Annotated in this window: 54 protein-coding genes, 1 pseudogene and 1 riboswitch (2 of these 56 running past the window's edge); of the genes and pseudogenes, 36 read left to right on the forward strand and 19 right to left on the reverse strand. The window is 36.7% G+C overall.

The window, feature by feature from the left end; all coding sequences use genetic code 11:
- From NV377_RS00485 to NV377_RS00510, 6 genes are all read left to right on the forward strand, one after another.
- A protein-coding gene (locus NV377_RS00485) for a BMP family lipoprotein (protein ID WP_258199222.1) crosses the window boundary here: on the forward strand, window positions 1-10 show its end. Its footprint begins 1,028 nt before the window's first position; the window shows 10 of its 1,038 coding nt (coding positions 1,029-1,038); the start codon falls outside the window, past its left edge; it ends in the stop codon at window positions 8-10.
- A gap of 70 nt (window positions 11-80) precedes the next feature.
- On the forward strand, window positions 81-1,580 hold the full coding sequence (locus NV377_RS00490; protein WP_258199223.1) for an ABC transporter ATP-binding protein: 1,500 nt from the start codon (window positions 81-83) through the stop codon (window positions 1,578-1,580).
- Entirely contained in the window at window positions 1,573-2,640 is a 1,068-nt protein-coding gene (locus NV377_RS00495; RefSeq protein ID WP_258199224.1) for an ABC transporter permease, read from the forward strand. Before NV377_RS00490 ends, NV377_RS00495 begins: the two co-directional genes overlap by 8 nt.
- Window positions 2,624-3,547, forward strand: a complete 924-nt coding sequence (locus tag NV377_RS00500; protein WP_258199225.1) for an ABC transporter permease — start codon at window positions 2,624-2,626, stop codon at window positions 3,545-3,547. Before NV377_RS00495 ends, NV377_RS00500 begins: the two co-directional genes overlap by 17 nt.
- A gap of 211 nt (window positions 3,548-3,758) precedes the next feature.
- Window positions 3,759-4,433: a sulfite oxidase-like oxidoreductase gene (locus NV377_RS00505; protein ID WP_258199226.1), complete on the forward strand. Its 675-nt coding sequence runs from the start codon at window positions 3,759-3,761 to the stop codon at window positions 4,431-4,433.
- Window positions 4,434-5,153, forward strand: a complete 720-nt coding sequence (locus NV377_RS00510; protein ID WP_258199227.1) for a nucleoside phosphorylase — start codon at window positions 4,434-4,436, stop codon at window positions 5,151-5,153.
- Window positions 5,154-5,303: 150 nt separating this feature from the next.
- Here the strand turns inward: NV377_RS00510 and NV377_RS00515 are convergent, their stop codons facing one another.
- Window positions 5,304-5,843 carry a hypothetical protein gene (locus tag NV377_RS00515; protein WP_258199228.1) on the reverse strand — a complete coding sequence of 180 codons (540 nt, stop codon included), beginning with the start codon at window positions 5,841-5,843 and terminating at the stop codon, window positions 5,304-5,306.
- 236 nt (window positions 5,844-6,079) lie between these two features.
- Between NV377_RS00515 and rbsK (NV377_RS00520) the strand changes: the two genes are divergently transcribed.
- The 10 genes from rbsK (NV377_RS00520) to NV377_RS00565 all read left to right on the forward strand — a co-directional run bounded on the left by rbsK (NV377_RS00520) (window position 6,080) and on the right by NV377_RS00565 (window position 18,887).
- Complete coding sequence (gene rbsK / locus NV377_RS00520; protein WP_258199229.1) at window positions 6,080-8,056, forward strand: ribokinase; 1,977 nt, start codon at window positions 6,080-6,082, stop codon at window positions 8,054-8,056.
- A 15-nt stretch (window positions 8,057-8,071) separates the two neighbouring features.
- Entirely contained in the window at window positions 8,072-9,439 is a 1,368-nt protein-coding gene (locus NV377_RS00525; RefSeq protein WP_258199230.1) for an acyclic terpene utilization AtuA family protein, read from the forward strand.
- 2 nt (window positions 9,440-9,441) lie between these two features.
- On the forward strand, window positions 9,442-9,753 hold the full coding sequence (locus tag NV377_RS00530) for a DUF4387 domain-containing protein (protein ID WP_258199231.1): 312 nt from the start codon (window positions 9,442-9,444) through the stop codon (window positions 9,751-9,753).
- 19 nt (window positions 9,754-9,772) lie between these two features.
- On the forward strand, window positions 9,773-10,669 hold the full coding sequence (locus NV377_RS00535) for an ABC transporter permease (RefSeq protein ID WP_258199232.1): 897 nt from the start codon (window positions 9,773-9,775) through the stop codon (window positions 10,667-10,669).
- A 12-nt stretch (window positions 10,670-10,681) separates the two neighbouring features.
- Window positions 10,682-11,566, forward strand: coding sequence for a carbohydrate ABC transporter permease (locus tag NV377_RS00540; RefSeq protein WP_258199233.1), 885 nt, complete (start codon window positions 10,682-10,684; stop codon window positions 11,564-11,566).
- Between the two features lie 30 nt (window positions 11,567-11,596).
- The gene (locus tag NV377_RS00545; RefSeq protein WP_258199234.1) at window positions 11,597-13,102 is read left to right on the forward strand and encodes an extracellular solute-binding protein; all 1,506 of its coding nucleotides are present in this window, start codon (window positions 11,597-11,599) and stop codon (window positions 13,100-13,102) included.
- Window positions 13,103-13,184: 82 nt separating this feature from the next.
- Window positions 13,185-14,363 (forward strand): ADP-ribosylglycohydrolase family protein, encoded by a 1,179-nt coding sequence (locus NV377_RS00550; RefSeq protein WP_258199235.1) that lies wholly within the window; start codon window positions 13,185-13,187, stop codon window positions 14,361-14,363.
- Window positions 14,360-16,465 (forward strand): ADP-ribosylglycohydrolase family protein, encoded by a 2,106-nt coding sequence (locus tag NV377_RS00555; RefSeq protein WP_258199236.1) that lies wholly within the window; start codon window positions 14,360-14,362, stop codon window positions 16,463-16,465. The genes NV377_RS00550 and NV377_RS00555 overlap by 4 nt, the downstream gene beginning before the upstream one ends.
- 24 nt (window positions 16,466-16,489) lie before the next feature.
- Entirely contained in the window at window positions 16,490-17,383 is an 894-nt protein-coding gene (rbsK, locus tag NV377_RS00560) for a ribokinase (RefSeq protein WP_258199237.1), read from the forward strand.
- Between the two features lie 211 nt (window positions 17,384-17,594).
- Window positions 17,595-18,887, forward strand: a complete 1,293-nt coding sequence (locus tag NV377_RS00565; RefSeq protein WP_258199238.1) for an MFS transporter — start codon at window positions 17,595-17,597, stop codon at window positions 18,885-18,887.
- 80 nt (window positions 18,888-18,967) lie between these two features.
- Here NV377_RS00565 and NV377_RS00570 read toward each other — a convergent pair whose 3' ends face one another.
- Genes NV377_RS00570 through NV377_RS00580 form a run of 3 tightly spaced genes read right to left on the reverse strand, consistent with a single transcriptional unit; the run spans window position 18,968 to window position 22,343 of the window.
- Complete coding sequence (locus NV377_RS00570) at window positions 18,968-20,887, reverse strand: CotH kinase family protein (RefSeq protein ID WP_258199239.1); 1,920 nt, start codon at window positions 20,885-20,887, stop codon at window positions 18,968-18,970.
- 14 nt (window positions 20,888-20,901) lie between these two features.
- Window positions 20,902-21,630 carry a DUF4956 domain-containing protein gene (locus NV377_RS00575; RefSeq protein WP_258199240.1) on the reverse strand — a complete coding sequence of 243 codons (729 nt, stop codon included), beginning with the start codon at window positions 21,628-21,630 and terminating at the stop codon, window positions 20,902-20,904.
- On the reverse strand, window positions 21,630-22,343 hold the full coding sequence (locus NV377_RS00580) for a polyphosphate polymerase domain-containing protein (protein ID WP_258199241.1): 714 nt from the start codon (window positions 22,341-22,343) through the stop codon (window positions 21,630-21,632). The genes NV377_RS00575 and NV377_RS00580 overlap by 1 nt, the downstream gene beginning before the upstream one ends.
- Window positions 22,344-22,500: 157 nt before the next feature.
- Between NV377_RS00580 and NV377_RS00585 the strand changes: the two genes are divergently transcribed.
- Window positions 22,501-23,718 (forward strand): purple acid phosphatase family protein, encoded by a 1,218-nt coding sequence (locus NV377_RS00585; RefSeq protein WP_258199242.1) that lies wholly within the window; start codon window positions 22,501-22,503, stop codon window positions 23,716-23,718.
- Window positions 23,719-23,818: 100 nt separating this feature from the next.
- Here the strand turns inward: NV377_RS00585 and NV377_RS00590 are convergent, their stop codons facing one another.
- Together NV377_RS00590 and NV377_RS00595 are read right to left on the reverse strand one after the other, a co-directional pair.
- Window positions 23,819-25,303 carry a sensor histidine kinase gene (locus NV377_RS00590; protein WP_258199243.1) on the reverse strand — a complete coding sequence of 495 codons (1,485 nt, stop codon included), beginning with the start codon at window positions 25,301-25,303 and terminating at the stop codon, window positions 23,819-23,821.
- Window positions 25,303-25,986 carry a response regulator transcription factor gene (locus NV377_RS00595; RefSeq protein WP_258199244.1) on the reverse strand — a complete coding sequence of 228 codons (684 nt, stop codon included), beginning with the start codon at window positions 25,984-25,986 and terminating at the stop codon, window positions 25,303-25,305. The genes NV377_RS00590 and NV377_RS00595 overlap by 1 nt, the downstream gene beginning before the upstream one ends.
- A gap of 126 nt (window positions 25,987-26,112) precedes the next feature.
- Between NV377_RS00595 and NV377_RS00600 the strand changes: the two genes are divergently transcribed.
- From NV377_RS00600 to NV377_RS00640, 9 genes are all read left to right on the forward strand, one after another.
- On the forward strand, window positions 26,113-27,402 hold the full coding sequence (locus tag NV377_RS00600; RefSeq protein ID WP_258199245.1) for a DUF445 domain-containing protein: 1,290 nt from the start codon (window positions 26,113-26,115) through the stop codon (window positions 27,400-27,402).
- A complete protein-coding gene (locus tag NV377_RS00605) occupies window positions 27,399-28,724 on the forward strand; it encodes a DUF445 domain-containing protein (protein ID WP_258199246.1) in 1,326 nt (441 codons plus the stop codon). The genes NV377_RS00600 and NV377_RS00605 overlap by 4 nt, the downstream gene beginning before the upstream one ends.
- A gap of 50 nt (window positions 28,725-28,774) precedes the next feature.
- Window positions 28,775-29,122, forward strand: coding sequence for a hypothetical protein (locus NV377_RS00610; protein ID WP_258199247.1), 348 nt, complete (start codon window positions 28,775-28,777; stop codon window positions 29,120-29,122).
- A 376-nt stretch (window positions 29,123-29,498) separates the two neighbouring features.
- Complete coding sequence (locus tag NV377_RS00615; protein ID WP_258199248.1) at window positions 29,499-30,443, forward strand: ABC transporter permease; 945 nt, start codon at window positions 29,499-29,501, stop codon at window positions 30,441-30,443.
- Window positions 30,444-30,473: 30 nt separating this feature from the next.
- Window positions 30,474-31,370, forward strand: a complete 897-nt coding sequence (locus tag NV377_RS00620) for a carbohydrate ABC transporter permease (protein WP_258199249.1) — start codon at window positions 30,474-30,476, stop codon at window positions 31,368-31,370.
- A 151-nt stretch (window positions 31,371-31,521) separates the two neighbouring features.
- On the forward strand, window positions 31,522-33,309 hold the full coding sequence (locus tag NV377_RS00625) for a type 2 periplasmic-binding domain-containing protein (RefSeq protein WP_258199250.1): 1,788 nt from the start codon (window positions 31,522-31,524) through the stop codon (window positions 33,307-33,309).
- Window positions 33,310-33,437: 128 nt separating this feature from the next.
- On the forward strand, window positions 33,438-35,189 hold the full coding sequence (locus NV377_RS00630) for a sensor histidine kinase (RefSeq protein WP_258199251.1): 1,752 nt from the start codon (window positions 33,438-33,440) through the stop codon (window positions 35,187-35,189).
- Window positions 35,182-36,573, forward strand: coding sequence for a response regulator (locus NV377_RS00635; protein WP_258199252.1), 1,392 nt, complete (start codon window positions 35,182-35,184; stop codon window positions 36,571-36,573). The genes NV377_RS00630 and NV377_RS00635 overlap by 8 nt, the downstream gene beginning before the upstream one ends.
- Window positions 36,574-36,577: 4 nt before the next feature.
- Window positions 36,578-38,215 (forward strand): extracellular solute-binding protein, encoded by a 1,638-nt coding sequence (locus tag NV377_RS00640; RefSeq protein ID WP_258199253.1) that lies wholly within the window; start codon window positions 36,578-36,580, stop codon window positions 38,213-38,215.
- Here the strand turns inward: NV377_RS00640 and NV377_RS00645 are convergent.
- The gene (locus NV377_RS00645; RefSeq protein WP_258199254.1) at window positions 38,206-38,334 is read right to left on the reverse strand and encodes a hypothetical protein; all 129 of its coding nucleotides are present in this window, start codon (window positions 38,332-38,334) and stop codon (window positions 38,206-38,208) included. The two genes, NV377_RS00640 and NV377_RS00645, sit on opposite strands and share 10 nt — an antisense overlap.
- Before the next feature lie 232 nt (window positions 38,335-38,566).
- On the opposite strand from NV377_RS00645, the gene NV377_RS00650 reads away from it, so the two are divergent.
- Entirely contained in the window at window positions 38,567-38,932 is a 366-nt protein-coding gene (locus NV377_RS00650; protein ID WP_258199255.1) for a response regulator, read from the forward strand.
- 1 nt (window position 38,933) lies between these two features.
- Here the strand turns inward: NV377_RS00650 and NV377_RS00655 are convergent, their stop codons facing one another.
- Window positions 38,934-39,596 carry a uracil-DNA glycosylase gene (locus NV377_RS00655; protein WP_373425781.1) on the reverse strand — a complete coding sequence of 221 codons (663 nt, stop codon included), beginning with the start codon at window positions 39,594-39,596 and terminating at the stop codon, window positions 38,934-38,936.
- 157 nt (window positions 39,597-39,753) lie between these two features.
- On the opposite strand from NV377_RS00655, the gene NV377_RS00660 reads away from it, so the two are divergent.
- The gene (locus NV377_RS00660; RefSeq protein WP_258199256.1) at window positions 39,754-40,185 is read left to right on the forward strand and encodes a zinc ribbon domain-containing protein; all 432 of its coding nucleotides are present in this window, start codon (window positions 39,754-39,756) and stop codon (window positions 40,183-40,185) included.
- A gap of 5 nt (window positions 40,186-40,190) precedes the next feature.
- Window positions 40,191-41,180 carry a TRM11 family SAM-dependent methyltransferase gene (locus NV377_RS00665; RefSeq protein WP_258199257.1) on the forward strand — a complete coding sequence of 330 codons (990 nt, stop codon included), beginning with the start codon at window positions 40,191-40,193 and terminating at the stop codon, window positions 41,178-41,180.
- Window positions 41,181-41,268: 88 nt separating this feature from the next.
- Here NV377_RS00665 and NV377_RS00670 read toward each other — a convergent pair whose 3' ends face one another.
- The 7 genes and pseudogenes from NV377_RS00670 to NV377_RS25855 form a co-directional block, all read right to left on the reverse strand.
- Window positions 41,269-42,033 (reverse strand): energy-coupling factor transporter transmembrane component T family protein, encoded by a 765-nt coding sequence (locus tag NV377_RS00670; RefSeq protein ID WP_258199258.1) that lies wholly within the window; start codon window positions 42,031-42,033, stop codon window positions 41,269-41,271.
- A complete protein-coding gene (locus tag NV377_RS00675; protein ID WP_258199259.1) occupies window positions 41,999-43,546 on the reverse strand; it encodes an ATP-binding cassette domain-containing protein in 1,548 nt (515 codons plus the stop codon). The genes NV377_RS00670 and NV377_RS00675 overlap by 35 nt, the downstream gene beginning before the upstream one ends.
- Window positions 43,547-43,662: 116 nt before the next feature.
- Window positions 43,663-44,235: an ECF transporter S component gene (locus tag NV377_RS00680; RefSeq protein ID WP_258199260.1), complete on the reverse strand. Its 573-nt coding sequence runs from the start codon at window positions 44,233-44,235 to the stop codon at window positions 43,663-43,665.
- Window positions 44,236-44,311: 76 nt separating this feature from the next.
- Window positions 44,312-44,423: riboswitch (TPP riboswitch) on the reverse strand.
- A gap of 82 nt (window positions 44,424-44,505) precedes the next feature.
- The gene (locus NV377_RS00685) at window positions 44,506-45,078 is read right to left on the reverse strand and encodes an LOG family protein (RefSeq protein WP_258199261.1); all 573 of its coding nucleotides are present in this window, start codon (window positions 45,076-45,078) and stop codon (window positions 44,506-44,508) included.
- A gap of 163 nt (window positions 45,079-45,241) precedes the next feature.
- Window positions 45,242-45,904 (reverse strand): hypothetical protein, encoded by a 663-nt coding sequence (locus NV377_RS00690; RefSeq protein WP_258199262.1) that lies wholly within the window; start codon window positions 45,902-45,904, stop codon window positions 45,242-45,244.
- Window positions 45,905-45,980: 76 nt separating this feature from the next.
- Window positions 45,981-47,141, reverse strand: coding sequence for a serine hydrolase domain-containing protein (locus tag NV377_RS00695; protein ID WP_258199263.1), 1,161 nt, complete (start codon window positions 47,139-47,141; stop codon window positions 45,981-45,983).
- Window positions 47,142-47,292: 151 nt separating this feature from the next.
- Window positions 47,293-47,415, reverse strand: a pseudogene (locus NV377_RS25855) (RNA polymerase subunit sigma-70); the annotation flags it as partial.
- A gap of 247 nt (window positions 47,416-47,662) precedes the next feature.
- Between NV377_RS25855 and NV377_RS00700 the strand changes: the two are divergent.
- Window positions 47,663-47,905: a helix-turn-helix domain-containing protein gene (locus NV377_RS00700; protein ID WP_258199264.1), complete on the forward strand. Its 243-nt coding sequence runs from the start codon at window positions 47,663-47,665 to the stop codon at window positions 47,903-47,905.
- 2 nt (window positions 47,906-47,907) lie between these two features.
- Window positions 47,908-48,426 carry a peptide deformylase gene (gene def, locus NV377_RS00705; protein WP_258199265.1) on the forward strand — a complete coding sequence of 173 codons (519 nt, stop codon included), beginning with the start codon at window positions 47,908-47,910 and terminating at the stop codon, window positions 48,424-48,426.
- A gap of 164 nt (window positions 48,427-48,590) precedes the next feature.
- Here the strand turns inward: def and sigK are convergent, their stop codons facing one another.
- Window positions 48,591-49,160, reverse strand: a complete 570-nt coding sequence (sigK, locus tag NV377_RS00710; RefSeq protein WP_258200325.1) for an RNA polymerase sporulation sigma factor SigK — start codon at window positions 49,158-49,160, stop codon at window positions 48,591-48,593.
- A 245-nt stretch (window positions 49,161-49,405) separates the two neighbouring features.
- Here sigK and NV377_RS00715 point away from each other — a divergent pair, with 245 nt between their 5' ends.
- Complete coding sequence (locus NV377_RS00715) at window positions 49,406-50,686, forward strand: hypothetical protein (protein ID WP_258199266.1); 1,281 nt, start codon at window positions 49,406-49,408, stop codon at window positions 50,684-50,686.
- A gap of 188 nt (window positions 50,687-50,874) precedes the next feature.
- Window positions 50,875-51,852: a hypothetical protein gene (locus tag NV377_RS00720; protein ID WP_258199267.1), complete on the forward strand. Its 978-nt coding sequence runs from the start codon at window positions 50,875-50,877 to the stop codon at window positions 51,850-51,852.
- A 251-nt stretch (window positions 51,853-52,103) separates the two neighbouring features.
- Here NV377_RS00720 and NV377_RS00725 read toward each other — a convergent pair whose 3' ends face one another.
- Window positions 52,104-52,622 carry a sigma-70 family RNA polymerase sigma factor gene (locus tag NV377_RS00725; RefSeq protein WP_373425795.1) on the reverse strand — a complete coding sequence of 173 codons (519 nt, stop codon included), beginning with the start codon at window positions 52,620-52,622 and terminating at the stop codon, window positions 52,104-52,106.
- A 332-nt stretch (window positions 52,623-52,954) separates the two neighbouring features.
- Here NV377_RS00725 and NV377_RS00730 point away from each other — a divergent pair, with 332 nt between their 5' ends.
- Both NV377_RS00730 and NV377_RS00735 read left to right on the forward strand, forming a co-directional pair.
- A complete protein-coding gene (locus NV377_RS00730) occupies window positions 52,955-53,656 on the forward strand; it encodes a DUF2304 family protein (protein WP_258199268.1) in 702 nt (233 codons plus the stop codon).
- Between the two features lie 237 nt (window positions 53,657-53,893).
- Entirely contained in the window at window positions 53,894-55,009 is a 1,116-nt protein-coding gene (locus NV377_RS00735; RefSeq protein ID WP_258199269.1) for a GTP pyrophosphokinase, read from the forward strand.
- 1,033 nt (window positions 55,010-56,042) lie between these two features.
- Here the strand turns inward: NV377_RS00735 and NV377_RS00740 are convergent.
- Window positions 56,043-56,174, reverse strand: coding sequence for a hypothetical protein (locus NV377_RS00740; protein WP_258199270.1), 132 nt, complete (start codon window positions 56,172-56,174; stop codon window positions 56,043-56,045).
- 526 nt (window positions 56,175-56,700) lie between these two features.
- Between NV377_RS00740 and NV377_RS00745 the strand changes: the two genes are divergently transcribed.
- A complete protein-coding gene (locus NV377_RS00745) occupies window positions 56,701-57,333 on the forward strand; it encodes a hypothetical protein (protein WP_258199271.1) in 633 nt (210 codons plus the stop codon).
- 214 nt (window positions 57,334-57,547) lie between these two features.
- Here NV377_RS00745 and NV377_RS00750 read toward each other — a convergent pair whose 3' ends face one another.
- Window positions 57,548-57,671, reverse strand: the end of a protein-coding gene (locus tag NV377_RS00750; RefSeq protein ID WP_258199272.1) for a helix-turn-helix domain-containing protein. Its footprint extends 251 nt past the window's final position; 124 of the gene's 375 nt are visible here — the last part of the coding sequence; the start codon falls outside the window, past its right edge; it ends in the stop codon at window positions 57,548-57,550.

Genomic DNA, 57,671 nt, shown 5'->3' on the forward strand with positions numbered 1-57,671 from the left:
TACAAAATAATAAATTTTTATAAGTAGTTTGCCGGCTGCAGTAACTGCAGCCGGCTTAATTGTTTGAAAGGAGCTTCTGTATGCTGCTTGAGATGGACAGTATAACAAAGTCATATGGCTCTGTAACTGCTAATCATAATGTTAATTTTAATTTGCGCAAAGGTGAAGTTCATGCGCTTATTGGTGAAAATGGTGCAGGTAAAACGACGTTGATGCGTATTTTGTATGGCATGGAACGTCCGACAAGTGGTGAGATTAGAATTGATGGCAAAGCTGTAACGTTTAATGATCCAACAGACGCTATCGGGCAAAACATCGGTATGGTCCATCAGCATTTTATGTTGTTTTCAGCATTTACGATTGCAGAGAACATCGTTATTGGTCGTGAACCAAGTAAAGGTGTGAAGTTTGATCGTAAAACAGCAATTGAAGAAACACTGAAATTATCTGAGCGATACGGAATGCCTGTTAATCCAAAGCATAAAGTTGCAGATTGTTCACTTGGAATGCAACAACGAGTAGAAATATTGAAAGTATTATATCAAGGTGCAGAAATTATTATTCTTGATGAACCAACAGGTGTTTTAACACCTATAGAAGTAAAAGAGTTATTAATTTCAATAAAAAAACTTGCTGCTAGCGGTAAAAGTTTTATTATTATTAGTCATAAACTGAGTGAAATAATGGAAGTAGCTGATCGAATTACAGTACTCCGAGATGGCCATATTACTGGCACGGTGAATGCTGCTGATACTAATGAAGAAGAGTTATCCAAAATGATGGTTGGACGTGATCTTGTTAAGCTTGAACGTCGAAAACTTGAATATGGAGATCCAGTACTTAATGTACAATCACTTTCTATTAAAGGTAATAAAGCTAAGCCGTTATTAGACAACATTAATTTTAACGTGCGTGAAGGTGAGATTGTAGGTATTGCTGGAATATCTGGGAATGGTCAGTCAGAGTTATTGCAAGCAATTTCTGGATTAATGCCTTATAGTCAAGGAACTATCACAATACAAGGTATGAATGTAACCGGTGCTTCCGTTAAGCAAATTCGTGAAAGTGGACTTGCGCACATTCCTGAGGATCGATACCTTTGGGGTGTGTCCAAAGATGCAACCGTTTCAGATAATGGAATAATGGGTCATTTGGATTCAACGAGTAAATACGGAGTTCTTCAAGGTAAATTAATTCGTGATCTTGTATCCGAATGGGTTCAAAGATTTGGAATTAAAACAGGGTCATTAAGTACTAAAGCTCAATATTTATCAGGTGGTAATTTGCAAAAGCTAATTGTTGCACGTGAGCTTGCAAAGCAAACTCCTTTTCTAATTGCTGCTGAGCCGACTCGTGGTGTAGATGTTGGTGCAATGGAGATTATTCACGGAGAGTTATTAAAACGTCGTGATGAAAAAGCGGGTATTTTGCTAGTATCAAGCGAATTAACAGAAATTATGAAGCTTTCAGATCGTATATTAGTTATGTATGAAGGTAAAATTGCTGGTGAATTAGATGCTGCTGTAGCTACTGAAGAGCAAATTAGTCTACTAATGGCGGGAGGTAAAGCTGTTGGATAAGATAAAAAGTAGTTTACAGTCCCTTTTACAGCCGTTCATTGCAATAGTTGCAGGTCTATTGGTTGGTGCAATCGCAATTGTAATCGTTGATGGAAATATTGTGGATACGTACCGAGAAATGTGGAATGGCGCATTCGGTAATTTTTATTTCTTTACGAGTACATTAGCTCGGGCCACTCCAATTATTTTGGTTGGTCTAGGCGCATCATTAGCGTTCAAAGCAGGATTTTTCAATATGGGTTCAGAAGGTCAGATGGTTCTAGGGGCATTAACTGCTGCAATAACAGCAGTTTACGTACCAGGTCCGGGTTGGTTTAAAGCGATCGCAGCTATTATGGCTGCTATGATTGTAGCTGGTCTTTGGTCTGCTCTTGCGGGTTGGCTCGATTCCAGGTTCGGTATGAACTTATTAATTACAACGCTATTACTTAATTATATTGCATCACTATTTGCTGGTTATATGGTTGCATATCCATTCAAAGATAGCACAACTAACTCAGCTCTGTCCCAGACGCAAATGATCGATAAATCAGTATTTTTCCCGAAATTATTTTCAGGTATGACATTGCATATAGGTTTTGTCATCGCAATCGTTGCGACAATCGGATTATTTTTATTCATCAAGTACACGAAAAAAGGATATGAAATTCGTATGCTAGGCGGCAATCCACTATTTGCTAGCTATGGCGGCGTAAATCGCGGCCGTTTGATGGTAGTAAGTATGCTGGTCAGTGGTGCTTTCGCAGGTCTTGCCGGCGCATCCGATGTACTAGGTACTTCATATCGCTATCTTGATGGTTCACTAGTCTCTGCTAATTATGCATGGACAGGTATTATGGCGACATTACTAGCTAATTCAAATCCTATTGGTACAGCAATAGCAGCTATTTTCCTCGCTGCTTTGCAGACTGGTGGTATGGGTATGGAGCGTAATACCGATGTTCCGCTAGAAGTATCAAGTATTATTCAAGCTGTATTAATTCTGTTTATTACAGCGAAATTTACAATGTCATTCATTAAACGCAAGAAAGCGGGGGCGAAAGATGGATCAGCTAATTGATGTTTCCTTATTCGCTGCAGCTCTACGTATGATTACACCGATTTTGCTTGCAGCTTTAGGTGGAGCAATATGCGCACGAGTTGGACTATTTAATGTTGGTTTGGAAGGTCTAATCTTAGTAGGTGCATTTTCCGCTATTCTTGGTAATTATTTAACAGGTAGTATTACAATGGCCATCTTGTTCGCTATTGGTTGTTCACTGTTATTCGCGCTACTCTTTGCCTATATGAGTATTAATTTACAGGCAAATGTAATTGTCGTAGGTATTGCTATTAACTTTTTAGCCGCTGGACTAACGACGTTTGCCCTTCGTGCAATTTTCAATGTAAAGGGAGCTTATTACGACAAAGATATGCAGGGACTACCTAAGCTCGATATTCCATTAATAAAGGATATCCCATGGATCGGCGATGTTTTTTCTGGTCAATCTATTCTAGTGTATGTGTCCATCATTATCGTAATTTTATTGCAAATATACTTGTATAAAACGGTATCAGGTTTCCGTCTGCTTGCAGCTGGAGAGAATCCAACGGCAGCTCGTAGTATTGGTTTACCGGTTCGTAGAATTCAATACCTTGCAGTATTGCTTTGTGGTGCGCTTTGTGGACTTGCAGGTGCACAGTTGTCTCTTGGTAATGTAACGATGTTTACTGAAGGTATGACAAGCGGTCGTGGATTTATCGCATTAGTAGCAACGATGCTAGGTCAATCTAATCCCATTGGTGTAGCAGGTGCAAGTATATTGTTTGGCTTTATGGAGGCTTTGAGCTATCGTTTGCAAAACTTCTCTATTCCTTCAAATCTTTCAGCTATGCTTCCGTTTGTTGTAACCATTATTGCGATGATTTTCTTCAAAAACAATGGATATAAGGACGAAGCTAAAAAATCTAACGGAAGCTCACGCTAACGGTTGATTTTATGCTTATGCTTCCGAAGTACTTTTCTGTGCGAAGAGGTTATGACAAGAAGCACAGAAAAGATTTAGCTTCCGAAGTGCTTTTCATTAACAATAAGTATACCTAGAAGATATGAAAAATTTTTGCCTGTGCTTCTGATGTGCTTTTCTGTGCAAAGAAGTAAAGTCATGAAGTCCAGAAAAGTTGGAGGAGGTCGTCGATATGCATAAAAAAGCGGAGCGTCTGAAAAAAGTTAAGGCGCCATTAGCTGCAAAAGTACCACCGGAACTTCAGCATCGTGTACCTCCTGGACAAACAGTTACAGATCGTTTTCCGATTCTTCACGAAGGTGAAGTGCCACAGTATGATATGTCAATTTGGAATATCAAAACATTTGGTGAAGTAGAGACGATTCGTAGTTTCGACTTTGACGATTTGATGAAATTACCTCAAACTGAGATCACCTGTGACATTCATTGTGTAACACGTTGGTCTAAGCTTGATACGAATTGGGTTGGCATTAGATTCTCAGATTTGTTACCTTTGCTCGGTGTAAAAGCTGAAGCAAAATATGTAATGATTCATGGGGAAAATGATTACACAGCTAATGTTCCTTTAGAAGATTTGATGCGTGACAATATATTGTTAGCACATACTTTTGACGGAGAGCCACTTACTGAAAAACATGGTGGGCCATTGCGCATGGTCATTCCACATCTCTACTTCTGGAAGAGTGCGAAATGGATTACTGGTTTTGAATTTATGGTTGAAGATTACCCAGGATTCTGGGAACAAAATGGATTTCATAATTATGCAGAACCATTTGCCGAACAACGTTTCTCTGGAGATGGTTTTGATCTACCAGAAGATGAGTGGCATGGGAAGGAGTTTGACTAAATGTTTTTATCTATTCTTGAAGTTAATTCAGAGCAACTGCCAGGTCTTGCTATCGTATGTGGAGATCCACGTCGCGCCAAGAAAATTGCAGACATGCTAACTGATTCTGTTGAACTATCATTCGCTCGTGAATATCGTACCTTTGTTGGTTCATATAAAGGCGTACAATTAGCAGTAGTAAGTCATGGTGTAGGTTGCCCTGGTGCTGCGGTATGTTTTGAAGAACTTATTAAAGGTGGCGTACATACGATTATTCGTGTAGGTACAGCAGGTTCTTATTCCGCTGATCATCCTGCAGGAAGTTTGATCGTAAGTACGGGTACAATCCGTACAGATGGACTAACTAAACAATTAGTACCTGATGGTTTCCCTGCGATTGGCGATAGTGAAGTTGTTAATGCACTATTTGCTTCTGCAGAGGAACAAGGTGGTATTGTGAAGAAAGGTATTACTGTAACTCTTGATGTATTCTTCAATGGTCCAGTAGAAATACCTCACAAGCTATATAAAGCATCTGGAGCACTTGCAGTAGAGATGGAGATAGCTTCATTGTATGTTATTGCTTCACTTCGTGGCATTCGTGCTGGAGCAATTGTAGCACTTGATGGCTATGCTGATTCTGATCTAGCTGAAGGTTATGATCCACATACAAACGTAGTAAGTGATGCTGTTGAACGTGAAATTAAAGCAGCACTTGAAGCTATGGTGAAATTAGCTTAGTCATGTGATTTACTTTTGACAAATATAATGTTCAATAAAACAAATAGGGAACTTCATGGAAGATCATGAAGTTCCCTATTTGTTTTAAAATTATTGTAGGATGTATAGCTCAAATTAATGGTTCTGACTGTACGTAACAGGTAGCTTTAATTAATTGTCCGGTACATACGTAATAGCTAGCCAATAGGTATCATCTGATGTCTGAAAAGAAATAACTAAATCTGGTCCAGAAGATAACTCTACAAAATATCTGCTCCTATCCTTTTGTGCTCGAACGCCTTCCTGGATGAAATAGTAGTTTTGAATTTGTCCTGAAGTTTTCAGTCTAGTTAACTCTTTTTCGTAGAAAGATTGAAATTCATTTTCACCAACATAAGTAATATAAAAAGGTGAACAAACATCTTCTTTTGCTTGAAATACAGTTCGTTTAGGCAGAGGTATTGTAATGTTTTTCAGGTCCTCTTCAAATTCACAGGAAAAACTTTCGCTAGATAGCAAATAACTCTTTACATAACTATTGAACGTAAAGTTCCAAAAATACGTTTGACATAGGATGAAGATGGGAATGGAAACAGTAAGGAAAACAATAATTATGCGTTTGCGATTTATTGATTTTATTATAATTAGTACAATACAGAACGCAATTACCAAGCCTATTGAATAAATAATATAATATATATTTCCAGCCACCGACTCATCCCCTCAGCAACTTCTTCAAAGAAAATTGATTAAGTTTTCTCTAACTTACCATATAATGTTATCTTTGCAAACGGTCAAGTATTAAAGATTAAAGCCATAAAAATATTTGATATCGCTTACATTTACATTATTGACAGTCTTTCTATCCTGTGATAAATTATACAAAAGTAAACAGTTTAGTAAAATGTTTTCGTAAAAGTAGGGACGCTTGAGAAGGAGGTACTCCGTTGAAGGATATTGATACTTCAAATAACAAACCTGCAAGAAAAACTGGCACTAAATCTTTAACAATTAATGATATTGCCAAACTTGCCGGCGTTTCTATTGCGACGGTTTCCAAGATTTTGAATCAGAAGGATCAAGACATTGGAGAAGAAACGAAGAAAAAGATTAATAAAATTATTAGCGATAACAATTACGTACCATACCAGAAGATGATGAAACGTATTTCAGCAAAATCATCTACAATCGGCTTGGTAATGGGTGATCGTATATCGAATGATTTTTATACAGCTTTTACAAAAGGCGTGGAAGAATGTGCATACCAAGCGAAGATGAGCGTTATTATTGCTCACACCGATGCAAGTGAGGTCGGTGAAAAGAAATACGATAAAATTCTTCAAGATAGAAATGTAGAAGGTATCATACTAGTCCCTGCTTCTGGAATGGAGATAGCAGAAACAGAAGTGTTTTCTTCAAAAGATGCTCCAGTTGTAGTAGTAAGTCAGCGGGCATTAGATGAGCAAATCCATCAACTGTATTTCGATCATTTCTTAGGTGCATATAAAGCAACAACATACATAATAGAACATCAGCATGAGCTCATTGGCTTTATTACAGGCACGTTGTCTGACCCTGTAGCGGAAAGTCGTTTGGAAGGATACAAAAAAGCGTTATACGATCATAATATTTCCTTTGAGAGAAGCTTACTATTTGAAGGTACTCAAGGAGATAATAAGCAATTTGGTAATGAAGGGACGAAGCTACTTCTAGCAAAAGGAGTTACAGCTATTGTAGCTGCTAACGATGAGATTGCTTCAGGTGTATACGGAGCTATTAACGAAGCGTTGTTGAAAATACCATCTCATGTCTCAGTTGTTGCGTTGTCTGATTCAAATATAAGTGATCTTATTATTCCTAATCTGACAGCTATTCGCTATCCAACGTATCAAGTCGGATATGAAGCTTGCACACAATTAATAAAGCAAATTAGAGGCGAAGAAGTAGAGCAGAAAATAGTGTATGGACCTGAACTAATTGTTAGAAAAAGCGTAGATAAGCCTTCAGGGCCTGACTATTCTCAGAAAGAGAAAATTGCGATCGTTGGAAGTCTTAACATGGATATCATTATGAAAGTCCCTCATATTCCAAAAGTAGGGGAAACCATTCTAGCTAATGACATCAAACATGCTGCAGGTGGCAAGGGCGCTAACCAAGCTGTAGGGGCTGGAAAGCTGAACGGTAAAGTGTACATGATCGGTCGTGTTGGAAATGATCTATATGGTCGAGAGTTATATCATAGTTTAATCAAGTATGGTGTAGATGCTAGCGGTGTTATCCATGATGATATGTTACCTACTGGTAATGCTTATATCTATGTTTCAGATAACGGTGATAACAATATCGTTGTAAATCCAGGAGCCAATTCAAGATTAAGTATTGAGCAGGTACAAGAGTTTGAATGGATCTTCGATAAAGTATCTTATTGTCTCGTACAGATGGAAATTCCAATGAATACGATCGAATATGTTGCAACATTATGTAGACAGAAAAATGTAAAACTAATACTGAATCCAGCGCCTGCTAGAGAAATCAATTATTCATTATTTGAAAACTGCTTCCTTGTTATTCCGAATGAGACAGAGCTTGATCGTATGATTCCTGGTGAAGCATCAATTGAAGAAAAAGCAATCAAGCTATTAGAAAAGAGTTTTCAAAATGTTATTGTCACACTTGGTGAGAAGGGTTGCCTTCTAGTGAATGCCACAACTAAAAAGTATTTTCCGGCAGCAAGTTTTAAGGCTGTGGATACAACAGGAGCAGGGGACTCGTTCATCAGTTCATTAACAGTAGCTCTATCGGAAGGGAAAAACTTTGAAGAATCTATAGCGTTTGCTAGTCTAGCGGCAGGTATTACTGTAAGTAGAGAAGGAGCTCAACCATCCCTTCCAGACAAGGAAACGATAAGAATGTACTTGCAATAAGGAGGAAGCGACAAGATGACAACAAGAGAATTAAGAATACTTGCCCCTTGTGGCATGCTTGGTTACGGATTTCCGAAATCATCCTTTCAAAGAGGAATGGAATTGTTGCCAGATGCTATTGTAGTCGATGCGGGATCTACAGACGGTGGACCCCATAAACTAGGGGCAGGTTCGGCGATTGTAAGTAAACAAGCTTGTAAAAAAGACTTGGAGATTATGATTTCTGCAGGAGTATCAGCAAGTATTCCGGTTATTATCGGCTCGGCGGGCGGAAGTGGAGCGAAAGTTCATGTAGAATGGACTCGCTCCATCATTACTGAAATTCTGCAAGAAAAAGGTTTAAGTGGACTGAAGATCGCTACGATTTGGGCAGATATTCCAAATGATATTATTGAAGCCAAGCTAGACAGTGGACAGTGTCTACCACTTGGTTTGTCAGTGAAACCGTTAACGAAGGAAAGATTATATGCAACCAATGGTGTAGTTGCACAGATGGGTCATGAGCCTATTGTAGCTGCTCTAGAAGAAGGTGCAGATATTATCATCTGCGGTCGTGCTTATGATCCATCACCGTTCGCAGCGGTTGCTATTCATAAAGGGTATGATGCAGCACTTGCCTATCACATGGGGAAAATATTAGAATGTGCGGCTCTCTGTGCGGAACCAGGGACGACAAAAGACAGTATGTTAGGCATTTTGAAAGAAAATTCCTTTATATTGAAAACGCTTAATGATACGCGTAAATGCACAGCGATTTCTGTTGCAGCCCATACATTTTATGAAAAAGATCATCCTTACTTACTACATGGACCTGGTTATATATTGGACCTTGAACATTGTGAGTTTACTGAACTTCCAGATCATAGCGTCGAGGTTAGAGGAAGTAAGATGCTCGAAACGCCTGAATACAAAATTAAGCTCGAAGGCGCAATGCAAGTTGCTTATCGCACATTTGTCATAGCTGGCATAAGAGATCCGTTACTTATTAATAAAATTGAGGAAGTTGAAGAACTAGTAAAACAGCAAGTTTACGAGTACTACACTGAGATTTCACAAGAAGATTATTCGATAAACTTTATCAATTACGGGATGAATGGTGTCTTGGGGTCACTAGAGCCAACTCCTAATCCAGGTCATGAGCTAGGTGTATTGTTTGAAGTTATTGCAGTGACGCAAGAGCTGGCAAGTGCTATCTGTGGATCAGTTCGTTCGACTTTTTTACATTACGGTTATGAGGGAAGAAAATCTACTGCAGGAAATCTAGCATTCCCGTTTGCACCAAGTGACGTACCATTTGGGCCAGTTTACGAGTTTTCAGTATATCACTTAATGGAAGTATCCGATGGATTAGAAATGTTCCATTGCGATTATGAAGAGGTGTAACGATGAAGATAAGTGAAGCAGCGGTAGTTTTACGTAGTAAAAACAGTGGACCGTTCGAAATTACGTTAGATGCATTGTTCGGAGATAAGGAAATTTACGATGCATTGAAACGGTCAGAAATAATTAATAAGTCATTGATTGCTAAGCTTTATAACATTGCGGAAGAGAATATTACACATATCGTGTTTTTTGATCAGGCTCTAGGATTCAAAGTTACCTTCTCCCGCAGCGTATCGTCAGGAACTTTCTTGGATCGTGATGTGTACGGCGCACAGCAGCATGCTCCATTAATGGATTTGGAATTCGACATCTAAGCGAATAGGGGTGAAAGCAATGAGTTCTCGTTTAATGCAAATGTGGAAAGACAAAATGTTATACATTATGCTCGTTCCGGCTTTTGCTTACTTTTTCATTTTTCATATTTGGCCTATTTTAGGAATGAAGCTGGCATTTTATGAGTACCGCATTATAGGCGATAACGTATTCGTAGGAATGAAGTACTTTACAGCATTGTTTAATACACCAGTATTTACGAATGTCCTGATGAACACTTTAATTGTTAGTGCTATGAAAATAGTTATTATTTTCCCTCTTCCTGTTATCTTTGCACTATTACTCAATGAATTTAGAAATGGGAGCTTCCGGAAGAGTATTCAAGTAATATCATACTTGCCTCACTTTCTTTCATGGGTTGTTATTGCAGGGATTTGGTTTGAATTTATGTCACCTTCAAAAGGAATTGTAAACGGTATCATTCAATTATTTGGATTTCCTGCCCATGATTTTTTAACAGATAAATCTTCCATACGTTGGATTTTGGTACTAAGCGAAGCTTGGCGTAGTATTGGCTGGGATTCAATCATATTCCTAGCAGCAATCATTGGAATAAGTCCTAGCTTGTACGAAGCAGCGTATGTAGATGGAGCAAATCGTTGGCATATCGTTACTAAAATTGTAATCCCACATCTCTACATTCCCATGGTCACAATATTTATTCTGAACATTGGATTCCTAATGAATGCTGGGCTAGATCAAATACTCAACTTTACCAATGATGCAGTTAACAGCAAGATAGATATTATCGACACTTATGTATATCGCGTTGGATTATTGAATTTTGAATATTCATTCGCAACGGCTGCTAGTTTATTTAAGAGTGTTATAGGTGTCATTCTCGTACTATCCACTCACTTTATTTCCAAAAAATTGACTTCAAAAGGCGCATGGTAAGGAGGCCCGAATATGATAGGAAACAAGATTACCTTGTCCAAGTTGTTCATAGGAGCGATTCTTTCTCTACTCACATTAACGATGTTCGTTCCTATTGTGAATATGTTCGCCCGGGCTTTCTCTAGTCCAGATCGAGTTCACTTGTTACAAGGTTATGAAATACTACCGAGAGGCTTTTCACTTATTCATTTTCAGGTCGTACTTCAAAATCCAATTGTTAGTCAAGCATTAATCAATTCCTTATTCATTACGATTGTAGGTACAGTATCTAGTATTTTTCTTACGACGGTCACAGCTTATGTATTAACTAGAAAAAACCTTGTAGGAAAAACTCCAATAATGGTATTTCTCATTATTATTATGATTTTTGAACCAGGTATTATTCAAGAATATATGGTAATGAAGGATATCGCTCTACTAGATAACTTGTGGGCAATGGTCGTTTACCGACTTGTTAATGTTTATTACCTTATTATCATGATGAGGTTTATCGAAGATATTCCAGAATCACTAATTGAGGCAGCAAAGATTGATGGTGCAGGACATATGAAGCTCTTTATGAGAATCGTTCTTCCGCTAGCACGAGTGCCATTAATGACAATTGGTATGTTCTATGCTGTAGTGAAATGGAATGAATTTTTCAAATCAAGTATTTTTCTTTCAAGTAAAGAAAATACGGTGCTTCAAGTTATGTTAAGGCAATTTATTGTAGAGAGAGATACTTCGACATTAGTCGGTGCAGCAGAATTACTCAAAAATTCTAGTGTTGCACAACTAGATTTCTCGGCTTTGAAGGCTGCTACAATCGTGATTGCTATCGTTCCGATTCTCATGCTCTACCCTATTATTCTGAAGCATTATACTGGCGGAGTAATGGAAGGCGGAGTTAAAGAATAAATGTGTTTACAAAAAGGGAGGAAATACAGAATGAACAGAAAAAAGATGAATATCATGCTAATCCTTATGGTCGCAATCGCATTGCTGGTTACAGCTTGTGGAGGAAAAAATGGTAACAACGGCACGAATACAGGTTCAAAAACTCCTGCAACTAACAATGGCACAAATACACCAGCCGATAAGGAGCCCGTAACGCTTACATTCGTGAATAAGGATTTCCCATTGGATGATCCGAATACAGTAAAGTTAATTGCTAAAATTGAAGAAGGTATGAAAGCACAAGGAACTCCTGTCAAACTTGAAATTGTTCCAGTTCAAAGTGGAACATATTCTGAAAAACTTGGTCTGCTACTACAAAGTGGTACAATTCCAGACTTGATGTATTTCCAAGGTGGAGACTATCAATTTGCAATTACACAAGGAATTTTGGAAGATTTGACGCCTTATATCGAGAAATCAACACATTTGAAAGCTTCGCTTTCAGACTATAACTTAGAAAGAATGAAAGAGTATCCGTATCTAGTATATGCTGCCCCAACAACAACTTCAGTAGCAGTTGTACGTAAAGATTGGTTCGATCAAACAGCATCAGGAAAAACATTACTAGAAAATCCTACAACTGATAACTATCTTACATTCTTCAAAGAGCTTAAGGAAGTTAGTGGAGCTAAATATGTCTATACGACTGCTGGCACTTTAGATGAGATTGATCCACTATTTACACAAGCATTTGGTATGACATCTACTTGGGTGAAAGACGATAGCGGTAGCTATGTATATGGCGCTGTATCCAAATTCGGTAAAGACAAGTTAGATTTCTATGCAAAACTATATCAAGAAGGTTTACTTGATCCTGAATATTTAACGAAGAAATGGGATACGAAAGAACAAGCATTCTATGATGGAGATGCAGCAGTTATCGCTGGTCGTCAAGGTAAAGTAATTAATATTTACAATACAAAAATGATGGAGCAAAACGGTGTAGAAGTAATGCCACTTGTTCCAGCTAAAGGTGTCGGTCAAGGTTTTGTTCCAATCAATGTAAGTAAAGAAGATCGTGGTTTTGCAATTTCTAAATTATCTAAAAATAAAGATGCTGCATTTGCATTACTAGAGTATATGGCAAGTCCTGATGGTTTAATGTTAGATCAGCTTGGTGTTGAAGGTGATGAATATACAATCGCTGATAACCAAATTACTTTAACAGATAAATTCCCAGCTTGGTATGCACATTTCATTGACAACACGATGAATTTCAAGCCTGAACAAACATTTAATCCTGAAACTCCATTCTTATCCACTGCAGCATTAGAGTCACTTGATCTAGTGCAAACTTATTCAACAAAAGATAATGCTTTTGTGATTCCTGCTGATCAATCTGCAGCTTGGGATGCGGCAATCGCTATCTATAAAGAATATGCAGCTAACGTTGTTACTGGTAAAGCTTCAATTAATGATTTTGACAAAATGGTAGAAAGCTTCAATGCAGCTGGTGGTAAAGCTATGACTGAATATGCAAATCAAAACATTAAGTAGGTATTGAGTTAGCGTATGCAAAAAAAAGTATAAAGTACGGGGCTTTGTTGCCCCGTACCCTTAAGGGAGGGGTGGATTAATAATGGTTACGTTTTCCGATAGAGTAAAGGGTGTAGTATTCGGGACAGCATACGGCGACGCGATGGGCGCAGTCGTGGAAAAAATGACCTATGAGCAAATTAAAGAGAAATATGGTCGAGTAGAAACAACACAAACGAAGTGGTGGAAAGCAGATTGGTCTGAATCAGCCCGTCTTTCAAGAATGCGTGGGATGGGAATAATAACGGATGATACGCTAATGACTTTAGCGCTAATGAATGTTTATTGTACAGAAAATCGTCATTTGGATGCTTATGATATAGCTAATGAATTTGTGAAAGAAATAGCTTATCGTCCTAGATATATTCCGGAATTCGGTAGAGAAGCATTAATACTAGACCGACTATTTTATCCGGAAAAACATATTTTCAATCGACATGTATTAGCGAACTGTGAGCCACGCGAGGGCGGCTATGGTAATATGGTCAATTGCGGCGCGGCGATGTATATCTCTCCGATTGGTATTATTAATGCTTGTAATCCAAGGGGAGCATATGACGAGGCCATCTTGTTCGCATCTGGTCATCAACTCAGCTATGGCTTAGAAGCAGCAGGAGTTATGGCTTGTAGTGTAGCGAAAGCCTTTGAGCCAGGTGTATCGGTAGAGCAAGTTATTGATACAGCTCTGCATTATGCCAAAGATGGAACAAAGCGAGCAATTCATGATATATGCGATGCGGCGATAATGCTTAAACATAATAAAGAAGATCGTGATGAGGTTGTACGTAAATTCCATGAAGTAATAGGTCAATATTCTCCGATGGGCAATGATGTGAATAGAGGAGAACATAAGCTTGGTATTGCTACGAATCATTACACACCGAGTAGACTATTTTCCATAGAGGAACTACCACTTGCAATGGGATTCATGATGTTACATGAAGGAAATTTGACAGAAGCAGTGAAAGACGGAGTAAGCTCCGGCCGTGATACAGATTCAATCGGGGTTATGATTGGAGCTATTCTTGGAGCTATGCATGGCGTATCAGCAATTCCTCTTGATGAACGTATTGCTTTAGAAAATGTAAGTAAGCAAAATATAGATCAAAATTGTGATCGTTTCATTGAGGTAGCAGAAGCCATTATTATAGAAGATTTCAATCAGAGTAATGCAAGGCAACAACATATTTTATCAACACTCGGAGGCGGTGCATCAGCATGATAGCAACTAATTATTTGGAAAAGATCTATGCGGGTTATTTGGGAATGAACATCGGTATTCGACTAGGAGCACCAGTTGAACCAACGATTTGGTCTTATGAGCGAATTCTTAATACGTACGGTGATATTACTGATTATGTGAAGCCTTTCAAAAACTTTGCAGCAGATGACGACGCCAATGGTCCATTCTATTTCTTGCGAGCATTGTATGACGATGCTAAGGATAGAGATATCGTACCTCAAGATGTTGCTAGAGCATGGATGAACTATGCACGTGAGGGTGTAGGCATGTTCTGGTGGGGCGGATATGGGATTAGTACAGAACATACTGCTTTTATCAATTTGAAAAATGGAATTGAAGCACCGCAATCTGGATCGATTGCACAAAATGGTACGACAATCGCCGAACAAATTGGTGGTCAAATCTTTATTGATACATGGGGGCTAGTTAATCCAGGTAATCCGCAAAAAGCTGCTGATTTTGGTGAAGCTGCTGCAAGAGTATCGCATGATGGTGAAGGCGTATATGGTGCAAGATTCTTCTGTGCAGCTATTGCCAAAGCATTTGACACTAGTGATGTAAGTGAAATTATTGAAGCGGGTCTAGCACAAATCCCAACCACATCTCTTTATTACCAAGTTGCTAGAGCGGTTATCGCTTTCCATAAGAAACATCCTGCTAATTTCCGTGATTGCCGTGATATGCTTGAAAGAGACTGGGGTTATGATAAATATCCAGGCGTCTGTCACATGATTCCTAATGCTGGTGTATGTATTCTAGCGATGGTATATGGTGAAGGAGACTTCAATCGTACTGTTGAAATTGCAACAATGTGCGGTTGGGATACAGATTGTAATGCTGGTAACGTTGGGACTGTACTAGGTGTTGCATGTGGGCTTGAAGGGATTGCGGATAAATACCGTAAACCAATTAACGATTCTATCGTAATGTCAGGTATTTCAGGATACCTTAACATTCTAGACATTCCATCATATGCGAAGGAGTTAGCTATACTTGGCTATCGTCTAGCTAATGAACCTTGCCCAGCTGAATTACTTAAAAGCTTTAAAGAAGACGAAGTTTACTTTGATTTTGAATTGCCGGGCTCTACTCATAATATGCGTCTATCAAATTCGTTCTTCTGTGAAGCGAAACATTCTACAGAGTATTCTTATAGTGGTACTGGTTCGCTACAAGTTTTATTTGATCGCATGTTACGCGGTGAGCAATGCAAAATATACTATAAACCTTTCTACACAAGAGACGAGTTCAACGACGAAAGGTATTCACCTACGTTTGCGCCAAAAGCATATTCTGGTCAAACGGTATCTATGAAAATTTACTTGGATCAATGGGAAGGCAATGAAACACCAGGTGTTGCTCCATATGTTCGTCTTGCTTCCAGTAAAAAAGAGTTAATCCAAGGTTATGTGAAACTTGTGGGTGAGCAATGGATAGAATTAGAATTCACGATCCCGGATTCTAAAGGCGATTTGATTGATGAGGTTGGTATCGTATTCGAAGCCTATACACCGAAGAAACCGAAAAGCTTAGGACGCATCTTCATTGATGAATTTAGAATATATGGAAAAGCAAATTATGCGATTGATTTTGCTAAGCAGCGCGTTGATTTTGGTTGTATTACACCGTTTGCACATAATCATGGAGCATGGAGAATAGAAAATGGTGCTATGCATTTAATGACTGCTGAACCAAGTGAAGCCTACACAGGTGCGTATTTTGCTAGAGATTATAAGGTTTCAATGGTATTGAATGCACAAAGTGGACATTCACATCTTGTAGCAGTGCGAGCACAAGGCGCGATGCGAGGATACCACATTGGATTTGACGGAGAAGGTCAAGTGTCACTTTATGTGAATGATTTTGGTCATAAGTTGTTAGCATCTGCTGAGTTTAATTGGTCACATAATCAAGATTATCATTTCGAAGTAACAGCTAACGGAAACTTAGTATCATTGAGCATAGGTGGTACAGTCGTATTACAACATGAGGATGACACCTTTAGTTATGGAATGTACGGTGTTAGTACGAATACTGCTGCAAGAACAAGCTATCGCGATATTCGTGTGACAGAATTATAGTCCTAAGGTGAATTGGAGAAGAGTATGAAGATAATTGTAATTGGCAGCATGAATATGGATATGGTCATGCAGACTAGCCGAATTCCAGAAGTGGGAGAGACGATTAATGGAGAGGGATTCTTTCTATCAGGCGGCGGTAAAGGTGCTAATCAGGCAGTAGCTTGCGCGAAAATGGGCGCTGATACATGGATGATGGCGAAGGTCGGCGATGATATCTTTGGTCAATCTCTTCTCGACGATCTATCGAATTATGGTGTGCAAACGGATTTTATAGTTAAGGAAGCGGGTATTTCGACAGGTGTTGCCTCCATTACGGTGAAAGATGGTAACAACTCTATTATATTGGCAAGTGGAGCGAACAGTTGTCTATTGCCAGAGGATATTCGCAAATTAGAATCTGAGCTATTGTCTGCATCCGCAATAATGCTTCAGTTGGAAATTCCGATTGAAACGGTTTACGAAGTTATTTCTGTCGTGAAAGGCAAAGTTCCGATTTTCTTGAATCCAGCTCCTGCACTTCCGCTGGACGATTACATTCTACAAGGCATTCATTACTTCACACCTAACGAAATAGAATGCAGATTGTATACTGGAGTAGAAATTCATACGATAGATGATGCATTTACTGCGTTAGACGTTTTACGTAATAAAGGAATTATGTATCCTTTAATTACGTTAGGTGAGCAAGGTGTTGCTTATTATAATGGTAGCAATAATGTTCATAGGTCTGGCCTTAAGGTTAATGCGATCGATACGACTGCGGCAGGGGATACGTTCTCTGGAACGCTAGCTGCAATGATTGTTGCGGGACAGACAATGGATGAAGCTGTTTCTATGGCAATTCAAGCCTCAGCACTATCTGTTACGAGATTAGGTGCGCAACAATCTATCCCGTTGCTTGCGGAAATGACCAATTAGATTAATAAGTTTTATTACCAAGTAGTAGTGACTTGAGAATTCTCCAGTCACTACTATTTTTTCGCAAGTATTGTTCTCATAGAGATATAACTTAATACGAGACTTAGCAAAACTTTATATCATTGCGAGATTTATTTTCCGGCTTGCAAAACTGTTTCTATGATACACTGAGATGGTTGGAAAGTCATTACATACAAGGGAGAGAATCTGCATGTCACAAGGTAGCCTCATTGCTAGAATAAGGCAGTATTTCACGAATGATTCATTACCACACGACCTTAGGCTTAGCAAAGATGCTGTTGTATCACTTACTATTCATGCTTTTTTTCAATTCGGAGCATCGATGTCAGGGTTATTCCTCAATTTGTACTTGTGGAGGCTGACAGGAGACTTTACAATCAATGCGGTGTATAACATGATCAACTTTGCAATTACACCAATCGCATTTGCTGTCGGTGGATTAGTTGCGAAGAGACATGATCGAATGGTAGTGTATCGACTCGGTATTTCATTTTTCGCAATCTTCTATTTACTAGTTATATTAACTGGTGAAGCAGTACCGCAATATTATATTATATTTGCGCTATTGAACGGTATTGCAGGAGGTTTTTATTGGACCGGGTATTTAGTTTTACAATATGATGTTTCAACCGAGCGTAACCGTATACGTTATCTGGCGATTAATACAATTACGTTTAATTTAGCCGGTTTGGCCGGACCTGCATTAGCTGGACTAATTATTCATCAGATGGATGGGCTGCAAGGGTATATACTAATATTCGTCTTCGCTTTCATTATGTTTGTATTAGCGGCTATTATTAGTATGAAAATTAAAGCAACAGTCAATCATCACCGTACTTATTATTTGAAATATGTAGGTATAGTAATGAAGAAACATCTAAACTGGACAGCAGGTTTATTCAGCTTCTTGTTCTTAGGATTATTTCAAGGTGTGATGCTCTTCTTGCCGAATATAATGCTGTTTAGAGCGTTAGATCGAGAAGATTGGGTAGGTTATTTTCTTGTTTTGTTCTCTGCAATTACTGTAGTGATGGGTTATATCATATCCAAAACTGCGAAAGAAGAGTATGTAAGAAAATATATTTTCTTTTCAACATGTGGAGTAGTTATCGGAGCCTTTCTACTATTAATTGAAGTTAAATTATGGTCAGTCGTTATTTTTATGATTATATACTCTATGTGTACACCATTAATTACAAACTCTTTGACCTCGTATTTCTATAGAACTATTACTGCATTGCCACTAAAGGGGCAATTGAAAGTAGAAGCTGTCGTTATGAGGGAATTATTCCTTAACTTAGGAAGGATCTTTGCAATTATTTTGTTAATTATTTTTGCTAGTGATCTTGATTCGATTTGGTTACCAATAATAATAATATCAATGGCTTCTGCACAGTTTTTAATTCTAATATGCATAAGGAAAGAGCCTAGAGCGGTAGTTACTAATAGCGTTAGTTCCAAGAGCAATAATATAGCCAAATAATCGGTATAATATAAAGCTGAATGTAGCTAAGTAAGACTGGGACTATCCATATCTAATACTTGTACATTCAGCTTTCGAATCTAGAGACGTTTTCGACGGAATAGGACAATGAAACTTGCACCTATTAATATTGCAATGACACTGAATAATGTTGTTAGGGCGTGTTCTAGTTTCACTTCAGTTGAAATCGTTGGGACTACAGATGAGGGGTTAGCATTCAGGCCGCCGCCCATTTGAAATTGACCCATATTACCTGGACCACGGTTTCCGCCCTGTCCACCAAAATTCATTCCACCAGCATTCTCATTATTTGTTATACGTTCAAGCATGGTAAGAGCGTCATAGAGAGATATACCATCAGGAAGTGGGAACTCAGTTGCATTTGCAGTTCCATCTTTTATACTTTCAAGAACAGTTTTTGCTTCCTCAATACTCATTCCGTTAAGAAGATCCATTGCACCACCACCGAAGTTCATGCCATCGGGAGGAGTCATCGCACCATCAGCATTGCCGTCTTCTCCGCCAAAGTTCATGCCGTCGGGAGGAGCCATCGCACCATCAGCATTGCCGTCTTGTCCGCCGAAGTTCATGCCATCGGGAGGAGCCATCGCACCATCAGCATTGCCGTCTTGTCCGCCAAAGTTCATGCCATCGGGAGGAGTCATCGCACCATCAGCATTGTCGCCTCGACCACCAAAGTTCATCTTTCCTCCGCCACCATTGCCTGGTCCACCGGAGGCTGAACCGGAACCATCACCTGCAGATTCAATTTCACCACTTAATTGTTTTGAAATAGATTCTATTTGTGTATCCACGAAAGTTAATAATGATGCAACACCTTTTTCATACTCTTCGTAAGTTACAAAAGCAGTAGGATCAGCAGCAACCGAGTCACTAATTAACGATTGAACTTCTTGCACTCTTGTTACAAATTGACCACTAGTGAATTCCCTGTCTACTAATTCGTTAATAATAGTATGATATTGCTCACGATAAGTATCGCTCGCTATGAGATTAGCAATTAGAGGTCTAGTATTAAGAGCAACACCGGTAGGCTCATCAATAAGAATACCTGAACCACCAAACCCACCAAATGCCATATTCATATCCCATGGAATTATAGAAAAAATACCATCGGTTTCATATAAATAATAATTGTGTTTAAAATTTCCAGCATAGCTATCAAGATTAGCGGTAACCGTATTGAGCGCTATAAATTTTAATGCTGACGAAACATCAAGCACCTCTTCATAACGATCACTATTATTAAGCACATCCGTCATATGAAGGAGCGCTTCTTCGTCTGCTTCGCCATACTTCACATCAAGGCCAGTGTATTCTTCAAACGTAGCTAGAGCTGTTAAGTCTGCGCCAGTACCGCCATTTGATTTATATAATGTTCCTGAACTATCCTCAAACTCTCGCTCGATAAACGCGCTATTCATTTGTTCGACTGCTGTATATAACCCCCAAAGCTCTCCATTAATATACACATTTACGAAAGAGTGTTTAGGGGTTGGGATACTCATGTTTTCAGCGATTTCATAAGCAAGAAATTCTCTCATATACGATGCATCACTATAATTATTATTGAGATTGATCGTTGTAACTCCTTCAATATTTTGTGTTACGTACTCGTCAAGTGATAACTTGAAACTATATCGCTCCGAATCCGTCATCTTGGCTACGGATGTTAGACTGGAATTTCCTTTTGTCCTAAATCCAACATTATCAAATTTTTTTCCGTTATAAGTAACATTTGCAGAGTGGTAAGCTTCTGCTGTTGGATCATCAAGTATCTCTTGAAATGCAGTTTCATCTATTGATATATCTACTGAAACGATTTCGTTCTTAGGAAAGTAGATCGTGTCTAATTTGCTAGTAGAAGCTACACCATTAACCTTATTAGAGGTACTCGACTTAGAGCACCCACTAATTAGACTGACCATGAGGAGGAGACTAACGGTGATTAACATTGATTTTGAGGTTGTTAATTTCATATCGTCCTCCTAGATTAAGATACGTAATCGCCGTTGTAGCTAATTAATACGGCAGTTTGTACACCAGGAATAGCTGCCAAAGCATTAATGAATGAACCAGTTTTATCTTTGAGACGGATTTCAAACGTAACTTCAATATTGCCTGGAGTAACTGTTTTTTGTTTAACATTGAATTTTTTAACTTCTTCTGAAATTTTAGATTGTGCTTGTTGTTCTGCTGTATCATGATCACAATTAACAACAAGTAAATAAGGGGTTTCTGTAGATCCACCTTTAATAAAGAAGAACAAGATCAATCCAATAATGAGTGAACCTATAATAGCTAAAGTATAGAAACCAGCTCCTGTAACGATACCTGCGACTGCTGCCCAGAATAAGAAGATCAGGTCAGTGGGGTCTTTAATTGGTGTTCTAAAACGTACAATGGACAACGCACCAACCATACCAAGGGATAGTACTAGATTAGAATTTATAGCAATAATAACAGTGGCTGTAATCATCGTCATTCCGATAAGTGCAACGTTAAAGCTTTTAGAATATAGAATACCGCTAAATATGCGGCGATATAAGAAATAAATAAATAATCCGACGATGAATGAAATTGCTAGCGAAATAATAATCTGACTAATTGCAATATCAGTACCGAAGCTATCAAGCACCGAATTTTTAATAATATCTGTAAATGAGTTACTTGTCGTATCAGTAGCTGCTGCTGCAGAAGTTACTGTGTTTGTTGTTTCCATTAATAATCCTCCCAATTGTTTGCTTTATTGTATTTGCGGCAAATAACATATTTTGACGCTGAAGTTCGATTTACGCCTTCAAGCTGTAATGCTGCTTGTATCGCTTGCGGTAAATATTCATCATACTTAATTTCTAAAATGATTCTTTCGTCGTCTAGCGCTGGTATTGGTTTTAAGTTAGGATCAAAAATATCGATATTGTTTAATCCTGTTCGTAATTGCTTATCGAATGTAATGCGAACATTCCCATGCCGAGATACATAAGGTTCACGGACATAATCAACAATGACAATGGGGCGAAGCAATTGGTTCTTCATCTGACTGTAAATCTCAAGTAGTAGTGGCTTATTGCCCTCTTTTAATACTTCATAATTTCCCGCAATAATTTGATCATACATTGCCCGTGTAATAGGTTCTTTTATTTTGGCGATATAATCACGATATTTAATTTTTTTCTCAAAGTGGATGACATTATCATTTTTGTTGTAGATCCGAATTCGATATTTAACACGGTCTCGAATACCGCCTAGTTTCTCATGTAATGCTGTATTTTGAATATCATCAAAGTACAGACTGCGAATATGATATTCCCCTTCTTCAGACACATGTTGGTCTAATTGTAAAATGCCTTTTAATTTCTGAGTAATAATGAAACGTTGATGAGGACTAATATAATATTTGAACTCATTGCGATACTTTAACGATTGGCTCATGGTACACCTCATTTCTATTTCGTAATAATCAATGTATAGTTGTATTGTAAAGTTGAATGCTTATACGAAAATGAATAGTAACTGAAAGTAAGCTGAATGCTTGTCAATAGTATTTTGTGTTAAACTTTTGTAAAAGATATGAAAGTGGGTGATATCCATGACGAAAGAAAAAATTGGAATAGTAGTCATTATCGTTATATTGTTGGTCGGTATTGGTATAGCGGAGTATTGGAAGAAATCTGATAATGAGAAGCCTTATGGAGTAACCATCTCCATTGTAGATAATACAACGCGTATTATAAGTTGGAGTTCTGCCAAGTTAGAAGTTCAACCTTATATAGAGTGGGTTAGTAGTGCCGAATACGACTCGTGGAATGCTAATAATGTAATATCTACTACAGCATCTGTAAAAGAATATATTAATAGTAATGATGAGATCTATTACCGTTATTCTGTTCAATTAGATAGTCTTGGAGAGAATATGAGTTATACGTATCGTGTGGGTGGAGAGGACAAGAAGTTACGAAGTGACAATGCAATATTCAACATCTATAACGCTGATCAGGAGCAGTTTTCCTTTATACATGTAACAGATTCTCAAGGAGAGACTGAAAATGATTTTAAGGTGTGGGGACAAACATTAGAGAAAGCGATAAGTACATTACCAGAAGCTCAATTTATTGTGCACAGCGGTGATATGACAGAAGATCCTAATGTCGAGCAACAGTGGAAATGGTTCTTCCAATTTAGTAAGTCACTGATGGGCCGGCCATTCATGCCAACAATAGGTAATCATGAACAATTGAATGAAGAGGCTAGTAGTTATCATACGCATTTTACGATGCCTTTAAATGGTGCAAATAAGCTTATAGAAGAAACGAGTTATTATTTTGAATATAGTAATATGCTCTATATTAGTATGAATACAGAAGGGGACATTGATGAACAAACGAATTGGTTAGAACAAGTGTTAGAGAAACATCCACAAAAGTGGATTGTCGTCTCTATGCATCGAGGCGTATACGGTGGTAGTCGCTTTAATGAAGCAGATGATTGGGTACAATTATTTGATAAGTATGGCGTTCAGCTTGTGTTGCAAGGACATAACCATGAATATTCAAGAAGTTATCCATTAATCGACGGTGAGGCTGTCGATGGTCAATCTAATACCATTACTGAAGGTACGGTATATGTAACGATGAACGCTTCTGGTACGAAGTTTAATGAAAAGAAAAAGGATAAAAAATATCAAGCCGTTCATTTCCAAAATGAATTACAAATGTTTGGCACAGTAACAGTCTCTGCAACTGAACTGATCTATAATGCTTATGATATTAATGGAGATTTACTTGATTCATTTACGATTGAGCAATAATAAGTGAAAAGCGCAAGAAGATCTATGAAATACATAGACATCTTGCGCTTTTTATATAAATATTATTGAGCTTCATATACTAGCAAGCGCATCTATTCATCTATTCATTAGCTTCTAATTTAGGAAGCAAAATAATAAAACTTGTACCTATTCCTATTTCACTTATTACATCAATTGTACCTTTGTGACCATCGATAATAGACTTGGAAATAGAAAGACCGAGTCCAGCCCCGCCAGAAGCACGTGACCTAGCCTGATCAACACGGAAAAATCGTTGGAATAATTGAGGGAGATGCTCTTTGGAGATTCCTATTCCATTGTCAGTAATTGTTAGCTTAACTTGATTATCTAATTCAGTTAATGCTATTGTAATTTCACCAGATCGAGCGTCTGTATGCTGAATAGCATTTTGCACAAGATTAAGAATGACTTGCTTAATTTGATTTTTATTTCCTTCTAGATAGAAATTAGAGTTCGGAATCGTTGTTATCGTCAATTTACGATCATTCGCCATCATTTCAAGTTGCATTTTCATACTATCTAGTAGCTGAGTTAGACTGAATTTATCAACAGAGTGAATGGACGCTTCATTTGTAATATCTAGCTTAGCTAGTTGTAATAAGTTTTCTACTAACATAGTCATCCGTTTAGACTCTTGTTCCATTGTTTTTAGAGAAGACACAAGATGAGTTTTGTTGTTCATTGCTCCTCTTTGAAGCACTTCAATAAAACCGAATATAGATGTTATCGGAGTTCGAAGTTCATGCGAAGCATCCGCGATAAATTGTCTCATTCGATCATTGCTTTGCCGCTCTAACTCGAAAGCATGATCAATTCTTTCGAGCATATTATTATAGGCCAAAGATAATTGATCGATTTCATATTGTTTTTGGTTGACTGGTAATTTTTCTGAGAGGTTACCAGCATTCGTACGTTCTACAACATCGATAACATTCGTTAAGGGATTTAACGTCTTTCTCAGACTTGGTAGTAACATTAGTAGTCCAGTTAATAAAGCTACGAAAGCAGCGACGATGTATATAGTTAACTGCGTATACAGTTGTTTGTGTAAGGAGCGTAGCTCAATGCTTACTTGTAGAATTCCATTTTCACGATTAGCGTTATTACGATGAAAGACAACCATCTTATCTGCGCCCTCACTGTCAGCATAAATGTAATATTTTTTGAGTTGACGGGATTTACTTGCCTCTAAGATTTGGGCGTAATCCTCAGAAGTAATGATGGGAGATAGCTCATCTTGATCATCAGATATTATCGTTATACTACCATCAGAATTAATATAGCTAACTTCCATTCCTGGCTGAAACATAATAGGTCCGTTTGGCGTACGTGCACTATCATCTCTGTGTCTTGTTAATTCACCATTCTGCTTGAGAAAGGCCGGATTTGGTGGCCAGCCCATTATTTGTGAATGAATGGCATCAGCACGATTCTCGTATAAAAAATCTCTCATAAAAGCGTATTGTAGTATACCGATAAGAAGAAATAGAATCGCAATAATAATTAATGTAGTTGTAATTAATTGACCACGTAATGAATGTAGAAAATACTTTTTTATTGACATTACACATCCATCCTATAGCCAGCGCCTCGAAGGGTGCGAATGATTCGATGTTCTTTGTCTCCTAGTTTCTCACGAATAGCACGAACATACACTTCTACAATGTTATGTTCTCCTCCAAAGTCGTAGCCCCATACCTTATCTAATATATTGGTTTTACTTAGTACAGCACCGTTGTGTAAAAGTAGTAATCTCAGTAATTCATATTCCGTTGGAGAAAGCTCCAGCACTTGATCATCGAAAGTGATCTCTTTGCGACGATCATCTAGGATGAATAGCCCATATCGAACTTCTCCCAATAGATTAGGAAACTGATTACGTACTCGAGCATGAATACGAGCGATCAATTCACTGAAGCTGAAGGGCTTAATTAAATAATCATCAGCACCTAATGTAAATCCGTTCACACGATCCTCAATATCGTCTTTGGCAGTAAGCATAATAATTGCAATTTCATCGCCCTTATCCTTCAACGATTTACAGACATCAAACCCGTTCATAACGGGCATCATTACATCAAGAATAACAACATGTGGCTTAAATTGTTCTGCTTTTTCAATTGCAAGTATGCCGTTTGCTGCAGTTTCAATTGTTGCGCCTTCATTCATCAAGCCTAACTCTAAAAATTGGAGAATACTTTCCTCGTCGTCAACTAATAGTATTTTTATTCCATTCAAGTTATTCATATATAACTTCCTTTCTAAGCATCTGTGGTATGTTCATTAAGATAGGGTGGCTGATTTGTCGAAAAAAGGATAAAATAATAAGATCAAAGATCGTATGGAAGATCGAAACATCTAAGGAGTCCTGCTATGAGAACATGGAATTTACGTCAAAGTGTTAATTTATCAATTGCTTTATCATTTATTGGATTGTTAATAGTCTTTCCATTTCAACAAACATTTGTAGGTGGACTATTTTTCGCTGCTTTTTGCGCTGCAACGATTGGTGGTTTAGCTGATTCATTTGCAGTTAGTGCACTATTTGGTCAACCTTTGAAAGTGCGGTGGCCAAACTGGTTAGGTACTAATATTATAGCTCGAAATCGAGATCGATTAATAGATGAGCTCGTTGACATGGTAGAACATGAGCTACTATCAACAGAAATGATTATAAAGCAACTAAAAGGTTATGATGCTGCTACAGTTATTGTACATTATGTTGAAAGTAATGAAGGAAAACAAGCGATCAAAGGTTTGCTTCGTCAACTGCTAACGGATCTGCTGAAAGTAAGTAATCCTGCGGTATTTAGCTTATCCTTAAATCGCCTTATTAATCAAGGGCTGCAACATAGCAAGCTTACTCCGATAATACAGCAGTTTATTACTTGGAGTGTGAAAGAAAAGTACGATCATATGCTAATCTCTGCAGTTTCTAAACAACTGCGAAAATTGCTTGAAAAGCCCGGTGTAAAGCAGTTTTTACATGAATTTATTGCCACAGCATTACGTTCTTACGAACAGAATAAGAAGGGTAGACAGTTTGTCAATGGAGTTGCTGGATTGAATGCAGATGAGCTAACTGAAAAGTTGCTGAAAATAGCTGACGATCTTCTCTTGGCTATTCAAGATCATGATCATCCATTGCAGTTAAAGCTTCAACAGTATATCGTGGGATTTAGCAATAGACTTCAAGAAGATGAAGTGTATGCTGCAGACATATCAAGAAAAATTGAGGTTTTATTTGAAAAGTTAACTGCTTCACTGTTAACAACAGATACAATCTCTAATTTTCTAATGCAATTACGAGATCAGTTGGATCAATCAGAGTATGAGCATGAAGAAGGTGTATTAGCAAGTTGGTTAGATTCTAAAGTTGATGAATTACTTTCCTCACTAAGATTTCGCCAAGAACTACTGGAACAGTTCAATCATTATGTAAGGAGTGCACTAATGCAATTTGTGGAGCGCAATCATACGTATGTTGGGCAATTAGTTCGAACCAAATTAGAACAATTTGATGTGGAGCAATTGATCGCGCTCGTACAGGAGAAAACAGCGAAGGATTTACAATATATTCGCTTGAATGGTACTGCCGTAGGGTCATTAATTGGTGTTCTCCTTTATCTTATTCAGTATAGTTTAGGGGGAGTGCTATCATGAATATGCGTCGTAGAGCCAATATTAGCCTGTTATTATTAGCGATTTTATTCGTTATTTCACTTATACTGAAATGGACGCTTGATCATCCTTGGTGGTGTGAAGCATTACTATTCATAGCAGAAGCTGGAATGGTAGGTGCATTAGCCGATTGGTTTGCCGTTTCTGCACTGTTCCGTCATCCACTTGGGATGAAATGGATTCCCCATACAGCGATAGTTCCCAAAAATCGTGATAAACTAATCGACGGTGTTGTATATCTAGTTGAAGAACAGCTCTTGAACAAAGAAATGATCGAACAACAATTGAACAAGATGAAATTGTCAGAAATACTGATTTCATTTGTTGATCGTAAATGGGATAGTAAAAATTCAGAGCAATGGATTCAACGATTGCTTTCTAAAGTAGTTAGCTCTGTACAAAGTGAGAAGTTAGCAACTGGAGTAGCATCTAAAATTAACGAGAAGATGGAGAGCGCTCCAGCATCTTCTTACATTGGTAAAGGACTTTCTTATGCGTTAGATAAGCAATATGATCAATTTATTATTGAGAAACTAATTGAACTAGCCCAAGAAAGAGTTCAACAACCTGATGTAAAACCGGCAATAAAGGCTTTGCTAGAACAGGAAAAAGATAAAGCGTTAGAGAAAAACGGTGGTGGATGGTTAGCGAAAACGTTATTTTCTTTCGCAGAAGCAGCAAATGCGGTTAATTTTGATGATGCTGCTGATGTCCTATATCGTGATATCGTATTATTGCTAGTACAATTAAAAAATCCACAGCATGAACTGCGCGTTATGTTGTCGGAGCAATTACAAAATCTAGCCGAGCAACTTCAAGAAGCTGACCAAGATGTAGCAACGGTTATTGAACAATGGAAGCAACAATTACTGCAGGAAATAACGATTTCTCCACTGCTACAGCAATTAATTGCATACATTCAAAGTCAATTAAGTGGAGTAAATGAAGAACAAAAAGTACCATATCCTCAATTACAGAAATGGTTGACTAGATTAGTGAGATCATATTGGGAGTGGTTCAAATCCGATATACAATCACAACAGTTAGTTGAATCGAAATTAAAGCATTTTCTAAGTCATCTCATTGAACATGAGCATGTTGTAATAGGGAAGATTGTACGATCAACATTAGATACCTTTTCTGAAGAGCGATTGGTTGAATTCGTGGAAGATAAAGTAGACATTGATTTACAACGAATCCGTGTCAACGGTGCATTAATTGGTGCATCCATAGGTGCAGTACTATACATGTTACTACATGGTGTATATGAACCACTCCTTAACTATATGGGTATTATTTCATAGTCATATGCTCTGAACTATATTCATATTATGTTCTGTAAGGGGATGATGATATGAAAAGTGAAGTCAGCCGATATTATCAATTGAAACAAAAGCAAAAGTTAATTGAACAAGAATTGGCTCAATTGAAAGAACAGATATTGGCTAAAATGACGGAAGAAGATAGCAGAGAGCAGATTGTCGGTAGCTATAAAGTGAAATTGGTTACATCTGAGCGAAAAGAATATCAGGAGAATTTACTATATAATGCGTTACCTGATCCAGAACTTTGGCGAATGTTATCTAAGCCCGATCAAGGCAAAATAACGGGACTCATTAAAGTCGGAGCTATTCAAGAAGATCAGCTTAAAGAGACCTATACAGTCCGTCAACAAATTGCATTGATCATTGATAAGAAGTAGCCAACCAATTGCATAACAAAATACAATCAAAAGCGAGTCGAACGCGGTATATACCATGTTCAACTCGCTTTTTGACGTCGTTTTTGTGAGTACAGGGTAGAATAATGTTGGATCCGTGATGAAATTTGTTGGTTAATTGCATACGTTTTTTACTATATTACAGACAACTTTCCATCCCTTCATAATTGAAATAAAGCATAAAATAAATTTATTAGATATTAGTAAGCGCTTACGAAAGTGTAACAAATACTACTTTTCATCATCAGGGAAGTATGAAAATTAGCTCATGAAAAGTTTTAAGTAAATGCTTCCGAAGCTACTTTTCATCACCAAGGAAGTATGACAAGTAGTTATGAAAAGTTTTAGGAGGGTAACTATGAATCCTGCACTTGAAAGTAAACCGGTTCGAAAAAAGTTTACAATAAGCACCAAATATCGCTTATTGCTGTATGCGTCACCATTTTTAATATTAGTCTTTGTATTTAGCTATTTCCCTCTATACGGTTGGACGTATGCATTCTTCAATTATCGCGTCGGATTTCCGTTATTGGACACTGAGTTTGTTGGATTTAAATGGTTTACATCAATAATCAACAATGAATTTCAAGTGAAAGAAGTTACTAGAGTATTAAAGAATACATTCGGTATTAGTACATTAGGACTTCTAACATCAATATTGCCTGTTATCTTCGCAGTATTGCTCGTTGAAATTAAGACGAATTGGTACAAGCGCGTTGTACAGACGTTAACGACATTACCTAACTTTATTAGCTGGGTACTTGTGTACGCGATTGCGTTCATGTTGTTTTCAGTAGATAACGGAATCGTTAATAAGTTAATGATTCAGTTAGGATTTCAAGAAAAAGCTATTAATTACTTAGCTTCTCCAGACTTCATTTGGATCAAGATGACACTCTGGAATATTTGGAAAACGCTAGGTTGGAGTGCAATACTCTATATCGCCGCTATTACTTCGATAGACCAAGAATTATACGATGCTGCAAAGGTTGATGGAGCGGGACGTTTCCGCTTAATGTGGCACATTACGTTACCTGGTGTGATGTCAACATTCTTCGTATTGTTATTGCTATCGATTGCAAACTTTATGAATAACGGTCTAGAGCAATACTTTGTCTTCCAAAACAGCTTGAATAAGGACTCGATAGAGGTTCTCGATTTGTACGTATATAACACAGGACTTGTCGGTTATAACTTCTCCTTTGCTACTGCTGTTAGTATGTTGAAATCATTTGTAAGTATATTCTTACTCTTTGTCGCGAATCAACTTTCGAAATGGGTAAGAGGGGAATCTGTTATCTAGTTCAATCATTGTAGGAGAGGAGAACATCGTATGACTCAACGACGTAGCTTTGCTGATAGATTGTTTCAAGTTTTGAATTACTCAGGATTCGGAATAATAACGATCATTTGTATATTCCCATTTTATTATTTGTTCATTCAGACAATAAGTGATAATGCACTCAGTGCTAATGGGTCTGTAACTTTCTTCCCTAAAGGAATACATTTCTCGAATTATATTCAGGTATTGCAAGTAAAGGGCTTATCACATGCTGCATTAGTATCAGTAGGAAGAACGGTACTTGGAACAATTGGTACAGTAATTGGTTCGGCATTTCTAGGTTATATATTTACAAAACGTAAAATGGCTGGTCGCGTATTTTGGTACCGTTTCGTTATTGTAACAATGTATTTCAATGCAGGAATCATTCCTTGGTTTATCGTTATGATGAATTTGAACTTAACGAATAATTTTTGGGCGTATGTTCTTCCGGCAATCATCTCACCTTTCAACGTCATTCTAGTAAAAACATTTGTTGAATCTTTACCTGAAGCACTTGAAGAATCTGCTGAAATGGATGGTGCAGGTACATTTACACTGTTTACTCGCATCGTATTCCCACTTATTATGCCAATCGTTGCTACGATTGCAATATTCTCAGCAGTAAATCAGTGGAATTCATTCATGGATACAGTCTTCCTAATGACTAAAGATAAATACTACACATTGCAGTTTGTACTATATAAATATTTGAATGAATCGAATTCATTAGCAGCCATTATTAAATCAGGTCAAGGATTAGAAAACATTGATTTGTCGAAATTGCAAACGTCTACATCTGTTCGAACAACTGTAGCAATGATCGTAGTTACTCCAATTCTTGCAGTGTATCCATTCTTCCAACGTTATTTCGTAAAAGGAATTATGATCGGTGCAGTAAAAGGCTAATTTATCATCGCTTACGAAGTAACTTTTTGATAAAAAAGTTTTAGCTAATGCTTACGAAGTAACTTTTCACAAAAAGTTTTGGGAGGTGGTTTCCTCAGAGTGTAACGGTAATACCATTGTGAAGTTTAAAATAAGAAGGGAGTAACAAAAAATGGTTAAAACAAAGAGATCATTAGTAACTCTTTTAGTATTTGTAATGTGTGTTTCATTATTAGCGGCATGTGGATCTAAAGGCAATGACCCGAAAACTACCCCTACTCCAGCTCCTAAGACTAGCAATGAAGGTACTGATGTAGTTGAGCCTGTTACACGTGATGAAATTACAATTGATATTTTCTCTATGCTTTCTAATTTCTCAGGTGAGCAAACAGGTTGGTTTGCACATGTAGTCAAAGAAAAATTCAATATCAATATTAATATTATCGCATCTAACCTTGAAGGTGGAGGAGATACGAAATTCCAAACGATGATGGCCGGTGGCGATCTTGGTGATCTAGTTGTATTCGGTGATACTGATGCAAAGTACACTGATGCGATCGCAGCAGGTATGTTACTTGACTGGAACAAAGATGGTTTAGTAGATCAATACGGTAAAAACTTACTACAAAATGCACCAAAAGCACTTGAGAAAAACACAGCACAATTTGGTGGAGGTACTGCTATTTATGGCGTTGGTAATGATGTAGGTCCTGATACAGCTGGTCCTTCTGAAGCACAAGAGCTTAACTACCACCCTAACCTTCGCTGGGATCTTTATGAAGCGATAGGTAAACCAGCAATCAAAACAATGGAAGATTACCTTCCAGTTCTAAAAGCAATGCAAGAGGCTCAACCAGAAAGTGATAGCGGTAAACCAACTTATGCATTCTCTATGTGGGGTGACTGGGATGGTAACATGATGATGAACACTAAAGCTTGGGCAGGTATGCATGGTTTTGAAGAAGGCGATGGATTCAATCCAGGTGGTTTCACTTTAGTATCTGCGGATACAGAAGAAGTTCAATCAATCCTTGATGAGAACAGCTATTACATGAGAGGATTAAAACTTTACTTTGATGCCAATCAAATGGGCTTAGTTGATCCTGATTCAATTACGCAAAACTTTGGTGATGCTGTAAATAAAATGACTGATGGTCAAGTTCTATTCTCATGGTTCTCTTGGTTTGATGATGCTTACAATACACCTGAACGTACTGCAGAAGGTAAAGGTTTCCACCTTGTACCATTCGATGAAGCAAGATCGTTCTCATATGGATTTAATCCATATGGTGGTAATCGTGTATATGCAATTGGTTCCAAAACGGAACATCCTGATCGTGTAATGGAACTAATTGATTGGTTGTACACTCCGGAAGGAACTCTAACTGCGAACTATGGTCCTGAAGGCATGGCGTGGGAACTTGTAGATGGAAAACCAGTATTGACTGCTCTTGGGTTAGAAGCGTTCCCATCTAATAAAACTGCAATTCCTGCAGAATTTGGTGGCGGTGTTTGGGATGATGGACGTAACCAAATTAATAATACAACATTCAAAACAAGTATGATTAATCCTGAGAATGGTGATCCATACGATTACAGTCTATGGACATCTACTCTAGCGAAAGCTCCAACGAAATTAGATGAAAATTGGAGAGCAGCTATGGGAGCTAATACAGCGGTTGAATGGTTTGTGAAAAACAATAAAATCGCAGTACAAAAAGCTATCTTTACAGGTAAACCTTATGTAGAGATGAGCGATGATCTGAAACAAAAACAAGGTCAAGTCGCTGCTGTAATTAAAGAGTATTCATGGAAATTAATCTATGCTAACGATCAAGCACAATTCGACAAGTTGAAAGAAGAAATGATCAATAAAGCAAAAGGTCTAGGCTATGATGAAGTTGTTGCATTCAATAAAGAGCAACATAAAGTAGTATTCGAAGCTCGCAAATCTTCTTAATTCATAAGTAAAGTATTAATAAAGTAAGGAAACTATTAAATAGTTTCCTTACTTTATTTTAAACTGTTTCCATATTTCGCTATTTTGTTTACAATGTTAATAAAGTATATAAATGAGGTTGCTGATGCATGAAGATCATCAATAGAATACGGCAGTTGTTCAAACGGAGTACTTTGCGAAGAACGCTCGTTATTTATTTGTTAATTGCTTGTTTATGTCCACCTGCTTTATTAGCGGGTTATACTTATTCTGCCATGCACTCTATATTGAAACATAAAATATCAGCAGGTATTGAAGCGAGTTTGAAACAAGAAGCAATGGGAATAGAAAATCTACTAAGTAATATGGATTTTGTATCGAAACAGTTTGCATTAGATGGTCAAACAGCTACTCGAGTCAATGAATATATCCAATCAGAGAAGTTAACTGAAAAAGCAAACCTCATTCAGTATATCGATGACACATTCAATGTTGTTAACTTTACAAATCCCAATATAGGTTTGATGGTGTATTACCATGAAAATATGGAAAAATCTATATTGTTTAATAATTTAACTGTTAGAGATGATTTTAATATTGATAATCTACCGCTTTTTATCAGATACAATGGTACCGCTTACTTTGGTCCTCATACTACACAATACAAAAATAATGAAAACATTGTGTTTTCATCAATCCGTGAAGTGAAAACGAGCAGTGAAAATTCAATCTATATTTACTTAGAATCAAATTATAATATGTTCCGGAAAATGATGAACAGTAATTGGTACGCTATGCCCGTTCATCATTACTTAATCTCTGAGCAAAATGAAGTAATCTACGCGGATGTTGGTGATCCTCCTTTTGCACCTGAATCATTGAATTGGCAAATGGTCGACAATGGACTCGAACAGCTCGAAGGAAATTATGTGTTTGGCTACGAGAGTATTCAAGGCTGGAAGCTTGTCATAGCAGTACAAAAGGGCGAATACAATCATGAAATTAATGAGTGGTTATGGCGTATGATTGCCTTAGTGCTAGGTTCACTCGTGTTAGCATTTATTATAGCGATGATGATATGGCGTAAAGTCTATGGTTCCTTAAGGCGTGTTAATTTAGAAATTGTTCGTATGACAGGTGATCGCGAAGCACCTGTTAAAAATATAGGAATTGAAGAATTTGATTCTTTACTCAATAATTTTGGTGTTATGAAGCGAACGGTAAATGAACTAATTGCAGAGGTTTCCTTGAACGAACGTAAGAAATCTCAATTAGAAATAGAGAAGTTACTAAGTCAGATCAATCCACATTTTCTACACAATACGTTAAATACTGTTCAATGGATAGCCCGAGCCAACGAGCAGGATGACATTGATAGAATAGTTACTTTGCTTGTGAAAGTCTTACATTACAATATGGGTAAAGGAAGTCTTATCGTAACGATTTCAGAAGAATTAGCTGCATTACAAAACTACATTGATCTACATTATATTCGTTATGAAGATGAACTACAGTTTGTCATTGATGTAGATGACAGATTGAAATCTATTTCAGTTCCGAGATTTTTACTACAACCGATGGTTGAGAATGCAATTTATCATGGTAGAAGTGATGGTACTAGTCTAATCTCTATCTCAATCATTCAGAATTCTGATACGACTTTAAAGTTAGAAGTTAGAGATAATGGTCCAGGTGTAGACGAGTTGACGATACAACAAATATTAGAACGTAGATATGAAAGCTCATCTATCGGAATGGGTATCGGACTTAGTTATGTACAACGCTTATTAGAACGTTTCTATGGTGACTCAAGTTATCTCGAAATTGAAAGTGAAATTGGAGTAGGTACATGTCTATCCGTCATTATTCCATTAACTCTAGAGGAGGAACGTTATGATTAACGCACTTGTTGTTGATGATGAGCGAATGGTTCGAAAAGGATTACTATCATTAACTGATTGGCAGCAATATGGCATTTCGTTCATTGGTGAAGCGAAAGATGGTATACAAGCACTTCAGTTCCTTTCAAAACATCATGTTGATGTTATGTTTGTAGATATAACGATGCCTATCATGAATGGGTTTGAGTTAATGAAGCGGGTACAAGAGCAACATTCGGAAGTTCAATTTGTAATATTAACTTGTCATCATGAATTTAATTATGTTCAAGAAGCACTTCAGATTGGAGCTATTGATTATATCGTAAAAACATTACTCAATAGAGATAATGTAGATGAAACGGTTACGCGAATTTTATCTCGATTAAAACGAGATAAAGAAAAGAAAATTCAAGAACAAACCAATTTTTATCAGGGCGGAGTTTACTTGTTGTTGAAAGGAACAACAAAGGTTGATAGTTATTATATGAAAGAGCAACTACCTTCAAGTTTATCGTATAACGAGATAACTAAGCGCTTATTACAGATTGAAGGTAATAACACAAAGGAAATCGTCGAACTAGAACGAGCAAATATATTGCAATATGCATCTCTAATCACTATTGATAATTGTGATCAGCGGTATCATGTTGATGTTGAACATTGGCTAAAAACCGGATTTTTGAATTTTTATTTTTATGCATCAACTGATGATTATCTGGTAATCAGTGAAACCGAACTAGATCAATTGTTATCACAACAAGATGATGTGATCCGAGAACAACAATTGAAGCAATGGAACGATGAGAAAGTCCAATATAGATGGTTACTATACCCCCAAGAATGGATGCGTTGGCAGCGGACTACACTTAATATACAACCAGACCCCCAATTACTCATTCAATTGGCGGAGGATCTTTATACTCAGCTTGTTCAAACAATGAAATGGCAAGATGATGATCCCGAGTCACCTCTGCCTGTTCCAGATCTATCTCAATGGATCAAAATAGAACAGTGGTTGTTACAATTATCACTACAATTACGAGGTAGAATGACTGATTTGACCTTATCTCATGACGTTGTGATCTGTATGATAAAAGCCATTCAATATATGCATAATCAGATTGGGTCTGAATTGAATCAGAATGATATAGCATATCAAGTAGGAATGAGTAGAAGTTACTTTAGTCAGTGCTTTAAACGTTTTTTTGGTGTGTCATTTGGGGAAGTATTACGTCATCTACGCATTGAAACGGCCAAACAGTTACTACTTAATTCGCAATTTAGTATCTCAGAAATAGCAAATAAAATTGGCTTTGATGATCATAAATATTTTAGCCGCACGTTTAAAACTCAACTAGGGGTATATCCAACAGAATATCGTTCTTTGCATTATGAGGTGAGGTGATACAATGAAAACTATAAAACGAATATGGTTACTCTTAGCTTGTTCATTGTTCATTACAAGTTGTACAAATACACCTAATAATGAAGCTTCCAATGTAATAGAAGATATATATACGGATCCTATTATTTTAAGAGTTCCCTATTCTTACTCTGATATAGAATTACCTGAAGGTGATATTGGAGAAGAGAATTTCATGTCTCGCTACATACTCGAAAAAACAGGAATTATTATTCAATACAGCTGGGATGCAGGCGGTGAGGAGCAATATAATGCGAAGATAGATCTTTCCATTCGGAGTAATGATTTGCCAGATATGTTCATCGTTAATCGTAAACAATTATATTACCTAGTACAAAATGATATGATTGCAGATCTCACAGAAGTATATGAGAAGCACAGCTCTGAACTTGTAAAGTCTATTTACGATGCAACGGATGGTAAAGCTCTTGAGGAAGCTACAATGGATCAGAAACTATATGCGTTACCTAATGTAGGAATAGAAGCAGATGCACCTACCTATTTGTGGGTACGCCAAGATTGGTTAGACAAATTAAATCTTCCTGAGCCTAGGACACTTGCTGACATTGAGAAGATCTCCTATGCATTTATTCATGAAGATCCAGATGAGAATGGAAAAGATGATACGTTAGGAATTCCAGTTGAAAAATCATTAGTATATCAAGACAAAACTGGCGTATTCGGCTTAAACTCTTTTTTCTCAGCCTATCATTCTTTTCCACAAAATTGGATTGTTAACTCAGAAGGGATTCTCGTGTATGGATCCATTCAAGAGGAAACGAAGCAAGCATTAATTCGTTTAGCAGAATGGTATGATAAAGGGATTATAGATCGTGACTTCATGATTCGGAAGGATGCTAGTATACCTGTTACGGAAAATCATATGGGCATTATGTTCGCTCCATGGTGGGCACCTATCTGGCCGTTGAATGGTTCAGTTTCTCAAGATACGAAAGCAGAGTGGAATGTATTTGCAGTTCCATTAAGCGAACAAGGAGAATTTATTACGAAAATATCCCCAATAACCGATCGCTATCTTGTTATCCGCAAAAATTATAGTAATCCAGAAGTAGCAGTTAAACTATTGAACTTAACAACGAAACTGGAGAGACATGTAGGAGTAGACGACGAGAGTAGTGAAGCGATTCGAGTTACCGCTCAGCAACTGGGGATACAACTTCGTAATTATTTCCCGTTTGATCTACTATTAGATGATCCCGATGGTGTAACTAAGCGTTACGATACGCTTGTGCAAGCGATGAATGGTGATATAGATGTATCGACTCTTAATTCTGAACTTGCAAAACTATATGACTATGTTGTGAAAGAAACGGAGCAACCGAAGAAAGATATGGAAGCGTGGAGCAATACTCAGGCATATTTATTAGGAGGGAAAATATCCAAGGAACCTATGGTCATGGTCGAAAGCTATAATATAGAGCATACCGAGGCTTACGAGGAGTATTGGGATACGTTAATCACACTAGAAATGGATTATTTCTTGAAAATTATAACTGGAGAATTACCTATCGATGCATTTGATCAATTCGTTGAGGAATGGCTCAGTTCTGGAGGGGTGCATGTGTTGAAGGAGGCTACGCAAGCATATGAATCTCAAAAATAATATAGAGGAAGAGGAAGTTCAACAAGCGGACTTTGATAACGAAGTGAAATAGGAAGCTCATTCGGCATCGAATATGAAGCGAATTTGGGATGTCCGGTACTCGTGTACCAATAACGCACACTTGAGTTTCCTCCTTCCGAAAATTTGCTCCATCTTCTCGATTCTGAAAGCCCGCTTATTAAACCTTTATTGAAAGAGGAAGTTCAACAAGCAGACTTTGATAACGAAGTGAAATAGGAAGCTCATTCGACATCGAATATGAAGCGAACTTGGTGAATTTTTAATTATTTCAGTTATTGTTCAGTTCAATTGAATATACTTTAACAATGATTATCGAAGGATGTGTGCAAGATGAAACGTGTTATGATCGTCGATGATGCTTCTTTTATGCGCTTAATTTTGAAAAACATACTTATAGATAACGGATATGAGGTCGTTGCAGAAGCCGCAAATGGGGAAGAAGCTATTCGTTTGTATGATATATATAAACCTGATATTGTAACTATGGATGTTACGATGCCTATTATGGATGGTTTAGCAGCAACAGAAGCAATATTAGCGCAGCATCCTAATGCAAAAATAATCGTTTGTTCTGCGATGGGGCAACGAAATCTAATTATGAAGATGATTACTGCTGGTGCGAAGGACTTCATCGTGAAGCCCTTCCAAGGAGACCGCATTGTAGCAGCAATAGATCAACTATTTGATCGTGTATAGTCTAGTTGTTCCAGTCAATAGGTGAATGACCCAATGCAATCAAATGTTCATTAATTTTGGAGAAAGGTTTACTTCCCCAAAAGCCCCGATAGGCTGCTAGTGGACTAGGATGTACAGACTCAATAATGATGTGATGAGGAGCAATTAGCTGTTTTTTTTGTTGTGCAGGCTTACCCCACAATACGAAAATAATTGGCTCCTCTTTACTGCTTAACTTAGAAATGATAGCATCAGTAAACAATTCCCAACCTTTATGCTGATGAGAATTTGCTTCTCCTGCTCGTACCGTAAGTACGGTATTCAATAGTAGAACACCTTGCTTTGCCCACTCCACTAATGATCCGTTCCCGGATTCGGAAATTCCTATATCACTAGATCGTTCCTTCATTATATTACGCAAAGATGGTGGCAATGGCATATGATTTCCAACGGAAAATGCTAATCCTTCAGCTTGACCTTCTCCATGATAAGGGTCTTGCCCTAATATGACTACCTTTGTTTGATCGTAATCAGTTAATTGTAGTGCATAAAATATTTGATTGTTCGTTGGATATATTATATGCTTTTCGTATTCTAGTTCGATAAATTGTGAAAGCTGATCAAAATAGGGTTTACTGCACTCTGATTGCAGTATTTTTCCCCAATGATTGTTAGGTAATCGCATAATTATTCTTCCCTTCTAATACTCTAAGGTGAACGATACTATAAGCTTATGATAGAATCAACCCCTAGCGAGAGATGTGTGAATTAAGCTTCCGATGTTACTTTTTATCTGAAGGTAGCAAAATCGAGAAGCAATAAAAAGTTTAGGAGTATGACATATGAGTCTAATTGATAAAATTAAGAGTGGTGTCTCTGAAGCAGGACACAAAGCGAAAATCGTGGTGGAAGTGAATAAACTACGAATTATTAATGTCTCGAAGCAATCGGAAATTAACTCGCTATACAAGCAAATCGGTGAAAAGGTCTCACAATTTGTAGATCAAAATATTTCGCTAGAACCATCCTTGTTTGCAAGTGAATTAGAACAAATTGATATACTGAAATTTGAAATAGAACAAAATATACTTCAAATCCACAATCTTAACGATGAAAAGTCATGTCCTCATTGTCATCATGATAATGCTTTTGATGCTAGAGAATGTGCGCAATGTCATGCACCGTTCCCAATTCATGATATCCCCAACATCGAGATTAGCAATAATTCGGCAGAATTAATTGATCCTAATAACAAGCTAGATAAAAAGGAATAGACACGATGATTCAGCAACACGTATCCAATACGACAAGTGTAGCAGATTATGTATATCGGATTACTTGTCATGAGCAAGAAAGATCGTTATGTAGTATGGAAATGAGAGCGTTGTGGGGCGTTAGCTTTGATGCAGATTACTCTACGCTTCTATTACGTAGTGAAATCCAACATCATGTCAATCGAAGTCCATTCGTCAAGTATCGGCTAGCGATATGGTGTGAAGGCTCTGATCTAGATACATTGATCGATAAAGTATCACAGCTACCTCCGGTTACCGGAAGGTATAAAGTTATTGCACTTGATGAAATGCAAGACGAACAAGTAGAGCCAATTAATTACCAAAAGCGCCGAATAATTGAACAAAGCCTTGGGAGTCAAGTGAAGGGCGAGGTAGATTTGAAGCAGCCAGAATTACTACTTGGAGTTACAAAGCTCGAACAGAGTTGGGTGTTTGGCGTGCTTGAGTATCATGATCCCATCTGGCAACGACATAATGATAAACCACGGCATTATTCTACTGCTTTAAGTACGAAAGTTGCTCGCTCATTAGTTAATATTGCGGTGCCGACATTGAAAGAGGACATCCATTTCTTCGATCCATGTTGTGGAATCGGTACAGTATTAATGGAAGCATGCTCACAAGGGATCCAGTCTTCAGGTGGAGATATCAACCCACTTGCTGTCGTTGGCGCACGAGAAAATATGGCTGCATTCGATTATCATTGTGAAATACGCATTCATAATATGATAGAATTAGAAACGAAATATGATGTGGTAATTGTCGATCTCCCCTATAATCATTGCTCTGTTCTTCCTCAGGAAGAGCGATATCGCATGCTAAAGGCATTATCTACAATAGCTAGCAGAGTGATAATTGTATCAGTTGAGCCAATTAAACAAGAATTAGTTCAACTTGGCTATTATATCGAGGATGAAGGTTGTATCGAAAAATCGCATTTCAAACGTGATGTATTTCTATGTACTATTTCGTGATAATAAAATAAAGCTGTCTTACGGATGTACGATCAGGTCAATGATCATTCATCCGTAAGACAGCTTTTATTAGGTTTATTAGCAAAGACTAGTTAAAGGAGTATGTAATAATGATGCTAATGCTAACATAGACCAACAGAATCACATCATTGACGCTATATCTAGTTACATAATAATAAGTTCTTTTCGCCTGAAATTGCTTCGCTTCCATTGAGATCGCAATTCGATGAGCACGCCGTATACTTTGCGCAAGGAGCGGAATCAAATATAATTTCATCCTATTATAAATTGAACGAAATCCTTTACGCAATTGAACACGCCGTACGTTAAGTGCTTGTGTACGAATATTAAACTCTTCAATGATCATTGGAATTAAGCGAATGCCAGCCATAAATGCATAGACGTATTTGGCAGGTAAACGTAATTGTTGCATAAGAGAATATAGTAATAAGGTAGGTGAAGTAGTTAACAATAGGATAAGACTAATGATTCCAAGTAGGATAGACTTACTGCCAATAAGAGCTGCTGAAGCAATGCTCTCATTGGAGATTTTCATAATTCCCCACTGCCATACAACATCTTTACCTCTTCCGAATAACAAGAGTGTAACGGCTGATGATATAGCCGAGATCACAATTGGAATATGTAGCAAAGCTAATTTACGAAGCGGGAAACCGCTCATCGTCCATAGCAAAATACTAAAACTTATAAATAGTAAAATGTACTGCTCCGTATTACGACTGAAAAAGAGAAAGATCATCATAGTCATCAAGATAACGAATTTGAGTGCTGGATTGACATTATGAAGCCAAGTTGACTTAGTTGGTACGAACCAATTCCAAACATTGTCCATTCGTGACACCTCTTTCTGCGAGTCGATCGTTGATCGTAATCGAATGTAGACGACCATCCGTAATATGCCACTCCTCACTCGCAATAAGCGAAGCAATAACAGGGTCATGTGTAATCATAATAATAGTGATGCCCTGTGCGTTCATATGTTGAAGCTTCTCAATTATTGTAAATGTATTGGCTGCATCCTGACCAAAGGTAGGTTCATCAAGTAAAAGGATCGGACGTTGCTCTACCATCGCAGTTAATATACTAAGTCGTCGTTTCTGTCCAACTGAACATTCAAAGGGATGTCGATCTAATGGCATATCTAATCTGAATTGGGTAAATAAGTTCTGAATCGTCTCTTTGTAATTATGATGAACTTTGTGCTCCTGCTGAGCCTTACTATTATTGTCATACGACTGAGCCACGGCCAGCTTATAGGAATGGAGCAATTCGTCATAGACCGTATCAGCGATAAATTGTAGTTCGGGACTTTGAAATACAAATGAGATTTCCTGAGGTACCGTTGCTTTTCTTGCTTTGCCTGTGCTGATCGATTGATCGTATATTTTATATTGTCCACTACTATCGATAAGACGCGCGAGAGCAAGTAGTAATGAACTTTTTCCTGCTCCATTAGCACCTGTGATCGCAATCCATGATCCTTCAGCAATAGTTGCCCTCTCAATTTCAATGAGTTTGTGACCGCCTCGTGAACCACTGAACTGCTCAAGTTCAACAATGACATTAGCATTTGTCTGCGCAGCAGGATAGTTAGAACTAATTTGATGTTGAGACAAATAAGTCTGCCATATATTTGGATACCAAATCCCATATTGAAGAAGTAATTGCTGCTGAGTTTGGAAGATAGAAGAGGGGGTATCATCAGCAACAATTACACCTGATTCGTTCAATATAATAACCCGATCAAACCATTCGAGTATGCCATCCACATGATGCTCAACAACAATGACAGTATGCTGCTGTAAACTATTTCGTAAGCTTTCCCAAATAAGTCGTTTCCCTTCCGGGTCTAGTAGAGCAGAAGGTTCATCAAGGAAAACGGTGTGAGGCTCTAACAATAATACAGCCGCGAGAGCAAGTCGTTGCTTCATACCTTGCGACAGCTTTCCGATCGGAGTATGGAGTGATGGTAGTTGTAGACCCACTATATCGAGTACATGATGCATTGTAGGTTCCATTAACTCACGAGCCATTTGACGATTTTCTAATACGAAAGCAAGTTCCTCATCAACATAGCTCATACAAAATTGTGTGTCTGGGTCTTGAAAAACAAAACCCCAATGTTCTGGAGTTTGAATCGATGTACATTGCATCGGAACAGAGGAGTAGTTAGGAATAATACCACTAAGTACTTGAAGCAATGTAGATTTTCCAGAGCCACTAGGACCGAGAATAAGAATCTTTTGTCCCTCAGGGATTTGTAAGGTGAAATCTTGGAAGATTAGTTTCTGCTCTCCACTGAATTTAAGACGTAATTGCTCCACACTGACTGCGATATTAGACAAACTCTACCCCTCCAAATTGGTACATGCGTACTGGATTTCCCAAGTTCGCTGATGTCGGATATACTTCTTAGCCATTCATCGTTATCAAAGTCCGCTTATTGAACTTCCTCTAAAGTTTACTTTTGTAACTGCTCGAACTCCTTCTGGTCTATCGGACGCACCAACGAAGTAACTTTTGTTTTCTCTAATGCAAGGACAATATAATACGCGAAAATACCTGTGAAGATAAATGCGCTAATAACTCGTAATCCATACTTTACGATTAAAGCCCAAGTTTCAAGATCTGCATAACCATAACCAAGGTCTAACATAAAACTTCCTAAGCATGAGAGAACTCCAGCAAAACCTGCAACGACTAGATTATGTTTTTTGTATCTGAAACTAGCAAATACAAGTTCTGCAGCAAGTCCTTGTACAAATCCATAGATTAATACTTCTAAGCCTGCCGATGCAAGAATTGAGGATAGTGCAGCACCAGCGATACTAGCGATAAGAGCAGCCCCAGGTTTACGTACCACTAAATATGCGAATGGACCCACCATGAACCACATACCATAGAACAGCTGACGTAAAGTAGGAAGGAGTGGCTTAATTACGTCATAAAGCGAATTCCAAAAATGCATAATAACTCCGAAAACAATTCCAATCATCATGATAACTACAACATCTGTAAGCTTTAATTTTTTCACATTGCTAACCTCCAAATAATTTATATGGTGGAAGCATAAAAAGACCGTCTGGTAATACGCAGACGGTCAGAAAAATTTCTTCTTGAACCCCATTCTCTACGCTGGTATTATCCAGTTCAGATCAACGGTCAGTAGCGGTAACTAGCTACTATCTCAGCCTGATTCCTCAAGCACCCGGACGGTTTCATATGCAACTGTCTTATAACTTACTACAATTTGCCATATTATACAATAGTTTTAGAGAACAAAGTTTCCATTGAAGTAAAAAGTCTAAACTTTCTCGTATGTTTTCAAGCCTGGGTGAGTGAAGCTAGAAAATTGATCAAGTAAGTCCGCAGCATCGTTAGCTACAAGATTCATCTCTTTGTACATTGGCTTCAAAAACTGTTCTTGCTGCATATGATCGAAAAATGATAAGAGATGATCATAATAGCCATTCACATTCAATAAGCCACATGGTTTCTGATGTAAACCGATCTGACTCCAAGTAAATACTTCGAAAAACTCTTCCATCGTACCAGGTCCGCCTGGTAATGCAATAAAGCCATCGGCTAATTCGATCATCTTATGTTTACGCTCGTGCATATTGTCCACTTTAATGAGCTCGGTAAGGCCATGATGCGAAATTTCGCGTTGCTCAAGTAATGTGGGAATGACTCCAATAACTTCTCCACCTTCTTGAAGTACCGTATCAGCGACGATCCCCATAATTCCGACAGACGCTCCACCATATACTAGTGTTAGCTTTCGTCTAACTAATTCTTTACCGAGTTTTATCGCTGCATCACGATATACTTCGGATGCCCCCATACTCGAACCACAATATACTGCAATTGTTTTCATAATAGTCCTCAATTCTAATTAATTGTGTATCTATATCTTGTGTGATTATACTACTTTTATAAGCGAATAGTCTATATATATGTAATTATGAAGGATTTAAAAAAACACCCTATAAGGTAGACTGTTAATAGTGTCTACTCTATAGGGTCAATATCCAAATATATTAGTTAGCTATATCATCGGGATAAACAATCGTATCAAAAACTTCATTGGTGGTTGCATCTTGAATTTCAATGGTTGCTTTTACTTTATCAGAAGCAACGCCATTAAAGTTTTGGTAGTACATACTTTGGATACCGATTCCGAATGATGCAAAAGCATCAAATCCGCCTTCAAAAGCTGCTTTATCAACGATTAGTGTGAACTCTGTAAGATCATCATTGTACTTAACGTCTTTTATTGAAGTGAAATCATCACTTGTTTTCATATCTTCAAGAGACAGAATTACTTCTTCTTTCATTTCTTTCATCATATTGCTATGAACTAATTTGGGATATGTATACGTAACAGATCCATCATCGTTGATTTTTGCATCTTTAACACCTTCGTCTTTTGCAGCAGCAATTACTTCGTCCATGTTTTTATCCTTAAACATAGAAGCGGGCAGAGTAATATCTACAGTTAGTATATTTTTATCTACTTCGATAGATGAAATTCTATCTGTGTCGGCAGATTCATTGTTAGTTGCAGGAGAATTAGTAGTACCTTCTTTTGCTTGTTCGTTGTTCTTAATTGCAGAATCGTTATTGCCCTCAGATGAAGAGCAACCTGCTAGAAGAAATATTGAAGTAATAATAGCAATTGTGACTTTGTTAAATGTTGACACTAATGAATGTACCTCCTTTGTAATATGTTGGTTTATTATATCATTAAATGAAGGATTAAACTATTAAATCATTCATTTACAAATCTATGATCGCGGCAAGAACGGTATTATTAAAGTAATCGACATACATATTTTTGAATGGTTTTTGGTGATCTAGTTCCACAGAAAAATGAACAGTTACCGTTTGATAAATAGGATCTACACAAAGGAAAGGACCAGCTGCACCCCAATGTGAATACGCATTTGCAGATAATAGGTCACCGCCATCTCTCTTCGTTCCGTTAATCGCCCAGCCGTATCCCCAGTACGCTTCAGGAAAAACTTCATCTCTATATTGTGATGAGACTCCAGGAATTTGATTACGAGTCATTTCTTTTACAGTTACAGGACTAAGTAGTCTTACCCCGTTATAGATTCCACCGTTAAGAAACGTTTGACCGAAAATAGCGAGATCCATCGCAGTTGAGTAAGCTCCGCCGCCAGCTGATATTGAATTTAATTGGTATTCGGACTCTATCCATTCGGCACAAGCAGCTTCTGGTATACGTCTAACCACTTTTTTTCTTACTTCTTGCGGAACACAGTAATAGGTGTTCGTCATACCAATGGGTTGAAAGAGATTTTCATGAACAAATTTATCATAAGCTTGTCCACTAACTCGTCGTATGATTTCACCCAATAGCTCATAACCATAACCAGAATAAGACATAATGGTTCCTGGTTCGCTGATGAGGGGAGCAGTATAACCGCTGTATAAAAAGCTATGAATATCCGGATCTTGATTAGGCTCAGGTTCTGGAATTTCACCTTTTTCACGTAAAGCAATTTCATTACTGCGAATAGCTTCGGTGTCTAGACCAGAAGTGTGTGTTAACAAATGATGCACACAAACGTTAGTTTTTCCTTCTCCAGTAAACTCAGGGATATAATCTGATACAGGTCTGTTAAGTCCGATACGCCCTTGCTCAACTAACATCATAATAGATGTGGCTGTAAATAATTTCGTTATAGAGCATAGTGGAAATAACGCATCGACAGTTAATTTTGGTGCTTCTGGCTCAGGTCCGAATTTTCCATCCGCTTGATGTACAAGTAAAGTTCCTCTTCTCGCAGCGACAATAACTTGCGTTGGCGTAATGTTATCTTCAACCATTTGTGTTGCTGCTGTTCGAATACGTTGAACCCCATCGACTGATATACCTGCTTGTTCCAGCGAACTGAATGATATCTCTTTCATATGAAATCCCCCTTTAGATATAATTATTAATGAATCTATTAATAAACACATAAATATATTAACATTACTGGAATCAATTAGTAAAATAGTTCTTGTGAAAATTACTTAATGATAGTAATAAGCGAGAACAAAAAGCTGATATCAGAGTTCTTCATTTCCGAGATAAACCGTGTCTCAAATAATTATATTTAGCATTATAAAACTCATGAGGGGGCTTCATTAGCGCACGTTTCTCGATGCGAGAAACATAACTCCGACTAATCCCAAGATCTTTCGTTGTTTTAAACTATACTTCGTAAGCAATATCATCTATATCTTCACAACGGATGTCGCACAGAGTGATTTCGTTTCAATTTTTAGAAGTGCAAATAAGAACATGATAGGATACATCTTAATGAGACCGCTTTAAATATATTTTAGATACCAATTATGTTAAATTATAATATATTAGTTGTTAGCTAATTATTTTAACTACTACCTTAAAAAGTAAGGTAGTACCTAATATTGAAGAGGTGTTACATATGCTCGTATGGATGTTACGGCAGGTTATTGCCAAAAAAGAGATTTGGACAGGTGCTGAGCTAGCTAGACTTTTAAAGGAGAGAGCTAATTACAATTTGTCTGCTGCTTCAATTAGTGCTTTATTAACCAGTCAACCTAGACAAATGAAAAGCGATACACTAGATGCTTTGTGCACGACATTGGAATGTACACCTAATGATTTGTGGGTGTATGTGCCTCCACAAAATGTAAAAGGAGCTTAAGTATGAGTATAAAGGGCATTCTACCCTTCGGAGATCCAATATTACGGAAAATTGCTAAGCCAGTCGTAGATCTACATGGTAAAACGATCAGACTGTTAGACGATATGATTGATACCCTATATGAAACTGACGGTCGTGCTGGTCTTGCTGCACCTCAAGTAGGTATTCTAAGACAATTGATTGTAATGGACTGTGGAGAAGGTTTAATTGAACTGATTAATCCTGAAATATTAGACATGTCCGGTGAGCAAGTTGGCACTGAAGCATGCTTATCCTATCCAGGTTATTGGGGTTATGTTAAGAGAGCGAATAAAGTAAAGATAAAATCTCTAACTAGAGAAGGAGATGAAGTAATTCTTATTGGAGAAGATTATCTTGCGCGTTGTATGCAACATGAAATTGATCATTTAAAGGGAATTCTCTTTGTCGATCACGTTCAAGAAGGTTGGTTATATAATGAGCACACCAAGCAAAGAATTGACTTGCATAAAGTTATTAGATTAACTAATCAAGGCATGTAATCGTAATTTACTTTTCAGTATAGATTCCTATTCCCATGAAAAAAAGCACCTTAAGTTAGGGGTACGATTTATTTTACGTAATCGTATTTCCAACTTAAGGGGCTTTAATTTGGCTATGTTATAGGCGTGTTCTTCATTTACGAGATAAGCTTTGTCTCACGTTACTACCTCTTCCCCTTATAAAACTCATGATAAAGCTTCATTAACGCACGTTTCTCGATTCGAGACACATAGCTGCGACTAATCCCCAAATCCTTCGCAATCTCACGCTGTGTACGTTCATCTCCGCCATTGAGCAGACCGAACCTCGTAATGACAACTTCTTTCTCGCGATCATCTAATATACTCAAGTTTTTATAAATTTTACTTTTTTCCATTTCAAGCTGTACTTGATCAGCAATATCGTCAATATCATTTCCGAGAATGTCGATCAAAGTAATTTCATTGCCTTCCTTATCAGTTCCAATCGGATCATGCAAGGAGACATCTTTACGAGTTTTCTTCAAAGATCTTAGATGCATAAGTATTTCGTTCTCAATACATCGAGCGGCAAAGGTAGCAAGCTTAGTTCCTTTGCCAGTCTGAAAACTTTCAATCGCTTTTATTAAGCCTATCGTTCCGATGGAAATGAGATCTTCTTGATCTTCGCCAGTATTATCAAACTTCTTGACGATGTGTACGAAGTCCGACGTAATGCTTTCGTGCTGCAGAAGCGTGTGCTGATAGTGAAGCAGGGGAAGGAGAGACGTAAGGTTTTGGTGGACAAGCTGTGAAGAGGGAGTGATTTTTTCATTGACTCAGTATGGAGGTGTATATTAAAGATATAACATTAATTGAATATATGGTAAAATTTGATGTAATTAGACATTAATCTATCTTATTAGTCATGGGTTAAATTCTAATTGTCTATTTTGTTAGATCAATTAATTAAAAAATCTATAAGAAGAGTACCTGTTGCTACTTATAAGGAGAAATTAATATGTTTACTGAGAGGTTTGCGCAAGGATTATATTTGATTTCTAATGCAGTTGAACCTAGAGAAGTATTAGAAGCATGGATATTTATGGATAACGAAGATGGTACTCGAGCAATAGTTTCGCTTGAAAACTATCACAGAAGTGCATATCCTGCGGGGATAAAAAAACTAATTGATAATGCAGATAGTCATTTTATTCCATATTTTGCTTCTGAAAAACTTTATTTTATTGAAAACGAATTGCTTGCAGAAATAATTACTAATCAATCTGCTGATACGAAATTTGAACTAGATTATTCTATAATGCTTGATACAAACTATGCTAGTTACATTGATAACTTTGTTAGAAATACTAATTGGTCAGGTATGAACAACGAGGTGTTTCAAACAATTGATTTATTAATAAGGGGAAACTTTCATTATGATTATTTGTTTTATATGATCGAAAATTATAAAAATTCATTTAAACTGGATGATTTAGAGGATGCAGTCTCTAAAAAGGATAAGAGGGCAAAATTTTATCGTAATTTGGTTAGTATGGAATTATTTAAATCCATAGATTCAAAGAACTACATTGAAAAGGGTAAATTATCCTACTTAATTAACGAAGATGAAGCATTGATCTCGGCAGATCAGATTTTCAATGGTCTCTTTAATTCGAGTAAAATTGACGAGATGATGGACACTTTTCAACAAATTCATAAGGCTATGGTTCTTTTAATTATTGGGACACTCCAAATTAAATTTGGATCTAAGACAACTGTTCCAAGAAGGGTAGAGAGATTGTTCGAATTCGCTAATAATGTGCTAGGAATTTATTATGAAAGAGAATTCATTGTTGCACACATGTTTTTTTTAGACTCTAAAAATGTGAATATGTTGAATAAAGTAAACAAAGGTATGAATTCAGAAAAGCTTTTGCGACAAATTGAAAATATAGCATGGGATTTCTCTGTTCCGCGGATTATGGAGTATTGGCTTAAATTAGGAGGGAAAGGAAGGTTTTTTATTCCGTTTTTTCTAACTAATGATTATAATTTGAGGCAACTGTTAAGTTTGTTCAAAGTTAAGGGGTTGATATTTAACAAGACGGGGGGGCTAATTGTACCCTTTCCGAGTTTCAATTCAAATGAATATTTTAAAAAACATAATTGTGATATCGAAAAACACTTTACGGATGAGGTTAAAGCACAAAGAAAAACTACTTATCGAAAGAACTGTGAGGATAATTTCAGTGTTATAAGTGAAGAGTTTGATAAATTAGTCTGTATCCTTAAAACGTAGTTAGTGTTTCACTAGAGATGCCAGATAATTCATGTGAACCTTTCACGGTGCGGGATTTACGTCTCTTGATTGTCAGATATGTAATCAGAGTAGATAAAGTAGGTTAGAAACTATCCCGCTTATGATACTTACCTTCTAAGGATGGATCATTTTGGGGTTATGAAAATAAATATTTAATGGGGGTATTTATGTTTAGTCCATTTGAACAAAACGTCATAGCTGTAGTATGGGATTTTGATAAAACACTTATCAGTGAATATATGCAAACTCCAATTTTTGAAAAATATAGTGTGGATGGTTCACTATTTTGGCAAGAAGTAAATGAGCTTGAAGAAAAGTATAAGATACAGAAACCGGATATTAGAATAAATAGTGACACAATTTATCTGAATCATTTTTTAACATGTGTTCGTCAAGGAATATTTAAGGGATTAAATAATTCTATATTATTCGAGTTAGGAAAAGAGTTGAAGTATTATCCAGGAATGCCGGATTTTTTAGCACATTCAAAAGAATTAATAGATAACAATGAAAAATATCAAAAGTATAATATAACGGTTGAACATTATATTGTTAGTACAGGCATGGCGGAAATGATTAGGGGATCTCAGATTGCGAAGTATGTAAAAGGTATATGGGGGTGTGAATTTATTGAAGAACCAATAAAATCCACAATTGAATTTAAGGAATATGAAAAGACAACCATTCCGTATAATGAAGAAAAAGAGATTACACAGATAGGGTATACAGTTGATAATACTTCTAAAACAAGAGCGATATTTGAAATAAATAAAGGCACTAATATTAACGAAGAAATTAATGTTAATTCTTCTATTGACAGGGCTATTAGAAGAATACCATTCGATCAGATTATTTATGTAGCTGATGGTCCCAGCGATGTTCCCGCATTTTCCATGTTAAAACAAAATGGAGGCAGTACATTTGCAGTTTATCCTAAAGGTGGGCTAAAGGAATTTCGACAGGTGGATCAACTCAGAGTTGATAAAAGAATTGATATGTATGGAGAAGCTGACTATCGTGAGAATACGACAACATATTTATGGCTAATAAACAAAATTAGAGATATTGCAAATCAAATACATTATAGAAAAGGACAAATAATTTCTCAGAGTTATTCAAAAGCACCGGGACATATCAATGATTAGTATATTCAAGAAGAATTATAGATCTTCGTACAGTTCTAATTGAAGATTTCATATCGAAACTAGTTATTTCACTTATAAGTCAGCCTGAGCATATATCCAATATGAAGAATTACTCCTGTGATATCCATACAAAAAGCACTTTTAAGTTGGGATTGCGATTTATTTTACAAAATCGTAATCCCAACTTAGAGGTGCATTCATTTGTTGGTATTATATCTTATATTCCGACTATCAGCTTTATTTTTTAGCAATTACCTCTTCCCCTTATAAAATTCATGATAGAGCTTCATCAACGCACGCTTCTCTATTCTAGAAACATAACTCCTACTTATTCCAAGATCCTTAGCAATTTCACGCTGAGTACGCTCATCCCCACCATTGAGCAGTCCAAATCGGGTAATGACAACCTCTTTTTCACGATCATCTAATATACTCAAGTTTTTATATATTTTACTTTTTTCCATTTCTAATTGTACTTGATCGGCAATATAATCGATCTCATTGCCTTCTTTATCAGTGCCAATCGGATCATGCAAAGAAACGTCTTTACGAGTCTTTTTCAAAGATCTGAGGTGCATAAGTATTTCGTTCTCAATACATCTTGCGGCAAAGGTAGCGAGCTTTGTACCTTTACCAGTTTGAAAGCTTTCAATCGCTTTAATTAAGCCGATCGTTCCGATGAAAATGAGATCTTCTTGATCTTCGCCAGTGTTATCGAATTTTTTGTCGATATGGTCGAAGTCCGACGCAATGCTTTTGTGCTGCAGCAGCGTGTGCTGATAGTGAAGAAGGGGAAAGAGAGACGTAAGGTGTTGGTGAACAGGCAGTGAGGGAGAGTTTCTTTCATTATAAACAGTGTTAGGTAATATATTCAAGATATAACATTAATTGAGATTATGGTAAAATTAATGTGTGAAGATATTAATCTATCTTATTAGTCATGTGTTGAATTATTAATATATATTTTGTTAGATGTCACACGTGCTTCATATAAAGGATGTTATATACAATCGGACTTAATGGGAAATATGTCTAAATATGTGGACATATTTGGAATAACCTTTATTATATATACTAGATTGATTTATTGGAGGGGTTCTAATTGACTAATGAACAACTTATTGAAGAGAAGGGAATCTTGCTGAATAGGCTCGATATAATAATTCAAGTTTTAAGAGATAGAAGTAAGAATGCGATGGGAATGTTCTTCTCAACCTTTTTACCTTCAATAAACAGAAGATTAAATGACTTTGCAATTGAATGTTTAGAATTAGAAAAGGAGATAAATACGACTGTATTATCAGTAAACAATATATATGAATTTAAACATAAGATAACAATACTTGAAATTAAATTTAATTCAACATATACAAGATTGAACTTTTTTCCTGCTTTTCTTTCGGTTTATGTTGGGAGCTTTTTAGTTGTACTATTGATATCATTCTTTGATGTGCCTGGATGGATAAATAATTTTTTCGGAGTGTCCACTTCTAGCAAACTAATTAGTTTTGGTATTGCTGGAGCACTATTGTACATGGCAACAAAATTACTGACTCATATCGAAAGTAACCAGCTTAATAACAAACAATTAGCTTCTGTACTAGATGTTTCAATACGGTTAATGTTAGCAATTGTTGTTCCTATTGTTCTGGTGGTTATCTTTTTTAAGCCTGATGGAACACTGGGCGATTTCTCAGTTTCTCCTGAACTATTGAGCTTTGTATGTGGATATAGTGCAAAAATTGTGATTGACATATTTAATAAATTGGTCGAAAAAGTATCTAAAATGATCGAGGCAATCTAGCTTTTATCCAACCTAGCATAATTATGCTAGGTTTTTAAATTATGGATAACTCGAGATGGTCCGACAGCATATAACAATGTGTTCACGCATCGGGGCATTAGCCCCTCGGTCCGGACAGATGATATTGGCAGGGAAGCAATAGCAGCCGGACACACTCGACTTCGTCGAGCGTCGTGAACACAAGAGGTGTTATATGAATTACCTAAAATACTTAACATTAAAAATGGGGGTTAATAAATGGAGAACAATGAAAAAAATATTGATGAAATTATCAAATGGTATGTGAATAGCAGACCAACCTATAAAAATCTTGCTAATAAAGTCGAATCAATTATTAGGGAAGTATTGAATAGTTCAGGCATTTCGTATTATACAATTTCAAGTCGAGCAAAAGATATTGAGAGCTTTTCAAAAAAGGCTAGTAAAGAGAAGTACAAAGATCCTAAAAGTGAAATTAAGGATATGGCTGGAATAAGAGTTATTATGTTTGTTAAGAGTGAAGTCTTACAATGTTGCGAGATAATTAAGCCATTATTTAATATTGATCCTGATCATAGTATAGACAAAACAAAGGAACTTGGGAATGATAAGGTTGGTTATAGATCGATTCATTATGTAGCGAAATTAACAGATGAAAGGCTTAGATTACCCGAATATAATGTGTTTAAAGATTTAAATTTCGAGATACAAGTTAGAACTATACTTGAGCATGCTTGGGCAGATATTTCGCATGATAGAAATTACAAATTTATCGGTGACTTACCTACAGAAAATGATATTCAGAGAAGATTCTCTCTTGCAGCTGCTACATTAGAGTTAGTTGATAGAGAATTTGATAACTTGGCAAAAGAGATAAATACCTACGATAAAGAAGTTAGTTACAAGGTAGAAAATGATGATTTGAATGTTTTGATTAATACTACTTCATTAAGAAACTATTTGAATAATAAATTCAAAGAATTAATTGATAAGAACTTAATAGAACGTACATTCAATAAAGGGAGTAAAAAGATAGTTAGTGAACTGAAATTATATAGAATATCTACATTAGCGGACATCGATAAAATTATTGGAAATGATACGCATAAATTTGTGTATGAACCTACCAATTATATAGGCTTATTGAGGAACATTATGATGATTAACGATATAAATTTATATTTTGCGAAAGCATGGAGAAATTCTTGGACAGGCATAGATCGAAAAGACGTTAATTATTTCTCTTCTTTAGGGATAGATATAGAGACAATTATTAATACATATAATTTAATTGTTGACGAGAATGAAAAATATTATGATAAAGATTATTCTTTTGAAGACGAGTTCTTTTCAGATGATGAAGAAGTAAATTAATATAATAGTTTGATTGGTCGCTGAAGATGGTACTGCGTCTAACATTATATTCTCTCATCGGGCATTTTCTCTGGGTATGCAGAAAGTGATTCGGAGAAGTGTTGCAGACACATCCATTCCCCAAAGATAAAAACTATCTAAGGGGAATGAACGTGTGAATACCTAATCGTTAGCAGAAAGAAATCAAAGAATAGGATAATAACGTTATGTTAATACAAATGATTTTAGGATTTTTAGGATTGATATATTCACTTTCATCAATAATTTATACAATTTACCAATATATAAAAAAAAAGAAGATAAAAGATACACTTAATTATTCTTTTGATCTTGATATTTTGAGTCGTGTAAACACACGGAGAGAACAAAAGACATTGCTTTTTAGAATGTTATATATATTTCATAGTGGGACTAATAAAAACGTAATTGTATATTTACCATGTTTATCATATTTCTTCATAGTTAATTCACTTAAGGAGCCTAAAATACTTCAATATATTGGTATTTTTGTTTCGTTGGTTTTAATAGTTGGTATAGGGAAATTCATGTCTTTTTATGATTTCAAAGACAAACTATTCAACAGAGTTCAATACGTTATGAATTTATTCATTTTTTTAAATTATACGTTGGTTTTAATTTCAGTGTTCAGTGAAATTGGAACTAATATAAAATTACTTAGTGTAATAGTTGTACTTATTATATATTTCTCATTTGTATTTATTAGAAGTACAATAAACAATTTTTTTAATTTCCCTTTCCTTTTTGGAAATATTATTTTTTTTATATTAATTAATTTATTTTGTATAGGGTTAATATTTGGTTACGTGTATTTTCAGAACAATGAAATTTTTAAACTATATTCTGACTCGGAAATTGAGTTAATGATAAGAGATGGTTTTAACAGTGATTATCTTTATTACTATATGCTGATGATTATTTATAAGGGACTGATACCTTTTTATAGCTATTCAGAAATTACTTTGAATGAAGATTTATTTGAAAAGTATGGTTATATTGTCGTACTACCATTTTTTCAATTTATTTTAGGAATAATATTTTCTGTTTGTATCCTTAGTTTTATAATCTCGGGCTTAGTCTCTAGAACTGTAAGACCAGTCAGTAGTTGATCGATAAAGCAAGTTCCATCAGCTAACACTGTATTCACGCTTTGGCTCCACCTAGGTCACTGGTGAAGCTTTTGAGAAGTAAGTAGATTCATGTGACAACCTTGCATGAGCAAGGTTAGTGAATACAAGAAAGTTATCAGAAATGGCTGTAAAACATACTCTAGTGCTAAACTAACAGTATAGAATGTAGCTATGTCGTATTTTAAAATATTACTGGATTATGTGAGAAGAATAATCATCATCGTATAAAAGATTTCTCAGTAAAAAGAAATGAAACTCTAGCTAGTTATTTTATAAGGCTTTATTCTCATTTAAAAACTAGAGCTGTTGGCATAATTGAATTTGATATATTAAATCATCAAGCTACTTTACTCTACAGTAGCAATTGAAATAGTCTTATTAACATCATAATTTCGAAGATCAAAAACGATTTCACTTAGTGAGATCGTTTTTTTTATTCACCCCAAATATATTGATTGGAAAATATAGATTAATACTTGCCTCAACACATTCCCCTTATACAAGCCGCATATAGTGTAGAAATAGTCTGAAGGAGTTGGGACCATGTCGAGCTTTTCTAAAGATTGGCTACACGAAAATTTAAAGTTACTGCTTTTGAATCAGAAAGGTATTACGCAGGAATCTCTACAATATCTTGTGCAAATTCATGAATTGAGCGAATTAAATGATCAAATTCAAGGGATTCTTAATCAACATTTATCTTCCCTTCTAAAAATGACCCATATTGCTAAAGTAGATATTCATGCTTTCTACGAGACCCAATCAGAACTGATCAGCGATAAATCTCAACAATCAACAGTGCAATTAAATACCTCGATTCATGATATTCAGCTTCGTACTCAAAAAATGGAACAGAAAGTAAATCAAATTAGTGACAATTCTAATCAGCTTTCACTTATCCTTGCCAAAATACAAGACTCACTAAGCAACCTATCAGATGAAATCAAGGTTCTGCAACAATCAACTAATCAACAGAGTAAATTAGAAATCACAAAAAAACCAGCTGAAATCAAAGGCGCCAAAACAATTAAAGAGCAGAAAAGCGGTACAGAAACCAGAGGTCGTAAACCAAATTCTAATCATATTGATTCGGTAGTTAATCATAATCAGGTTAACTCATCACATTCAAGTGATTCCATAAAAACTGCAGACCAACAAGATGTTGATACTCAATAATCCTATCTCATAATGATGAATTTAAAGTAACCTCTCAATCATCAAAAACAGTTACATCTGGAATTGCAGATAAAATCATTCAACAAGAAGATTCCACTAACGAGCACACTACTCAGGAACGAAAAAATTACGGAGAGACACTAACGGCTGAACAGTTATCTCTAGAGCTAATTGAAAATACAGAGTAACCATTCTCAAATAAAAATACATATTCTTAATTATGCATACTTTTTGAAAGATGGGTCATCCTATCCATAGAGGAATTGATAAAGGTTTCAACTCCATACTCTAACTGAGATAGCAAAAAGCTTGCAATCGCAGGATTAGATTGATTTAAT

The organism is Paenibacillus endoradicis (assembly GCF_024721975.1).

Bases quoted from the DNA above. Each gene is read 5' to 3' on its own strand.
- NV377_RS00695 (WP_258199263.1), bottom strand. From the start codon at position 47,141: ATGAAAGAGATATCATTCAGTTCGCTGGAACAAGCAGGTATATCAGTC.
- NV377_RS00570 (WP_258199239.1), bottom strand. From the start codon at position 20,887: ATGAAATTAACAACCTCAAAATCAATGTTAATCACCGTTAGTCTCCTC.
- NV377_RS00545 (WP_258199234.1), top strand. From the start codon at position 11,597: ATGAACAGAAAAAAGATGAATATCATGCTAATCCTTATGGTCGCAATC.
- NV377_RS00590 (WP_258199243.1), bottom strand. From the start codon at position 25,303: ATGTCAATAAAAAAGTATTTTCTACATTCATTACGTGGTCAATTAATT.
- NV377_RS00745 (WP_258199271.1), top strand. From the start codon at position 56,701: ATGTCGAGCTTTTCTAAAGATTGGCTACACGAAAATTTAAAGTTACTG.
- NV377_RS00625 (WP_258199250.1), top strand. From the start codon at position 31,522: ATGGTTAAAACAAAGAGATCATTAGTAACTCTTTTAGTATTTGTAATG.
- NV377_RS00530 (WP_258199231.1), top strand. From the start codon at position 9,442: ATGAAGATAAGTGAAGCAGCGGTAGTTTTACGTAGTAAAAACAGTGGA.
- NV377_RS00490 (WP_258199223.1), top strand. From the start codon at position 81: ATGCTGCTTGAGATGGACAGTATAACAAAGTCATATGGCTCTGTAACT.
- NV377_RS00655 (WP_373425781.1), bottom strand. From the start codon at position 39,596: ATGCGATTACCTAACAATCATTGGGGAAAAATACTGCAATCAGAGTGC.
- NV377_RS00600 (WP_258199245.1), top strand. From the start codon at position 26,113: ATGAGAACATGGAATTTACGTCAAAGTGTTAATTTATCAATTGCTTTA.
- NV377_RS00720 (WP_258199267.1), top strand. From the start codon at position 50,875: ATGTTTAGTCCATTTGAACAAAACGTCATAGCTGTAGTATGGGATTTT.
- NV377_RS00635 (WP_258199252.1), top strand. From the start codon at position 35,182: ATGATTAACGCACTTGTTGTTGATGATGAGCGAATGGTTCGAAAAGGA.
- NV377_RS00510 (WP_258199227.1), top strand. From the start codon at position 4,434: ATGTTTTTATCTATTCTTGAAGTTAATTCAGAGCAACTGCCAGGTCTT.
- NV377_RS00575 (WP_258199240.1), bottom strand. From the start codon at position 21,630: ATGGAAACAACAAACACAGTAACTTCTGCAGCAGCAGCTACTGATACG.
- NV377_RS00595 (WP_258199244.1), bottom strand. From the start codon at position 25,986: ATGAATAACTTGAATGGAATAAAAATACTATTAGTTGACGACGAGGAA.
- NV377_RS00640 (WP_258199253.1), top strand. From the start codon at position 36,578: ATGAAAACTATAAAACGAATATGGTTACTCTTAGCTTGTTCATTGTTC.
- NV377_RS00615 (WP_258199248.1), top strand. From the start codon at position 29,499: ATGAATCCTGCACTTGAAAGTAAACCGGTTCGAAAAAAGTTTACAATA.
- NV377_RS00620 (WP_258199249.1), top strand. From the start codon at position 30,474: ATGACTCAACGACGTAGCTTTGCTGATAGATTGTTTCAAGTTTTGAAT.
- NV377_RS00505 (WP_258199226.1), top strand. From the start codon at position 3,759: ATGCATAAAAAAGCGGAGCGTCTGAAAAAAGTTAAGGCGCCATTAGCT.
- NV377_RS00670 (WP_258199258.1), bottom strand. From the start codon at position 42,033: ATGGACAATGTTTGGAATTGGTTCGTACCAACTAAGTCAACTTGGCTT.
- NV377_RS00555 (WP_258199236.1), top strand. From the start codon at position 14,360: ATGATAGCAACTAATTATTTGGAAAAGATCTATGCGGGTTATTTGGGA.
- NV377_RS00610 (WP_258199247.1), top strand. From the start codon at position 28,775: ATGAAAAGTGAAGTCAGCCGATATTATCAATTGAAACAAAAGCAAAAG.
- NV377_RS00715 (WP_258199266.1), top strand. From the start codon at position 49,406: ATGTTTACTGAGAGGTTTGCGCAAGGATTATATTTGATTTCTAATGCA.
- rbsK (WP_258199237.1), top strand. From the start codon at position 16,490: ATGAAGATAATTGTAATTGGCAGCATGAATATGGATATGGTCATGCAG.
- NV377_RS00650 (WP_258199255.1), top strand. From the start codon at position 38,567: ATGAAACGTGTTATGATCGTCGATGATGCTTCTTTTATGCGCTTAATT.
- NV377_RS00665 (WP_258199257.1), top strand. From the start codon at position 40,191: ATGATTCAGCAACACGTATCCAATACGACAAGTGTAGCAGATTATGTA.
- NV377_RS00605 (WP_258199246.1), top strand. From the start codon at position 27,399: ATGAATATGCGTCGTAGAGCCAATATTAGCCTGTTATTATTAGCGATT.
- NV377_RS00525 (WP_258199230.1), top strand. From the start codon at position 8,072: ATGACAACAAGAGAATTAAGAATACTTGCCCCTTGTGGCATGCTTGGT.
- NV377_RS00500 (WP_258199225.1), top strand. From the start codon at position 2,624: ATGGATCAGCTAATTGATGTTTCCTTATTCGCTGCAGCTCTACGTATG.
- NV377_RS00565 (WP_258199238.1), top strand. From the start codon at position 17,595: ATGTCACAAGGTAGCCTCATTGCTAGAATAAGGCAGTATTTCACGAAT.
- NV377_RS00550 (WP_258199235.1), top strand. From the start codon at position 13,185: ATGGTTACGTTTTCCGATAGAGTAAAGGGTGTAGTATTCGGGACAGCA.
- NV377_RS00630 (WP_258199251.1), top strand. From the start codon at position 33,438: ATGAAGATCATCAATAGAATACGGCAGTTGTTCAAACGGAGTACTTTG.
- NV377_RS00540 (WP_258199233.1), top strand. From the start codon at position 10,682: ATGATAGGAAACAAGATTACCTTGTCCAAGTTGTTCATAGGAGCGATT.
- def (WP_258199265.1), top strand. From the start codon at position 47,908: ATGAGTATAAAGGGCATTCTACCCTTCGGAGATCCAATATTACGGAAA.
- NV377_RS00580 (WP_258199241.1), bottom strand. From the start codon at position 22,343: ATGAGCCAATCGTTAAAGTATCGCAATGAGTTCAAATATTATATTAGT.
- NV377_RS00585 (WP_258199242.1), top strand. From the start codon at position 22,501: ATGACGAAAGAAAAAATTGGAATAGTAGTCATTATCGTTATATTGTTG.
- NV377_RS00685 (WP_258199261.1), bottom strand. From the start codon at position 45,078: ATGAAAACAATTGCAGTATATTGTGGTTCGAGTATGGGGGCATCCGAA.
- NV377_RS00660 (WP_258199256.1), top strand. From the start codon at position 39,754: ATGAGTCTAATTGATAAAATTAAGAGTGGTGTCTCTGAAGCAGGACAC.
- NV377_RS00700 (WP_258199264.1), top strand. From the start codon at position 47,663: ATGCTCGTATGGATGTTACGGCAGGTTATTGCCAAAAAAGAGATTTGG.
- NV377_RS00535 (WP_258199232.1), top strand. From the start codon at position 9,773: ATGAGTTCTCGTTTAATGCAAATGTGGAAAGACAAAATGTTATACATT.
- NV377_RS00735 (WP_258199269.1), top strand. From the start codon at position 53,894: ATGGAGAACAATGAAAAAAATATTGATGAAATTATCAAATGGTATGTG.